Below are 57,671 nucleotides of genomic sequence, written 5' to 3' on the forward strand. Positions count from 1 at the left end.
ATCCTAACAGAACGACTGTATCGAGGTAAACATGAGGGTTAAGCCAAGTTAGCGCTATGCAGATAAGCACGGTTTTCGTTAGGCTAGAGTTCGCATCTCCTTCTGGATCAAGTTGATGTGAGCTGGAAATCGCCGACCGAAAACTCTGGAAGCTATAGACAAAAAGAAAAGCAGCACCCGCGTAACGGGCGACCTGTTCAACTTGAGGGTATTTTTCAATCACCACACCGAAGCCACTGACTCCAGCGGTAATCAAAGCGGCGTCAGATATTGCACAAACTGCGCACACAAAAAAGACGTAATGGCGTTTGAGCCCCTGCTTAAGGACAAATGCGTTTTGAGCCCCAATGGCGAGAATCAAAGAAAGACCAAGCGAAAAGCCGGTAAAAAAGACGGCGATATCCAAACTAACTCCAGTTTACATCCATATAACAAGCTAGTTTGTAACGTGTAATTAGTTGAATTTCAATCTAAACATCATTTTCATGCCGTACCGTAACGAAGACATCATCACTGTCTAGCGTCACTTCGAACAAAATAGGGCGGCAGCAAACATAGCAATCTTCTATGTATTCCTGGCTATCGACCGTGCAATCGATAGAGGTCTCGAAAGCCTCTCCACAGTAAGGACAATTTACTCGCCAAGCTCTGATTGCTTCCATGATCTATCCTTTTTGCTTTTTCCATAAGTTTAGAATTGCTATAAGGCATTAACAAATGTTGCGTCTTGTTCCACATACGGCGCTATAAAAAGCTCCGATAGATACTCTAGACTAAAGGATCAGATTCAATTGTCGCGAAGTTATAGAGTTTTCGTCATAAACGTACTATTGGGGTCGAGCACATAATCAGCAAACGGCTCGCATTCAACGAAGCCATGACTCAAATAAAGAGCTCTTGCTGCCGTAAAATAGTCTTCTGTGCCAGTTTCTAGGCTTAAACGAGCGTAACCGTGTTGCTCAGCCTTCTTTTCCAAATGGGCTAACAACGACTTCGCAACACCCTTGCCCCTAGCTTGATGCGATGTACGCATTGATTTTATTTCAGCATGTTTGGCATCTAGTGCTTTAAGCGCGATACAGCCCAATAGGTCCTCGCCACGCCAAGCCGTCCAAAACTCAATATTCGACTGGCGTAACGCCTCTATATCTAACGCATGAACACTCTCTGGTGGGGATGTGGCATACATATCGTCCAAGTGCTCTTGAAGAAGAGCCTTAATCTGAGAACCCTTTAAGTCATCCTTGATAATATCCAATTCTTTTTCCTCGATTTTATTTTTTAAGTATTTCGCAAAGTCTATACTCTATTGCACTTTTCCTCGCAGCGCCTTAGTTTGGCTCTTACGCTTCTTGTTATCCACCCGTCGTTTCTGAGATGCTCTTGTAGGCTTGGTCGCTCTGCGCGCTTTTTGAACGACGGTCGCAGAAAGTATGATCTGCTTGAGCCTCTCTAGGGCGTCTTCACGATTTTGCTCCTGAGTCCGGAACTGTTGAGCTTTTATGATGATGACGCCTTCTTTCGTGACTCTCGAATCGGATAGCGATAGGAGTCTCTCTTTATAGAAATCAGGTAACGTGGAGCGCTTGATATCAAAGCGCAAGTGAATAGCTGAGCTCGTCTTATTGACTTTCTGACCACCAGCCCCCATCGAGCGAATAGCGGTCAGTTCTATTTCCCAATCGGCGAGTGTTACTGTATTTGAGATTTTTAACATAGCTATCTAAAGCGAATAATCAAAGACGACAATGTCTTCTAGAATTGGACGAAACACTGCCTTTAATGCGTCATGCTCTGGATGCGGAAGGTAATTTTGGCGCCCGGCTTCGTCACGGAAGGTCATCAACACAGTATGTGTATAGTGTTTATTCTTACCTTCAGGGCTATCGTTTACGCCCCACTCTACAGCGTCTACTCCTTCCACTTTCGAAGGCATAGCCTCAAACAGTGCCTTTAGCTCACTGATGTTTTGTTCCGTTGCGGTTGGTTTAAACTGAATGAGGAGTATATGGCGTATCATGCTCATCACCTTCTGCGTGCTGTTGGCGCGGTAACTTATTGAATTTAAGTGATGGTACAGAATATATCTTCAAGACTCTAGCATGTTGAGACTAAGTTCAAACAAAATGAACAGGGAAAGATGCTCCTTGCCCTGTCCATTAAAATATTACGAGTTATCAGATGCGGCGTCTTTTACCATATGCAGATGCACATCTTGTTGTGGGAATGGGATCGAGATACCCTCGCGATCAAATCTGAGTTTGACCTCTTTGGTAATATCCCAATACACATCCCAATAGTCATCTGTTTTAACCCAAGGTCTGACGATAAAATCGACGGACGAGGTATTCAACGTATGTACTTTAATATTAGGCTCTGGGGATTTCAGAACGGCTGGATGAGCATGGACGATCTCAGTTAAGACCTGCTCTGCTTTAAGTAAGTCATCGCCGTAGCCAATACCAAATATCATGTCTACGCGTCGAGTACGTTCGTGTGTGACATTCTTGATAACGTCACCCCAAATCTTGCTATTTGGAATGATGATAATCTGGTTGTCGAAGGTTCGAATCGTCGTGTTTACTAGACTCATATGGCTCACCTTGCCATCTACGCCACCCGCAAATACAAAATCCCCCACATCGAAAGGACGGTAGATGAGTAGCATCATACCAGCAGCAAAGTTAGACAACGTATCTTGTAGCGCGAAACCAATAATGACACCCGCAATACCGAAACCGGTTAGGATTGGCGCAAGATTCAAACCGATCTGCGACAGCCCCACCATGATGCCGATAACCCAAACAATGTTACCTGACATCGAAACAAAGAAGTTTTGCATCAGATGGGACAGTTTGAGGTTTTTATTGATTACCGCCTTCGAGACAACCTTTCGTACAAGCCTTACTATCGCTCGGGTTACGAACAAGATGAGTAGAAAGATAAGTACCTGGAACAGCTGCTGTGGTGCATTATCTGCGAGCCAGTCAACAGCTTGACTCCACCAATGGCTTATTAGTGAAAACATTACTTTAGCATCGAGAATATCTTGTGTAATGTTGCCAGTAATAGAGAACACCTGACGCTTATACTCAGACGTATCTAGTCCAACTTCATCACCCAACACAATAAGGTTTCTTAAGCTTTTTGTCTCAATGCTCAGACGCTGTTTAAGAATCAGCTGGCTCGTTTGCAGCCCTGCTTTATCACCTTCGGGGGCCGACGCTATTTGCGTACTGATTGCACTTGCTTGCTGTCCAAAATACTCAATAGACGCTGACGTTAAACGAAGGTTTTTACCAATAAGGACTTCAAACTCTGCTTCTGCTTCCTTGTCTTGTACATCCAGTTTCTCGAGCCATACTAGGTTTTGCCAGCTAGCGTCATAGGCCGAGTTCAAATATTCCTGTAGCTCACTATAAGTGTTGAGAATGGACAGCTTACTCTCGTCTTTAGCCGCGTTAAACTGCTCTGTCACCTCTTCAATCTTCTTCTCGAGGTAAACTTTTGCTCCCGTCGTATATTTCTGTTGGACTCGAACTTGTTCGATCAGCGTGTCTTTCGGCAATGAATCAGCGTCAATGGCATTACCAATCACTTCCCGAAGTTCATTGTTCTTGTTGAATAAGCGAAACTGAATCGCGTCTTTTTGATCACCACTCGTCACTTTCAAAGATTCCGATAAATCACGAATTTCGCCATTCACACGTGCCAACGCAGCTTCCGCTTTAGAGGTTGCAGGCGATGCTGTTTGAGCAGGTTCACTTTCTGCATGTAACAACCCGCTAAAACAAGTCAATGACAGTGACAAAAGTAACGCAGCCCATATACGTCGGGATGGAAAAGAAGAAGGAACACTCATTCAAAACTCCTTGAAGGTGCTAGTTTTTTTATTAGTTACCTAATAATAGAACACTATTGCTCACTGCCTACCATCTCTAAATTGAGATTGTCTATATGATCACCGTCTATCACCAATAGCCTACCTTTAAAAATCTAACCATCGACTATGCTTAAGAAGATTCTCACTTCAAAGGAGTTACACATGGGCATTATCTCATGGATTATTCTAGGACTGATTGCAGGCGCCTTAGCAAAATGGTTGATGCCGGGGAATGATGGTGGTGGCTGGATTGCGACTATGCTTCTCGGAATTGCCGGCGCTTTTGTTGGTGGTTTTATTGGTGGATTTTTGGGATTTGGTGGGGCAAGCGGCATAAATATCGGCAGTATTATTACTGCGACGCTCGGTGCCTTTATCTTACTGTTTGTCTACAACCGATTCTTAAAAAATTAAATATTGACAGAGCGCAGTACGGTTCTAAATCTTTCCTGCGCTCTTTATTTGCGGCTTCAAGAGGCTAGATATCTAAATTGGCAGACGAGTTAAACGAATACATCTTCACTTCCTGACGCACCTCCCACCCCATGGACTTATAAAACATCTGAGCTTGCTCATTCTCAGTGTTTACGAATAGATGGGTTTTACTGATACCAATATGGGCGAAGGCGTCGGTTACTTTTTCAACCAAGGTTTTTCCGATGCGTTTGCCACGATAATCTGCCCCTACCGCAAGATGCTGAAGGTATCCTCGCCGACCGTCAGTACCCGCAAGCACTGCACCAACAATCTTGCCATGAACAATGGCGACAAAACTCATGTTCGGGTTTTTATCGAGATACGAGGTGACATTTTCTCGACTATCAGCCTCACGAATCAACATATGTTCAGTCTCTTGCCATAACGCCAAAACAGCATCATAGTCGGCGACTTGCATTTCACGATACGACACGTTCACTTGAGTAACTCCTTTTTACCTCAACGACTTCAACGGTGTAATTTACATACCACTTATCTTTACCTAGGAGCTGAGCCTTTTTATGTAATGGGTCTTCGCGCCATCGCACGATATCTTGCTCACTAGCCCAGTAAGATATGGCTAACTCTTGATTGCCTTCACAGCTGCTGACAAAGTCTATACATCCGTATTTTGACATCGCGAGATCACGCAGTTGATTGGCGTAGAGAGAATACTCCTTATCCAGAGTTCGAATAGTAGCTTTAAAGATGACGGCAAACAAATCTGGCTCCTTGCTCTGTTTGTCGGTATTGGACGGGATTCAATATTGGGCTGTATCAGGTACAGTCGTACCTAGCTTCCATGACTGATACCACTTTCATGAGAAGATCCTCTAGTGCTGAACGATCAATTTTTTCCAAATTCGTGATGTAAAGACATGACTTAGCGGTTTTTACTTTGCCCAACGCGGCTAACTCTGTCTGAAATTTTTCAAAACCTTGCATTATATAGATAGTCGTGTTGCTCTTTCTAGGAGAGAAACCCGTCATCAACCAAGAATACGTTCCGCGCGTGTTAGTGTATCGGTATTCTCCAAATCCGATAATACTTTCTCCCCACATAACTGGCTTGCGACCCGTAATTTGAGTGAACATTGTGAGTAATGTCTCAGCATCCGCACGGCGCTGCTTATGTTCTACACTTTGGATAAATTCGACAGGGCTTGCGTCTGACGGTCGTGTTTTTAGCGATGACATGGCTTTTCCGATTTTGGTTATTTCTTTATAGCTTAAACCCTTTTGCCTCTGTAACTGAAAGCTTCTTGCCAAGACGGCTACTATCCATAGCAAGCTCAATCAATCGAATAACTTGCAGCGCTTCTTCTGGTTTTACGGGAGGTTCAAGGCCATCCTGAATCGACGTAGCGAGTTGCTTAAAGTAGTCCTCATAAGCCCCAAGTTCAGTTTTTACCACCTCTGAACCGCCCTCTTGGTACAACGTGCCGTAGCTCTCCTGTGTCTCTTCTGACCAATTTAGCGTATTGGGAAGCACGCCAGAGATTAGCTGCGCTTCTTGAGGATCAAAGCCACACTTCTCATAATTCCCTAGCGTTCCTTTGACGGTGAAACGCCGATTAGGTCCAGCATCAAACATATCACCATGCAAAATCGCCAGATGCTCTGGATAATGTAGAATCACATGAAAATAATCGACATTAGTCGAGTTTTCACGTCGCATTTTGCACTCAGCGCTGACATAGTCCGGGACACCAAACAGCTCCACTGCTTGGTCAATAAGATGGGAACCGAGATCGAATAAGATCCCACCACCATCCGTCGTTTGTTCGCGCCAGCGTTGACGGACTTGAGGTCGGAAACGGTCATAGTGGGATTCAAAGTGTTTGATATCCCCTAGCTTCTCGTCGTCAATCAACTTTTTGACTGTTAGGAAATCACCATCCCAACGTCGGTTGTGATAGATGCTCAAAACTCGATTGTGCTTTTTCGCGATTTCAATTAAGGCTTCTCCGTCTTCAATACGGGTCACAAACGGTTTCTCAATAACCACATGTTTACCACTTTCCAGCGCTAGCTTCGCCAACTCAAAATGAACATGGTTTGGGGCGGTAATGATGACTAACTCTGCATCCGTATGCTCGATCATTGAGGTTGCGCTGGTGTAGTGTTTAACATCTGGCAAAGTATTATTGACCTCACCCGCTTTACTGGTGCTGATGGCGGTCAATTCAAATTCAGGCAAAGTGGTGATGAATGGGATCTGGAACGTTTTGGCCGAAAATCCATATCCGATGATGGCTGTTTTAATTCTCTTCTGGGTCATTGAACACTCTCTTCACTTGTTAAGACTGCGGCATCATCAGCATTTCACTTAAGCGAAAGCCTTCATTTTTCAATTAAAGCAACTTAAAAAATGCAAATTAACTTACAAAACCGCATAAACGCGAACCATATTGCACATTAACTTACGCAATTTCAAGCTCAATCACGAACAAAGTGCTAGCTCGGGCTTTTAACAACGAGTTAGCAAGTCAAGATAAGTGGTTTTACGCACATATAAGTATTTATTGATATTCACTTACGCTACAATGACAAGCAGATGCAGCAAAGGATCAGACAATGACTCAAGAAGAACGATTAATAGCGATCGAAGAGCAGATAAAAAACCACGGAAAAGTCACCATCGAAGAGATATGCCAAGCCTATGAAATCTCTTACGATTCAGCTCGGCGAGATTTGGTAAAACTTTCAGAGCGCCCGGGAGTATTGAGAATCCGAGGTGGCGCAATCTTAGATGAGAAAACCGTTAGTCTCTCATTTCATCAAAGGTCTGGTACGGATCCAATCAAGCTGCAGCTTGCCAAGTTTGCCGCTTCCCTAGTAGAAGAGAACGATATTATTTTCCTCGACGCCGGTACGACGTGCACGGCGCTCGCTCAAAACCTCTCAGTCAAATCAACGGTCATTACCAACTCAATTGAGAGCTTGAGTGCCTTAAGTCATAAGCCCAACGTTCGAAAAAGTGTGCTTGGTGGCGCATTCGATGACTTCTCACACGCCATCTTGGGCGATATGACCATTGAGCAGATAAAAAAATATCAGGCTAGCAAGGCGTTTATAGGGATTGGGGCGATATCAGAATCTGGCATCACTACCGATTTAGAGACCGATGCCAACCTGAAACTGGCGATGGCAAAGCAGTCTAAGCAAGTAATTTGTGTCGTGGATAGTACCAAGTTCAACACGCAACTGATGTACCAGTCTTGTACTTGGGCGGATATTGATATTGTCGTCACGAATCAACGACCACCAGAGAACATCATAAAGCAGATTGATCTTCATGGTGTGGAAGTGGTTATCCTTCCTGAGGCATAACAACCAAAACCACAGTACAACTCTTGTACTGTGGTTTTCGAGCAGAAAAGTGCGCTATCGCTCACCCAACACTTCAAACTCATCGTAAGTTAAACGAGATAACCCATCTTCTTGTATCTCCCATAACTCTTTGTGTACCACACCGAACGCTTTATTCATGGTCCAATCGGCACTCAAAATGTAGCCAGTTTCATTCTCTTTTACCCACTTCATATTTGTGTAGTCAACGTCGGCAAATCCCTGATCCATAATGCCTTGCCAAAACGCTTCAATCGCCTTACGACCCTCAAAAGTACCAAATGGTTTAGCGACCATTACCGCATCCTCAGCGTATCGTGCTGCACAGCCTGCTGCGTCTTGGCTATTGAACGCCGATTGCCAACCAGAGATACCTGCTTTTGACTGTTCTAAAACGGATTCACTCATTACTTTTTCCTACTGTTCCCGTTGTTGATAAGCCAATATTAGGCTTACAATTAACAAAGAAAAACAAAGCAATTAGAAATATTTGCTCTGTAAAACAGAACAATAGTGAATGGGTTAATTAAAGCATTTATGAATAAGCTACGTCTAATGTCGATGTTTGTGCAGGTAGTAGAAAGTGGTTCTATTTCCAAAGCAGCAGATAAGCTGGATGTGTCCAAATCAGTGGTCAGTACTGCTCTCAAACAACTTGAGCAAGAGCTCGATACCACACTACTTAAACGCACGACCAGAAAACAGACCCTCACCTCCGCAGGCGAGCGCTTTTATGCAAAGTGTGCCCAGATGAGTGCAATCGCCGAAAGTGCTTGGTTAGAAGCGTCCTCTTCTCTTGAAGCGCCCAAAGGTAGGCTGACCGTTACCGCGCCCCACGCACTAATGAAATCGATTGTCTTGCCAAGCCTAACAGCCAAGTTCAAAGACCACCCACAAGTAAACTTAAACCTGATTGCTGACGACAAACATATCGATATTATTCAAGACGACATCGATCTTGCCATTCGTATAGGAAGCTCAAAAAATTCCAATCTAAAGCAACGTAAACTCGGAGAGTTCGTCGACCGGCTTTGTACTGCTAGCACAAACAATATCGATGTTCTAACATCACCATACATCGCGCAGCATTGGCAGTCGGAGCCAATTACGCATGAGTTAGAAGTCAATGGTCAAAGTGAGACTATTCGCTTCCCTATCTCACATAGAGCCAATACGGTTTTTGATGTAGTTAGTTTGATAGAAACAGGGTTAGGTATTGGATTGGTTCCCGACTTTATTCTTAAAGAACACAAGAGCCTAAGCGCTATCTCAGACGCGCGACCAACTAAAGTGAATCCGATTTATGTACTGCATCCGTATCAAGCGCATGTGCCGCTGGTTGTAACGCTAGCTATCGAAGCTATCGAGCACGCGATAAATACATCCCTAGGCTCAAAGTGATAGGACACCCCTGGAGTGCCCTATTCGTTTATCTTAAAACTTCGCCATATACGACTTATCAAGCGGCATTCTGAAATCCTTACCCATCATGTCGTAAACGTTGAATTGAACCGTATTCCAGTTTTCATCGAAGTTGTACTCGAATACCGTGTCACCTGTTTCAAGACTCTGCGTGATGGTGTACTCCGTTGCGTAACCTGACATACCGTGACCAAAGTCTTTGTATGGCGCATCAACTGGGACTCGGAATGGAACCGTTGACAACTTCATCATGCCATTGGTGACGCTTGTAGGTTGCTCTAGGTGACTCATAAAGTAGTTTGCGTGTAGGAAACGACTGTGAGAGTTGCCGTTGCCGATAGAACCATAGTCTGTATCACGCGTGGCGTCTTTAAAGCGCGGTTCCACTTCTTTAAGTTGCTCAAGTTGAATCTTCATCGATGGGTCATTGGTCATGACCATAGCGTCTTCACCACGGTAGGTATTGATACCGTCTTCATCCATTTCGATGACAAGTCGGTCACCACTCTTATCGGTTACCGACCAATGCAGTTTCATTTCAACTGGCATACCTTCCATATCAATCGATGCGAACTCAATATTTGGTAGAGCTTTCACGACTTCATCAACTGATGCATAGCTCGCCAGTAGATACTCTGCCACCGTAAACTGAGTCACCTCAGAGCCTTTCGTTGCTTTCTTCATAGTCATGTCAGGGTAGAACAGCGCGTTTACCTGCAAACCTTCGCTATTGACTCCATCCGCGACAAGTTCGCCGTAAGCAAGCACGGCAACCATGTCATATTTAACCGTATATTTGTCACCCACGCCGTTACCTTGGATAGCGCGGATGTCGCCTTTGTTGATATTACCCAAGACTGGTTTAGTCGATTCCATCAAATCCATTGTTCTTGAGGTAAAGGTGCCGAGTTCAGTATTCCAAGCTACTGATGTACATGCGTCAGCGATGCCCGAAGCTAAAGTGCCAGCGAGAAGTGCGATAGTTATTGCTTTTAATTTCATGGTAACTCCAAATCACGTTAAGGAACGATATGAAGTGTAAAATGGCAATCGAAAATCAATAACTCTGCAGGAGAGGATTGACTCCTCACCTAAGCTTTAATCGAAAACACTTTTGAGTAAAACTCAATGAGTAACAATGACATAAATAGCATCACGATCATATTGAGCGGCCCTTGAATGTTGAACGAAGGAACCAGTTCAACAGCACTAGCCGGTATGTTCACAAGAATGTTCCCGGCTAGAGCCTTGAGTGGACTCATTTTAAGGATGTCGCACAAGCGCCAAAGCAGCACAGCGTTGCAAAAATAGAGCGCCAGAATCTGCCATGCTTCCGTAAGCGAAGGCATGATAAAGGTGTATTGCAACAATAAAAACGACGCCATAATCGTGTAAAACAACATGATGTATTTCACCGCCTTACCCGGAATCGCCAATATGTTCGCAGCCAAGACACCTGCCAATGTTGGGAAAAGCACGCCGTTAGGCACTGGCATGTAAATCCACAAAGCGAAAGCCGTGATAGTCACACAAGCTGCAATGTTGGCAAAAAATATCCGTTTCTCCCTAGATAGAGACATTTTCGGCAACGCAGACAAACTTCTTTTATTAATGTGATCCAGTGGAACATCGCCTTTACTTTCAAGAAAACCTCTGACTTTTTCGGTCAATTCATCAAGAACTTGCAGATCGAGTTCAGATACATTCGCCATCTCTCTTGAACTCGCTTGCTCAACGATCTTGCTTGCGTTGTCGACAGCCGTACTTAGCTCCACCAGCCTCTCTCTATGACGGGATAAAAAGTCACTATCTTCTACCGGAAGAAAAAGCAGTTCCTTTAATCCATTAGAGGTCTTCTTCACACTTGCAGCTAGCTTGCTGATCTCTTCAGAGTCGGGTTTATCGGCCTTAAGCAAGGCCGAAAGCATTTGCAGGTCAGCCAACCCAGTTTGGGCTCGTTTGATGTAAGCTTCATCCGTTGACGTTGGCCAAACTATTCGATACACCAACGAAAAGACCACCACACCAAGTAGCGTATCCTGCATTCTCAATATCGCAGTATTGATAACCGAGGCACTGTCCGCCGAGACGGAGCTAGAAATGATTAAGCAGACAGTAATCGCAATATTGAACATGTAGCCCAACGAGCGGTGGGACTGATAATACACACAGACCCACAAGAAAGCGGTGAGAGACGCGATAAACATCACTCTGTCTTGTGCAAAAAGCCCAATTATCAGAAACGCAACAGCAGTACCTATCACCGTGCCATAGAGACGATTGCGGCTTTTTTGCGCCCAATAGCCATATATCTCTAAGGTTGCGAGCACAGTTACCGTAAGCATCGACCACGATGTTTTTGACCACCCTAACGACATAGAACAAAACATCGCGAGAATTAACGCGAGCCCGTACTTAATGGCCGCTTTCATAGACGGATTTAACATAGCTCACCTCAATCAGACAAGATCTGCACAGAAGCTGTGGCCCCAACGCGCAGTTGAAGGTCAGCTGGAACATGGTCAAGCTTCACTTTTACAGGTAAACGCTGTGCTAGCCTTATCCATTGGAAGTTAGGGTTCACATTTGGAAGTAGCGCATTCCCCGTGCTTCCGTCCGCTTTTTAGATGCCGTAGCCGATGCTTTCTATTTTGCCTTCTAAAACCTGTTTGCTATCGGACAGCAAGGTCACACGCGCATTTTGGTCTAACTTAACATCGCTTAAGTCTGTTTCTTTGAAGAAACCCTCGATCCAAAAACTGTTCTCATCGATCAATGCGACGACAGGTGCGTTAGCTACCACCTGAGAACCTACTCGATAATTAAGGTTGGTGATGTATCCATCGACCGGGGCTTTGACTTCGGTGTATTCAAGCAACAGCTCTGCCTCTTGCGTGTTCGCTTTCGCGGCGGCCACATTTGCCTCTGCGGTCTCTACCGCACTTTCATAGTTGTTCAATGCCAATGTCGACACCGACCCCTGCACCTTATGCTCTAACGCTTCCGCTCTATGCTGCTCATTTTGTGCCTTTCTAAGCAGTGCTTTTGCTTGCTGCTCCGCCGCTTTAGCACTTGCTAACCCCGCCTTGTACTGACTGTCATCAACTTTAAACAAGACATCGCCCGCTTTGACCTCTTGGTTATCGGTCACATGGAATGCAACAACCTGCCCAGTCACGCGTGGTGTTACCTGAACAATGTGTGCACGCACCTGTCCATCTCGTGTCCACGGGTTTTGAACGTTATGTGTGTAGTAAGCGTAAGCGCCAGCACCTGCTGCTATAGCAAGAATCGCGGTAGTAATGGATTTGTGAAACATAAGTCACCTCATACAAAAGGAATGAGCAGACCAATGATCAGGCTCATTAAAATAAATAAACTGATATCTGCGATGGCTGGGTAAGCTAAGTGTTTATAAACATTAAATTTAGCGAACATCGCAGTGACAAAATGCGTAGCTATATAGGAGAGCGAAATCACCAATAGAAAGGGTGGAATGTAAATTTCGCCAATGGTTATTTCATGTGGCATATCGAATCCTCTTCAAGTGAGAATGCATTACACCTCACTAAAGAGAACACGCACACTCTGCAGCAGAGGATTAAAGCCTCACCTATTGATAGGAAATGGATATAGGACGTCTGAACTGCAGAGACACTGCATGAAGGAAAGATATTATGTGAAGAAGCTATGAAAGTGTCGGTCAGATTTATCGCTTACGGTGACAACTTGAGAGACTCGGTTATTGCCAGAACTAGAATCTATCTAGGAGCAACCACAGTTGCTCCTAAGGCTTAGAGCGTTTTTTGCCAGTATCCTACGTCTAGCCAACGATCAAATTTGAAACCAATTTGTTTAAAGTGCCCTACTTGCTCCATGCCCATTTTGTGGTGAAATCTGGTGCTTTGATCGTTAGGTAGTGTAATGACACTCATGACGTTCTTGATACCATCGTCACGTAATCGGCTAAATAGTTGCTCGTAGAGTCTACTGCCTACACCTTTTGTCGGACACTCAGGTGAAAGATAAACAGAGGATTCGGCCGTAAACCTATAAGCGCTTCTCGCGTTCCATTGCTTGGCATAACAGTAACCTATCACTTGTCCTTGATGCTCATACACAAGCCAAGGCATCTGTGAGTCAATTAGCGTCTCAATACGTTCAGCCATTTGCTGCGCTGACACAATTTCTTCTTCAAACGTGCACGTTGAATGGACTATGTAGTGGTTATAAATCGTCGCGATAGCGTCCGCATCCGCTGCGGTGACATTACGAATCAAAGGGCACTCCTTGTGACATTAGCCGCGGTGAAAGATGTGGTCATCATAGGTTTGACCACCAATTTGATAGGCGTCTTTATCAACCTTGGTCAGCACAAAGCCGCATTTCTCTAACACACGCTCTGATCCTCTGTTTCCTTTTGTCACAATCGCGGAAAACTTGTTGAGATCGAGATCGCGCTTCGCCCATTTGATTAAAGCTTCTAGCGATTCAGTACCAATCCCGCGCCCATGAAATTCGGGCAGAAGCAAATACCCCACCTCTGCACAGCCATCAATGACTTTAAAGCCGGTCACTCCAACGGTTTCACTAGTTTGCTTTAGTGAGATAACCAAACAGAGCCACTGTTCTGAGCCTTTGACCCATGTCTGTAGACGCTCATCAAATCTCGCTTGTATCTCTTCATCACTTGGTTTGTCGAAACAAAGCTCAATAACCTTGGCCTCTGTCTGTAAGCGCTTAAACAAGTCGAAATCAGCTTGGGTGATTTGCGCCATAGAAAGACGTTTAGTTTGGATAGTGATACTTTTCATTTAGCTTGGATACACCTTTTTAAAACGCTCTAGCACTAATTCACTTTCGAGCGTAAACACAACTCCAATTTCGTTAGCGTACCATTCAAAAAACTTAATATGCGCCTCTTTCCACCAAGCGTATGTGCGATCGCCTTCGCCCTCTGCATGTGCAAATTCTTCGCTCACTTGATTGAACGGACACACTTCAACAGACGTTAATTGAATCACACATATCGGGTTTTGTTGCCAATCTAAGACAATCGAGTAGCTGCCTACTTGAGGTAATGGCTCGTCTTCGACATCCCAACCTGCTTTTAGCCCACATGATGCGGTTTTGATCCCTTCGTTGATCAGTCTGGCGCATTCGTTAGCGTTGTATTCATCGGCGCAGTAGTGCTCAGCAATGACGTTGTCGATATCGACGCTTTCAGGATTCGGCAGAGTATCGAGAAACTGTTGGAAAAACTCTCGTTGAATAGGTGTCATATTATAGTTCCTTGACCATGACTATCACCTCACAGCCTTTACTATTAGTGTGATGAAGCTTTTTCCATCCGAGTTCTGCGTATAAACCGCCGGACAAATCTTCCGTTTGCAGATAGAGCTTCTCAACCCCAAGGGCTTTGGCTTTTTCGATCACGCTATTGACCACGATTTTCGCAACACCTTGACCTCGATAATCGGAGTCCACATACACACCGCCAAGCCAATCCTCATAGTCAACATAACTGGGTATTTCATGTTTACGAATATGCGCAGTCGCAATCAGTCGCTCGTCATCACAAATAACTATATGCGCTGGAATGGAGCCGTCTTGTAAAAAGCTCTCAAGTTTCTGGGTATAGCTTTCCAACGTATTATTCAGATCTCGCTTGCCCCAAGCATTAAAATACCAATCGATCACTGTCGGCTTGTGCTGAGGCACATCAGTCAACAATACGCTACACCATTCTTTGTTATTGGGGCGGTCAAAACTAGACATAGGATTCGATTCCCTTTTTCTGCATTAGGAACTCCGGCTTTTGAATCGATTGGAATCCAAATTGTTGGTAAAGAGAATGCGCATCGACCGTGCCAAGCATGGTTCTTCTCAAGCCCTGCAGATCAGGATGCTGTTCAATGGTACTTAGTATTAATTTAGCGATACCTTGCCCTTGCTTATCATCGACAACAAAGACATCACTCAGATAAGCAAACGTCGCACGATCTGTAATAACACGCGCAAACCCCACTTGGTTGCCATCGCTGTCATAGGCGCCGAAACACAAAGAGTGTTCAATAGACTTTTCGACCACAAACAAAGGGACACCTTTGGCCCAATAACTGTTAGAGAGATAGCGGTGTATGAGTGTGATATCGAGATGGTTTTTATCAGTAGATACCGAATACGGCATGGCGGCTTATCTCCTTCATCCTTGAACTTGTTATAGAGATAAACAATTTAAGCTTTAATATCAATGGTGTATTTGAATAGAAGCAAGCTATTTGCGGGAATTTCGGCGCATAGTAACAATCATGAAGCCAGCTAACGTCATAGCAAAGGCAACGGGCATCCCCCACAAGAGGATATTTTTACCAGACATAGAGGGTTGATACAGTACATGCTCACCGTAACGATCAACCATATACGCTTTAACTTGTTGATTGCTCTTTCCTGATTTCACCAACTCAAATACTCGCAATCGAATATCCTTTGCCACAGGAGAATTGGACTCGATAAGGTTTTGATTTTGGCACATCGGGCAACGAAGTGTTTTCGCCAAATCAATTGCTTGCTTTTGCTGTTTGGGCGTATCGAACTCAAACAGATCGACAGAGTGCGCTTGTTTGGCGAATGCATGACTGGCACTCAGCAATAATGCAGCTAGCAGAACGACAGCAGAAATAGCTATGCGGAGTTTATCCAACATTGACAGCCTCCCTTAATGAAGAACTTCGTGAAACTAAGGCTGTTTTAGGCTTTCTAAGCAATGCGATGCATGCCGATAGACACACCAATAGCGCACCAAACCAAATCCAACGAACAAAGGCCTTGAATTGAATCCTAACGGCGTAATCCGTCGCATCCACTTTATCACCCAAAGAGATATAAATATCACCATGCCAAAGTGGCGTCATTGAAGGCTCGGTCATAGTCATGACACGCACTGAGTAATGACGCTTCTCAGGGGTCGCGGTCATAGTGCGTTGGTCGTTTTCCTTATCAGCAATCTCAATAACTGCTTGCTCAGCCGTAAAGTTTCGGCCTATGTACAAATTAGTATCAACATAGCTAACTTGGTAATCTCCAAAGTCGGCTTGACTGCCAGGACCGAGCCTTTTCGTGATTTCGTATGAATACTCGGCATTCATAACGCATCCGAACGCGGCTATCGCAATACCAATATGGGCAACCAGTGCCGACAGCGATGTTTTGCCTACCTTAGCGATCGCTGAAACGATATGTGGGATTAGCACCCAAAGGCTTGCCCAAACAGTAAAGAGCGCCCAGTTCGACCACTCAGCACCCACTGGCTCGTAGTGCTTGGTGCTATAGGTAACGATAGCAAAAGCCAAAAGCAGTGAAACAAGCAGCAGGATTACAGGCTTCCCAATGCTTGGCTTCTCGTTTGTCCCAGACCAACCGAGAAATGGCACAGCCCCCATAACGAATAAACTCACTATCGCGATGGGCCCAAAGAGCAAATTAAAGTACGGAGCGCCAACGGAAATATTCCCAAGTCCTGCAAGCTCGTAAACCATGGGATAAAAGGTGCCAAATACGACGACTGCAGTCGCCAGTACAAACAAATTTGCAGAGATCAGCACTAAGAAAGGTTTGGTCACCACACTAGTAATACTTGCCGACTTGATTGCTTCCACCCTGTAAATAAGAGCAACAAAAGCTAGGACAAAGACCAATGTTAAGATCGCTAATAGGCTAAAACCTTTTGTGGGATCAACCGCAAACGCATGAACAGATGTAAGCACCCCAGAGCGCACAATAAAGGTGCCGAGAATACTCAAACAAAACGTGATAAACGCTAACGAATAGGTCCAAAAAATGAGCTGCTTACTGCGGGCGACCATCATGGTGTGCAGTAACGCAGTTGATGTGAGCCAAGGAAGCAATGAAGCATTTTCAACGGGATCCCAAAACCACCAGCCTCCCCAACCTAGCTCGTAGTATGCCCACCAAGAACCTACTGCGATGCCAGCCGTCAAAAACAGCCATGCAATTAAGGTGTAGGAGCGCGCTCTTGGAATCCAATCAAGGTCAACATGGTTTGTAAGCAGCGCACCCAGCGCCATAGCAAGAACTGACGCAAAGCCTACATAACCGATATAGAGCAAAGGCGGATGTATGATAAGTCCGATGTCTTGGAGCATCGGATTTAAGTCACGTCCTTGAAGCGGCATGACCGCGTTTAACTCGAACGGGTTTGATGCAGCCAGAGTAAACCAAGCGAAGATTGCTACGATGCACTGCATAACCCAACTTGCGTGATTCTTCGCTGTGGTGCGATGCTTTGACCAGGCGATGACGACACCCCATAGTGACAGCGTCACAACCCAAAACAGCATCGAGCCTTGGTGCCCACCCCATGTAGCGGCGAGCTTGTAGCCCAGATGGAGTTGGTGATTGGAGTTATCCGAAACATAGCGAATGGAGAAATCGTCAATTGCGAATGCGTAGGCCAATACGAGGATCGCACTCAACGCGAACAAGAAAGATATTGTGCTGAAGAATTGGCTTAGGGTGATTTCACTCGCGGCGAAGCGCTGAGGCTTAGCGTAAGACAACAGTCCATGCAAAACTGCGCATGAGCTCGTTACTGCAACTGCGATTAATGTGAATAGTCCTATGTAGCCGATCATAACACCTCAAACGGGACGGCTTACCATCCCAAAAAACTCAACTCTTTGAAAACACGCGATATCAACACTCAAACAGACATAACATGCTTTCAAAGATCCCCCGCTCAATACGAGGGAACTTAATCAACGACCAGTTCTAAACCACCGTCATCTGCCCCGCATACAACACAAACGTACGCAGCATCAACACCCCGATCAAACTCAAGGTAGTCACCACGAGAATAAAGCCGTGATTCAACTTCACTTCACCCGGGCTGAAGTAGTTTAGCCCCAATGGCAACAACATCCCGATACCAATCACGCCATACCAGAACCAGCTAGACCAAAAGCCACCTCCAATCGCATTCCACGCTGCTACTTCGTTTTGACCACCACTAAAAATAAGACCAGTAAAGAAAGTGACAATCACAAACAGCTCAAACAGCACAACTGGACGCTCAAAGCTGTGAACCCACTTCACACTCGGGCTATGAGAGTCTTCTTTAAAGACCAAAATACCGAAAAGCAAACTTGCCGCAGCGCCTGAGGACAAGCTCGAGAACAAGAACAAGATTGGCAGTACTGGGTTATTTAGCATCGGGTACGTTTTAAGCGCAGACAATAAGAAGCCCGTGTACGCCGCCAAAACGATAGCTAAGAAACCTAAAAACAGCTCTAATCCGTTTTCAATTTTCTCCAGCTTAAGCAAGATAGTCTCAACAAAATCGAACTTACTACCCAACACATCCATGATCGGTTTTCTGAAGATCATACCAATCCAGACAAACAACACCGCCATATAGACTTGGAATAAGATGACCCCCATCGACATCACCGATGACGGGTTGTAGTAAATCATGATTTTCCAGAACTCAAGCGGCTTGGTCAGGTGGAATACCAGGATAAGCAAACCAACAATAATGCCGAATGGCGCTAGCCAAGCCATTGCCTTCATGATGCCATTTTGCGCTGGGTCGCCTTCGATAACCTTACGCTTGAGGTAAATGGCAATTAGAGCGGAGCCTGCTGACATCCCTGCTAAGAAGAGGTAGATCGCAATGATCCAGTCCCAAACAAGGGAGTCGAAATGAAAGGCTGTTTCCCACGTACTCATACTACACCTCCCCCTTGTGGAATGCGGCTTTGAACAGCTTAGGTTTGGTACCCAGATGTTCCTTATCGCGATAAATCACTTTAATACTCAGCATTTTGTTGATGTCGCTATTGGGATCGTTCAAATCGCCGAACACTAGTGCTTTGGTTGGGCAGCTCTCTACACATGCTGGCAGTTTGCCCTGCGCCAAATTGGTATCGCGGCAGAAATTACATTTGTCCGCTGAGTGGTTCTCAGGATGGAAAAAGCGCACTTGATAAGGGCAAGCAGCCAAACAGTAACCACAACCGACACACTTTTCTTTGTGCACGTCGATAATGCCTGTCTTCTCATCTTTGTATGCAGCGCCTGTTGGACACACATAAACACAAGGTGGGTTCTCACAATGCTGACATGACTCTCGAGTGAATCGATATTCGACATCAGGATACTCACCAATAGGCTCTGAGCGATGTATCTCCAGCCTAGATACGCCTTCGGGTACTTTATTCACTTCACGACACGCATCGGTACAGGCCGTACAGCCAATACAGGCATTCTCGTCGTGAAGCATACCGTAACGCACTGTTTTTTCGGTATCGTCACTTGCGACTGAGTTACGTGTTGTTAGCACTGAGGTCGTTGCCACACCTGTGGTAAATATTACAGCCCCAGTCCCGGCAAGGAAGTTTCGTCTAGAACAACTCATATTACTTGCCCTCCTCTTCACGTTTTTCATTGAAGTCTTTATGGCAATCGACACACATCTTGATTTTTGCTTTGTGGTCGTAAGAGAGCACTTTCGCTTTTTCTGCGTGAACCGAGTGACAGTTGGTACACGTTAGATTCTTCGCGTGCACATCATGAGTCCAGCTGTCCTCACGCAAGTATTGCGGCTGGTGACAGTCAGTACATCGGCTGTTTGCTTTGAGAATGGCTTCGGGATCTAGCCATGTTTTATCTGTGCCCGGCTGTGACTGAGCAGCATGATATTTAACAACGGTTGAGGCGCCATCACGATGATCAGTTCCGATATTACTGTGACAGTCCGTACAGCTTGGTGCCGCACCTCTGATCTCAACCACATTCTCGCCGTGCGAGCCTGCCAGAGTCTGTTTGGAGTCTTTGTGACATTGAATACATTTGTAGTCCTTATCACGTATCAACTCCACCTTATGCCTTGTAGAGTCCCCTTCTTTAATGAGGGCTGCATCGTCGGCTAAGGCATTGAGTGAGTAACCACAGAGAATGAATGCTAGGAGGGTCTGAAGCATCATCACCATGGTCAATTTTACATTGCCCATTGTATCCTTTCCTTAAACCCAATATTGCGAACCTATACATTCACCTATCAGGTTAATAACCAATGACTTTTCCTTTCAATAAACAAACCAATAACCGCCAGCCTGTTATTTACACGGAAATGAAATCAATTCTTATTTAGGATGAGCCACAACGCTTCACGAATAAATAGTAGTACGACACCGCTTAAACCCCTAGCACTCAACGTTCAATTAGTGAGCAATATCACCAATATTTGTGTGTGAACTTTTACATAAGCCATTGTTTTTAATGAGAATCAATTTCACCTAAAAAGCCCCGCTACTACCCCTTTAGGGTTAGTTAAAAATAGATGTGAACTCAATCACTTAGATAAATTGATCTAAAACAGTAAATAGCGCGAGTTGTAATCAAATATTACGAACTATGAGTTAGTATAAATATGTCTATATAAGTTAGACATCTCCAAGTCTTGTTTAGGAAATTCGCCCCACAACGCATTTCAAAAATTAGAATATGGAGATACCATCGTGAACAAGCACTGGATTATTAGTTCCGTTGCTGCATTAGCTATATTAGGCGCCGCGAGTGTGCCCGCTTTTGCTGCCTCTGAAAAAGAGTTAATGGACCCGAGAAATCAGGCCTACGAACAAGACCACCCTGACCAATACCACTCTTGGAAGCAAACCAGTGAGAGCGTCGAGATCGAAGACGCACTCGCTCATGACCCGAATATGGTGATCCTGTGGGCAGGTTACGGTTTCGCGAAAGACTACAACAAAGCGCGCGGGCACTTCTACGCCCTTGACGACGTGCGCCAAACCTTAAGAACTGGCGGTCCAACTGATCCGAAATCTGGCCCAATGCCTATGGCATGTTGGAGCTGTAAAAGCCCTGATGTTGGTCGCGTGATTGATGAACGTGGCGAGGATGGCTATTTCGAAGGAAAATGGGCAAGACTCGGCTCACAAATCGCAAACCCAATCGGTTGTGCAGACTGTCACGATACACGCAGTGATGCGTTTAAAAACGGTGAACCTGCTCTAGCCGTTGCAAAACCCTATGTTGAGCGTGCGTTTGAAGCCATTGGTAAAAAGTTTGACGAGCAATCACGCCTCGACCAGCAAGCGACGGTCTGTGCTCAGTGTCACGTAGAGTACTACTTCACAGGTCCAACGAAGGCTGTGAAATTCCCATGGGATATGGGCACCTCAGTAACAGAAATGGAGCAATACTACGACGCGCTTAACTTTAAAGACTGGCAACATGCCGTTTCTAAAGCACCAATGCTAAAAGCACAGCACCCGGGCTATGAAACATGGCGTGACGGTATCCATGGCAAAAACGGTGTAGTTTGTGTTGATTGTCACATGCCGAAAGTAACGAAAGAAGATGGTACGGTTTACACAGACCATAAAGTAGGCAACCCATTTGACCGCTTCGAAGATACGTGTGCAAACTGCCACACTCAAAGTAAAGAGCAGCTACAAGGCATCGTATCTACCCGCAAAGCGCAAGTGCTAAACATGAAACTGACTGCTGAGAAACAAATCGTTGCTGCGCACTTTGAAGCTGGCGCAGCATGGGATGCAGGCGCAACAGAAGAAGAGATGAAACCAATCCTAATGGATATTCGTCACGCACAATGGCGTTGGGACTACGCAATCGCTTCTCATGGTGTCCACATGCATGCCCCTGAAGTTGCACTTGAAGTACTCGGTACCTCAGTAGACAAAGCGGCAGATGCTCGTGCGAAACTGATTCGTTTGCTTGCGAAGAAAGGCATTACTGACCCGATCGAAATTCCTGACATCTCTACTAAAGAGAAAGCGCAACAAGCTCTTGGAATGGATATGGACAAGATGAACGCTGAGAAAAAACACTTCCTTGAAACTGTGGTACCAGAATGGGACAAAGAAGCAGCGGCTCGCGAGGCTGATTACTAATGTTATTGGCTATCTACTCGCTTTGTTAAAGAATGAATGTGTGATCCATTCGAGATAACTGTAAGCCCCAACCCATTGGTTGGGGCTTTTTGCTAGAATGTTTAGTACGTAAGTATCTGAAACCGCTTTGTGTTTCGAAAGGCATGAGTCATTCATACTCTAAAGGAACCCCATGAAAAGACGTCTTTTGATCAGTTTATGTTTAGCTTCGTCGTTCTCTTTTGCGGGCACCTACAACAGTGTCTCTGTCGGCACGACGAGCGAAGGTGGTTTTGGCGTCGGTTTGTATTACGACAGAAACCTAAGTTACGGTTTCTACGCCAACCTCGCCGGTGGCACTGGTCCCAACAATGACGACTTTGGTCTCAACGTGGGTCTGGTTAAGTCTCTAAGCGATAACTTTGTGGGCTACGCGGGTATCGGGGTTGCCAACCGAAGTGAAGAGAAGATTTCAGATCTGCCTTTTAAAACTTATGAATCAAACCTACGCTTCAACGGCAACATAGGTCTGTTAATTAAAACGGGGGTCACAGGCTTCACAGCAGACGTTGGTTACAACACAGGTCTAGAGGCAGCCTACTTTGGACTAGGCTACACCTACTAGTATTACCAATAATTCTCACTAGAGAAGTGCCCTGGTTTTTTGCGCAGATGTTTGTTTAAACCAAGCTCTGTTAACGCGGAGCTCGTGTCTTTGACCATCGCCGGATTACCACACATAAACACGAAACTTTCTGGTGCCTGTAAATTCATCCCTACTTTTGTCTGTAGCTCACCGCTCAACAGAAGCTCTGGTATCCGCCCTGACAAACTCTGCTCGTGATGCTCACGGGATACAATCGAAACAAACTTAAATTTTTCCCCCAACCTAGATAAGGCATCCTTAATGGTGTCAGCATAAACCAATTCGTCTGCAGTTCTGACTGCATGAGCCAGCACCACATTGTCAAACCGGCTTGTTAGTGTTTCGTCATCTAGCATAGACAGAAAAGGACCGATCGCCGTACCTGTAGAGAGCATCCACAAATCTCGCGCGTAGTCAGGTACTTCTTCAATAGTCATAAACCCCGAAGGCTGTTTTCCTACAAAGACTGGATCACCAGAATCAAGCTGATTAAGTTTTGGCGACAATTGTCCGTCGCTATCGGCAATAATTAAGAATTCCAGATGCTGATAGCCATATTCATGGTTAGGGTGATTTACCATAGAGTAGGCTCGGCGCACCCACTCGCCCTCTTCATTACGCAGACCCAGTTTTGTAAACTGACCTGCTACGTACTGTTCTATGGGCGCTGAAACTTCAAGACTGAACAAATTGTGAGTCCACTGCTTTTTCGCAAGTACTCGTCCTTCGACTAAACCGTTGGGAATGTCTGTCATATCTCATCTCCGATATAGGAACGCATAAAGCCCTTTCATCATAGAAGTAAACTCAGTAAAAATTAACTACATTATGTCTAGGGACTTATTCAACGATTAGGCAAAAACTTTGCGATTTTAAGGAAAGAAATCGAGCGGACTCCGGTCTACGTATAGTGTGTGTTGTAAAAAGGATTTTGAGAGTGCCCATGAAGCCATGTTTTCCGTCTGTTCCATTTGAAGGTGTAAGTGAGAGCCCTGTGAAGTACTGGCTCCATGAATATCGTGATACAAGGTTAGAGTTCACGGATTCTCAGAAAACCGCCCTTTCACGTCTTCTTCCCTTGCTAGTCTGTGGCGAACAAAGCTCACAGTGGGTGTTCTATAACGAATCTCAGCGTGAGTTGCCTGAATCACTTGCCTCTGCTCGTGACGACTTTGAGCGAATTGTTGCCGATGAACAGTATCATGAGGATGCGCTTGAGTTGGTGCAGTCACAGTTAGCGTTACCCGAAGACGTTGTTGCGATAAAGCGACGCAGCCAACGCTTTTTCGCGTCGCTTGGTTCAAGGAAGACATTTGAAGAACATTTCGCGCAGATCGCTTGTCTTGATGCCTTGGTCTGCAAAATAATGTTGTATCTAGAAAAAGGCCGATTAGACCCACATCATCCGTTTGTGCTCTTGTGTCGTTCCATTAAACAAGATGAAGCACGACACGTTACCGCAGCCAGACAGCATGCTTTAGCGCTAGGCTACGACCGCTCAGAATGGAAAGCCCTCAACACACTCATTTCCGAGAAGTTATACAAACTATTGAATAGCGAGCGAGAAGCCTTCGAAGAGCTAGGCATTACTATCGAGCATATCTTTGATTCTAGGGAGAGTTAATCAATGAGCGCGACTTTCTTACCGGGCAGTGTGTCGCTGCTCGCAGCAAACCATTTGTTTCCAGATCAGCACCTTACCAACGCACAACTGCTTGACGCACTCGAACGTCTATCAGGCAAAAGATACGCGAAAGTTGCAGCTCGTATCGCACCATTCTTAGGAATTGAAGGTCGTCACTTTTCACGAAGTATTTATTCCCACACCAGCGTCCCTACGCCAAGTAACTCCGATCTTGTAGTGAGTGTGATAGGCAATCTACTTGAGCAATCCAATACCCGTTTGGACGCCATCGATTATCTGATAGGACACACTACCACCCCAGACACACAGCTCCCGCCTAGCATCGCTTGGGTAGCGGAAAAGCTTCGCTATCATGGCCCGTTTATGGAATTAAGGCAGGCGTGCACCGGTTTTTCTAGTGGATTGCAAATCGCTATCCCACGTCTCGCTATGCTCCAAAAACCAGTGATGATCGTTGGCAGTGAAACAGGGTCAGTCTACTTTGACTATAACGAAGACTTTCTCGACCAGTCACAGCTCGTTAATTACATGCAAATGGGCGATGGTGCTGGCGGTGTTATTATTGCTCCGGAAAGTGAGCAAGGAATGGGTAAGATTTCTGACTGTTTCACCGGACAGATTGGTGTTGAGCAGTCACCCGGTTTATCTCTCGATGGCGGTTCTATATCGGTGTATACCCAAGAGGGCAAAGCGCGCTTTCATCACGATGCCACGAATGTGAGAAAAAGTGGCGAAGCGCTATTTCAAGCCAGTATTTTGGCTTTAAGAAGTCGAGGCTACGAGCTGAATGACTTTGACTATATTATTCCCCACCAAGCCAGTGGACGAATAGACATCATGCTAGCCGAGGCGCTAGACATCGATCCAAATAAGATCGTCAACGATGCCAAACATTGGGGTAACCTCGGCTCAGCCGCGATTTGGTGCAGTTTCTCTAAACTCGTAAACGGCGGGAAGCTATCCCAAGGAAGCAAAGTGGTTATCTTAGGGGCGGAAGCCACTAAGTATATGTATGGTGGGTTTGTCTACACCCACGGCTAGAACTTGCTAGACACGGTAGCCACTTCCTATATGGTGGTTACCGCATTCCCTTGGCTTGATTGATCTTCTCGATGATTGTAGCCCTATCGATACCCACTCTGTTCGAATCTAAAATCTGAGTCCACACACGAATCGCCTCATCGTAATCCGCATTCAAAAAGTAATCCGAAGCGATAAGTTGCAACGCTGTGTCGTTGTCACTGTCTAGTTCTAGTGCCTTATCTAGGTAACGCTGAATATCCGGTGTAATAGACTGAGAAGACTGGTAATACAGCGCGGTTGCTAACGCAGCATATTGACCAGCATAAGACATACTAGAGAGGCGAATGGAATAATTGAAACAGGTAGCCGCGGAATCAAACTCCAAGCTTTGCATATAAAGCTGACCTAGCTTAAACCACGATTCAGAATCGTTAGGAGACTCAGTTAGAGAGTTTTGCAGGTCAATCATGGCACTTTGATGGTTGGGACGCTCTTGTTGCATTTCTTGTTGAGGCAGTGGCATTCGCCATTGGCTCCAAATCAAAAAAGACAAACCGACAATCACCAAGCTTGAGAGGATTGAATAACCAATCCGACTTTTAAAGCTCGCTATTTTAGTCAGACATAGATAGGCGACAACAGAGACGACAACGCAGCTCAACAACACAAAACTCAACATGTTAAAACTATATTCTTAATTGGATTAATCTGAGTACATTGTATCGGTTAGCGAAGAACAGCGCTGTGAGTTAGTACTCTGTTCTTCACCAGTGACGACTCAAGTTGAGGATTTTAGATTCATTTCGAAGCGAAGCTTATCCACACACTACTGAATACGCCTACCCGAGTTTGCATCCAGTCTACAGCTAGAACACTCGACGTTTCAACCCAGCGCGTTCAAGTACCCGAGTCGAGATCTCTTCGACTGACAGCGATGTGGTGTTGATATAAGGGATAGCTTCGCGCCTAAACAAAGCTTCGACACTCGCTAGCTCCTGTAAACACTGCTCTGTGCTCGCATACTCGCTACCCGCCAATCGATTTTCGCGGATTTCGGTCAGGCGCTCAGGGTTGATCGTTAAGCCAAACAGTTTATGCCTATGGATCTCAAACTCTGGCATTAGACGCAGTCGCTTGATGTCGTCGTCGATAAATGGGTAGTTAACGACTCGAAGACCAAACTGCATCGCTAGATAAAGACTTGTTGGCGTTTTGCCACTACGCGACACACCCAGAAGTATTAAGTCTGCCTGCTCTAGGTTTTTCAGTGAAACGCCATCATCGTGCGCTAAGGTGTATTCGACAGCGGCAATGCGGTCGAAATACTTAGCGGAATCTTTCCCTACACTGTGTGAACGCTGCAATTTTGGCTTTGGTTCCAGTTGTAAATCACTTTTAACTTGAGCTACCAAACTTTCTAACACATCGTAACAAAACGCTTGCGAAGCAAGTAATCCTGCTCGAATTTCAGGCACCACAATCGAGAAAAACACTAAAGGTTTCACACCGTTACGTTCATAAGATTGATTAATTTCTCTAATGAGTTCATCGAGCTTATGCGTGCTCTCTACGAAGGGGAATGTCTTTTCTTTGGCTTTGAATGGAAATTGACCTAGGACTACGTGTCCCAATGTCTCACAAGTAATCGCTGTACCGTCAGAAACGTAGAATACGTCACGACTTTGACTATCATTTTTCATTTTTTATTTAATTTTTCAAATTAATTTAAGTAGGATGCATTACATAATATCGATAACAAACCCTAGCATTCAATAACGTTCCCCCACAGTTTGTAAAAATAGTTAACTATTTTTTCACTGAATACGTAATCGTTTGCTATATCCTACAGCTGCAATGTTTCTGGAGAAAGACATGCAAAACAACACCCTTTGGTTCAATGGTCTGTCCATGGACGATGTCGATAAGGTCGGCGGCAAAAATGCTTCGCTTGGCGAGATGGTATCTAATCTTGCTAACGCGGGTGTTTCAGTGCCAAATGGCTTTGCGACTACGTCCTATGCCTTCAACCAATTCCTCGATTTCGAAGGATTGGATGAGCGCATTCACGGACTATTAGACGAACTTGATGTTGATGATGTTGACGCACTGCGTAAGACAGGCGCGACCATCCGTCAATGGGTATTAGAAGCCCCCTTCCCTGCTGACCTAGAGCAGGATATTCGAACTAACTATCAAGAACTCATCGAAGGCAATGAAGAACTTTCTGTCGCAGTGCGCTCCTCCGCAACTGCTGAAGATCTTCCTGATGCCTCCTTTGCGGGTCAACAAGAAACCTTTTTGAACGTAAAAGGCATTGATGCAGTACTTGAAGCCACTAAGCATGTCTACGCGTCTCTGTTTAACGACAGAGCGATTTCCTATCGTGTACACCAAGGATTTGACCATCGTGGTATCTCGCTATCAGCGGGTATTCAACGAATGGTTCGATCAGACAAAGCGTCTTCGGGCGTGATGTTTACGTTAGACACTGAATCTGGCTTCGACCAAGTGGTATTTATCACTTCGGCTTGGGGTCTAGGTGAGATGGTAGTACAAGGCGCCGTGAACCCTGACGAGTTCTACGTTCACAAGCCGCTATTAGAGCAAGGTCAAGCGCCTATCGTTAAGAAGACGTTTGGCTCTAAACTCATCAAGATGGTTTACTCTGACAACCAAGAGATTGGCAAACAGGTAGATATCATCGATACGTCTGATGAAGAACGTAACCAGTTCTCTCTGAACGACGAGGAGATCAAAGAGCTTGCGAAACAAGCAATGATCATCGAGAAGCACTATCAGCGTCCAATGGACATTGAATGGGCGAAAGATGGCATCGACGGCAAGCTATACATCGTACAGGCTCGTCCTGAAACGGTATGTTCTCAAAGCGAGCAAAACGTGATTGAACGCTTCCAGCTAAACAACAAAGCGGATGTGTTGGTTGAAGGTCGTGCGATTGGTCAACGTATCGGTACGGGTACCGTTCGCCTAGTAGATTCCCTAGACCAGATGTCACTTGTTCAAGAAGGCGATGTGCTTGTCACTGACATGACAGACCCGGACTGGGAACCAGTAATGAAGAAAGCGGCAGCGATTGTGACCAACCGCGGCGGCCGTACTTGTCACGCAGCGATCATCGCTCGTGAACTTGGCATTCCAGCTATCGTGGGTTGTGGTAACGCTACCGACAGTCTAGAAGACGGTGCAGTGGTTACTGTGTCATGTTCTGAAGGTGAAACAGGCTACGTGTATCAAGGTGAATTGGACTTTGAGATCCGCCGCTCTGCTGTTGACGAGCTGCCACTGCTGCCTACAAAAGTGATGATGAACGTGGGTAACCCAGACCGTGCGTTCGACTTCGCTCAAATCCCTAACGAAGGTGTGGGCCTTGCGCGTCTTGAGTTCATCATTAACAAGATGATTGGTATTCACCCGAAAGCGCTACTGAACTTTGACCAGCAATCTCCTGAGCTGCAGGCTGAGATCACTCAGCGTATTCGCGGTTATAAAGATCCGATCGATTTCTATGTCAGCAAGCTGACTGAAGGCATTTCAACGATCGCAGCCGCTTTCTGGCCTAAGCGTGTCATCGTCCGTATGTCTGACTTTAAGTCAAACGAGTACAGCAACCTAGTGGGTGGTAAAGAGTTTGAACCACACGAGGAAAACCCAATGCTTGGTTTCCGTGGTGCTTCTCGTTATATCTCACCCGTATTTGAAGACTGCTTTGAGCTTGAAACCCAAGCGATTAAACGCGTTCGTAATGAGATGGGACTGAAGAACGTTGAAATCATGATCCCATTTGTTCGCACGCCTAGCGAAGCCGCTCAAGTTATCGACCTACTTGCGAAGTTTGAGCTTCGTCGTGGTGAACAAGGCCTTAAAGTCATCATGATGTGTGAGCTACCATCAAATGCGGTTCTTGCAGAAGAGTTCTTGAAGTACTTCGATGGCTTCTCAATTGGCTCAAACGACATGACTCAGCTAACGCTCGGTCTTGACCGTGACTCTGGCGACGTGGCGCATCTCTTTGATGAGCGCAACCCAGCAGTAAAAGCGATGCTGAAGATGGCTATTGATGCTGCCACCAAAGCAGGCAAATACGTTGGTATTTGTGGCCAAGGTCCATCGGATCACGATGATCTTGCAGAGTGGTTAATGGAACAAGGTATTAGCTCTGTATCACTAAACCCAGATACGGTGATTGATACTTGGTTGAAACTAGGCAACGTAGCGAAATAATCAGACTGAGTAGCTCCACTATTTAAGCTGATTACAAACTAACAGTAAACCAAATGCCAGGGTGTAAACTCTAATGCCGATCAGTTAAACATTAATCGGCAGATCAATTGAATGATCCCCCCAGTGTGTAAAAATCCGATAGACCCTGTTTATCGGATTTTTTTATGCACGTTTCTCAAGCCCTCGATATCATAAATAGCTACAAACCTAATCAAGTCGAAACTCTCGCAGACCTCCTACCGATTGAGCTCATCAAAGATGCCTATGAGCTGACAGATACAGTCACTCTTAGAAAGCGAAAACTGACTTTGGAATCGATGGCATGGCTGTTGGTCGGGATGGCTATTTATAACGACAAATCTATGGCCGATATCATCAATATGCTCGATATTGTCGACCGCTCAGGTAAGCCGTTTGTTGCCCCGAGTGCATTAACACAGCGTAGAAAAAATCTCGGCGAAGCAGCGACTAAAGCCCTATTTAAGTGTACGCAAAGACATTGGTTTGAGCATGCAAGACTACCCAACTGGAACGGACTCACACTGCTTGGTGTTGATGGAGTTTTGTGGCGAACAGAGGATACTAATGATAATGCCGAGGCTTTTGCAAAGCCTACCAATCGTGATGGTAAAGAAACACAGTACCCTCAGCTACGTATGGTGTGCCAGATGGAACTAAGCAGTCATCTAATCACAGGCAGCGCTTTCGACTGCTATACCGTGAATGAAATGACGCTGGCCGAGCAACTAATAGAAACGACTCCCGACAACAGTCTAACCCTTTTCGATAAAGGCTTTTACTCTCTTGGGTTACTTCAGGAGTGGAGCGCTAAAGGTGTAAATCGACATTGGCTTATCCCAATGAAAAAGGGATTAAATTATGAAGTCGTTCAGTCCCTTGGTCGACAAGATAAACTCATTAAACTGAAGAGTAACCCGCAAGCTCGCAAGAAATGGCCAACGCTAGAACATGAAGTTGTTGTCCGTCTAATCACGAGGGTCAAGAATGGCAAGTCATATGATGTTCTTACCTCAATGACCGACCCGATGCTTTACCCAAAATCAGACATAGTTGGTCTTTATGGATACCGCTGGGAAATTGAGCTCGGATACAGAGAACAAAAACAATATATGCTTGGCAACCGCCTTACACTAAGAAGTCGACTTCCAGAATTAGTGAAGCAAGAGCTATGGGGAATCTTGCTAACGTATAACTTGGTCAGGTATCAAATGGTTCAAATGTGTCACACGTTGAATGGAGATTACCTGCCATACCAACTAAGCTTCAACGGTGCATTAGCCCATATTATGCGCTTACTAGTCGGCCTTCCATATTCGTCACCAGGAGCAATACCTAGGCAACTCCAGAACTTTTACTCAATAAGCGAGAGTTTAATATTAGAGCCAAGACGGGAAAGATCCTTCCCTAGAGTAGTGAAGAAAAAACCAAGCCGATATCCTAGAAAAAACAATGCCGCTCACCTTAAGTGAACGGCATTAGGGTGTAAACTCTGGCATTTTTTCATTTACCACTTGTTCATCAAGCGAACGCGCGCATCGTTTTACATCAACATCGCTTGCAGGGTGCGATCCTACATAGGCGAGTTAGGCGTCACTAGCATCTCTTCTAAAATACCGGCCTCTATTTCCAACCTTAAGAAGCCAACTATGTGGAACAAGCTAAACAAATCCATGATGGTCTGCCAGATGCTATTTGGTCTATCGTTCTATGGCGTTTTAGTCAGCCTGACGCGATTCTTTCTAGAAGACCTTAACTACAGTGAAGCCGATACCATGATGGTAGTTGGCGCTTTCGCCGCTATTGGTCCCCTATTTGCCATCGCTGGCGGGTTTATTGCCGATAAGTTACTAGGCGCCTACCGCTCGCTCACCATCAGCTATGCTGCATTTACACTAGGTTATCTACTTTTGGTCCTAGGCGCTACGACGCTTCATGTTCCTATGGCGATGGCAGGTATCGCGCTGGCAAGTTACGGACGTGGCTTGATGTCTCCGTCTTACCCTAGCCTTTACAAGCGCACGTTTGCCACTCAAAAAGAATTTGAGCATGGCTTTCCGATTAACTACTCGGTCAACAATATCGGTGCATTCTTAGGACAATACCTGTTCCCAATGATCACGCTCTATATCGGATTTAGCGGCGGATTTGCGCTATCTGCTCTGATGGCTGTTGTTGCTTTGTTCGTGCTGATAACACTGAACAAAAAGTTCAAACCACTTGGAAAGCCAATTGATACCGAACACGTATCGCTGAGAGCTTGGGGGATCTTTTTTGCTCTATCGGCCGCTATGATTGCATTGGTGTTCTTTATGTTCTCCAACATGGATGTCGGCCAGAACATTGTGTATGCCATTGGAGTCGCTGCCATTGGATACTTTGTGTTTTTGATGTTTAAGGTGACGCGCTCTGAGCGACTAAAAATGGGCACCATCCTCATTATGACATTTCTGACGACATGCTTTTTCGTCTACTACGGTCAAATGATGACATCGATGAACATTGTTGCCATGAACACACTTAAAGGTGAGTTGTTTGGTTTCATTCCACTCGAACCAGAAGCCGCAATGGCAATGAACCCATTGTGGTGTATGGTAGGTGGTCCGATTATCGCGACCCTATTTAGCCGCCTAGAAAAAAACAATATTCACTTGTCGACATCGACCAAGATCGCCGCAGCGTTTGTCTTTACTGCGATTGCATTTGGTATCTTAACCTACTTTATCTCAACCGTTGGCGAAGACGTTGCCATCAGACCTGAAGTTTTCCTCGCAGTTCACTTCTTCCAAGCGATGGCTGAAGTCGTGGTTGGCTCTATGGTTGTGGCCTTTATCTTGTCGGTTGCACCACATCACATCGAGAACTTCTCTGTGAGTTTGTTCTCTGTCGCGATCGCTTTAAGCGGTATTGTTGGAGCAGCGCTATCGACCAATATCGCTCTAGAAAAGGGGCAACAACTTACCCAACATATCGCTCAAACTGTGTACGGGGAATACTTTCAGTTGCTAACTGTTATGGCGGTTGTCATGATTGGTGTAGCGCTCGTTGCATCGAAAGTCATCCACAACATGTTGAAAGCTGCGGTGGAGGCTGAACTGGGAGCAGGAGAATTAGTGAAGCAGTAAAAGAGTAGAGACAAGAGCGGCAATCAGAGTGTTATTGCCGCTCACATAAAGATTAACCTTGATGTGTGATCAACCAAACCTCTTCAGCAAAGCGGGTCAATCCTTGCTGAATTCGACGGTGATTACTATCTGCTTCTTCACGCTCTAGAAGTGTCACTTCAAACTCATCGCCGAAGTGCTGCGCCACTTCTGAGTTTGGTACGCTGTAAGGAGGGCCCGCCATTTCACTTTGAACATAATCAAGCGTGATAAGAAGAATGCGACCACCCGGTTTCAGAGACTGTTTAAGTTTCTCAACGTACTGTGTTCGTAACTCTTCCGGCATTGCGATGAGAGCAGCGCGGTCATAGATAAGCTCTACAGGTTGAATCGGTGCGGTAAAGTAGTCGCCGACATAGATGTTAAGCTCATCAAACTGATACAACTCAAACTGACCGTTTATCGGTGTCACCATCGGTGTGTAGAAATGTTCAGCGAAAAATGAACGTACGGCGATTTGGCTAAGTTCAACACCTTGAACATCTTCATGGCGTTGGGCAAGCCAGACAAGATCTTCGGATTTGCCACAAAGTGGGACAAAAACCTTGTCTTCGCGTTTTGGGGATAAACGCTCCCAATACTTGATGAGTAACGGGTTTACATCTTCCAAGTGGAAGCCAATTTTATTAGCTGCCCATTTGTCGTGCCAAAGTTCAAAATCGTTCATTTATGGTTCATGTTCGCTGTAGATAATGGTTAACGTAGAGTTTACAGAGTGCAGACAAAATGTCACACCCAATCGCGTAGATTTTTATTAGCGATAGGCATCACAGTTTACAAACTCTGTTACACAGTTTGTGTTGGGTTTTCCTATGGGAACCCCATATTATTACTAGCAACACTCCTGCGCGTTAACGCCTTTTTTGTACCCGTTTTTGTAACGTAACTAGGAGAGAGAATGAGCACGTTTCTTCGTACTGCAGCACTAATGCTATTGGTACTCAGCCGCGCACCTGCATTTGCGGCTACGCTTAATCAATCCGATTCCACCCCAACAAAAGGAAAGCAAGAGCAAAACGAAGTTTGTCCATCTGTATTCAAACACAGTCTTAGTGGCTTGTACGGCATCGATGCTGTTCAAGGCGCTGCCTTCCAACCCCATAACGATTTTGACATCTTGTACAGCAAAGCCCACCAAGCTCAACATGAACTAGAAGCGCTTTGTAAAACGACCGCCCTACTGACTGACACCGACGCGTACTTCGCAGGCGTAAAATCTGCTGAGCGTGCAAAGGTGAAGATCGATACTGAACTTAATGGTCAGGTAAACCAAATCACAGACCTAGCTCGTGGCACTATCGTCGCTAAAGACGTGGAGAGCCTTGTAGGCGCCTATGAAGCGCTTAGCCGTGAAGCGCAAGTCGTGCGTGTAAAAAACCGCTTTAAAAACCCTGCAGCGTCCGGATACCGTGACCTGAATATGTTGGTGAAACTGCCTAAAACCGGGATTATTGCTGAAGTCCAACTTCACCTTAAAGACATCGCCGACGTGAAAAGTGGCCCTGAACACGATCTATATGAAATCGTCCAAGGTATTGAACGACGAGCGGCTGCTGAAAAACGCGAGCTCAACGAGTTTGAAACCGCACAGATTGCCAGCCTAAGACGTCAATCGATGGAGCTGTATCAGAACGCGTGGCAACCATACATCACAACGAATATTCGAGCAGCGTAATAAACTCGACAGGGACTTTAAACAACCAATAGAAAAACAAAAAGACCACGCTAGGTGGTCTTTTTGTTTAACAGTAGGACATTAATCTACTTTGATGTTCTCGACTCGAGCCTTCAGTTTCTGACCCGGACGGAATGTCACTACGCGTCGAGCGGAAATGGGAATGTCTTCACCAGTTTTAGGATTTCGACCTGGACGCTCATTTTTATCGCGCAAATCAAAATTACCAAAACCCGACAGTTTTACCTGTTCGCCACTTTCGAGTGATTTTCTAATCTCTTCGAAAAACACTTCTACCGTTTCCTTGGCATCCCTTTTACTGAATCCGAGTTTCTCAAATAGGTTCTCAGCCAGATCGGCTTTTGTGAGCGCCATAAAACTCCCCTCAAAGCTAATTCATACCTTGTTATCATAGTGATAACGCTAAAGATTTCGTTCGACCAATCAACAACATAACGGCCTAACTTTGAAAAGTGTAAGCCAACCTTCTGATTTTCGCCAACTTTTTTATTTCAGAGTAATGTCAGGATTTTGCGTTAACTTTTAGCAAGTTATCGTAAAATCAGCATATTATGGATGCATAATTTACCACAAAACCCTACGGCAATATTTATCACTAATATGGAGCCATAAGTTAGACAAAAATAAATTACAAACAAAGTACAAAATAGTGATATTGATACAGTGTAGACGAAAATTATGCCTTAAAAACAGTGAGTTGCGAAGATTATAGGATATGAAACCAGTTTGTTTTCGCTGGTTATATTAGATATAAAAAAAGCGAGTTACTTTTCAGTAACTCGCTTTTTCAGGCAAATTGCGTTAATGCGCTAACCGCGATTAGTCACGCAGTGATGCACCAAATTTCTCAGAAACATGGGCAACGATTGCGTCTACTGCACCCGCGATATCAGCATCTTCAAGCGTACGCTCAACAGATTGCAGAGTAAGTGCAATTGCTAGGCTCTTCTTACCTTCTTCAACGCCCTTACCAACGTAAACGTCAAACAGTTTCGCGTCTTTCAGGAACTCGCCGCCTTGTTCTAGACAAGCTGCAACGATGTCGCCAGAAGCTACTGCTTCATCAACAACAACAGCGATGTCGCGACGGTTAGCTGGGAACTTAGAAAGCCCTGCTGCTTCTGGAATCACTTTCGTGTTGATCGCTGACCATTCTACTTCGAATACGATAGTGCGACCGTTTAGACCGAACTTACGCTCAAGCTCTGGGTGAACCGTACCAATCACACCCACTTCTTTGCCATCTACAACGATTGCTGCAGATTGACCTGGGTGAAGTGCTGGATGTTTCGCTGCAGCAAATGAGTAGGCTTTCTCGTTTGCAGACAGTTCTAGAATCGCTTCTAGGTCACCTTTTAGGTCAAAGAAATCAACGGTGTTGGTTTCAATGTCCCAATGCTCTTCACTGCGTGTACCTGCAATCACACCTGCAAGCATAGGCTCTTGGCGCATACCGTTTTCAGCGTTCTCACAAGGGATAAAACGTAGGCCGTATTCGAATAGACGAACACGTGGCTGCTGACGCTTCTGGTTGTGAACAACCGTATTGAGAAGACCTTGGATAAGACCAAGACGCATTGCTGACATTTCCGCAGAGATTGGGAAAGGCAGAATCAATGGCTCAACGTCTGGCACAACAAGTTTTTGTTGCTCTGGCTCAACAAAGCTGTAAGTAATCGCTTCATGGTAGCCACGATCAACAAGCAGATCGCGTACACGTTTCAGCGGAAGATCCGCTTCAACGTGGTTGTGCATCTTAAGTGTTGCAGCAGGGTGTTGATTTGGAATGTTGTCGTAACCGTAGATACGACCCACTTCTTCAATCAGGTCTTGTTCGATTGCGATGTCAAAACGCCATGTTGGCGCAACGCCCGTCCAACCTGTATCCGTTTTCGTAACTGTTAGACCTAGACGCTCTAGGATCTCAACAACTTCAGAGTCAGCGATGTGGTGACCAAGAAGTGAATCTAGCTTAGTGCGGCGTAGTTCAACGGTGTTCGGCTTAGGCAGGTCTGCGTCAGACTCAACAGTAACCACAGGTGCCACTTCACCGCCACAGATCTCAACTAGAAGCTCTGTTGCACGCTCCATTGCGCTGGCTTGTAGTGCATAGTCAACACCACGCTCGAAACGCATTGAAGAATCCGTGTGAAGACCGTAGCTACGTGCGCGGCCACGAATGTGGTCTGGTGCGAAGAACGCACACTCTAGAAGTACGTCTTTAGTCTCAGTTGTTACGCCAGACTCTTCACCGCCAAAGATACCAGCAATCGCTAGCGCTTTGTTGTGGTCTGCAACAACAAGTGTGTCAGCATTTAGTTCAGCTTCAGTACCGTCTAGAAGAGTCAGTTTTTCACCCTGCTCTGCCATACGAACAACGATGCCACCTTCAATCTTATCAAGATCGAACGCGTGCATTGGCTGGCCTTGCTCTAGAAGTACATAGTTAGTGATGTCTACAACAGGATCGATTGAGCGAATGCCACAGCGACGCAGTTTCTCCTGCATCCATAGTGGTGTTTCTGCTTGAACGTTCACGTTCTTAACGATACGACCTAGGTAACGAGGACATGCTTCTGTTGCTTTAACTTCGATCGAAGCCACGTCAGCAATAGATGCTTCAACAGGGTTAACCGCTGGTGCAGTTACGTCAGCACGGTTTAGAACGCCTACTTCACGAGCAAGACCACGGATGCTGAAACAGTCAGCGCGGTTTGCTGTTAGGTCAACGTCAACAGTCACGTCATCAAGACCTAGGAAGTCACGGAAATCAGTACCGATAACAGCGTCTTCAGCAAGTTCCATGATGCCGTCAGATTCAACATCGATACCTAGCTCAGTAAACGAGCACAGCATACCGTGTGAAGGTTGACCACGTAGTTTTGCTTTCTTGATTTTGAAATCGCCTGGAAGAACAGCACCAACTGTTGCTACTGCTACTTTCAGACCTTCACGGCAGTTAGGCGCGCCACAAACGATGTCTAGCAGTTCTTCTGCGCCAACATCAACTTTAGTTACGCGTAGTTTGTCTGCGTCTGGGTGCTGACCGCACTCAACCACTTTACCTACTTTAACGCCAGTGAAAGAGCCCGCTACAGGTAGTACGTCGTCCACCTCTAGGCCAGCCATTGTAATTTGGTGCGTAAGCTCGTCAGTAGAAACTGAAGGGTTTACCCACTCACGAAGCCATGATTCGCTGAATTTCATTGTGATGAACCCTCTGGATTACTTGAACTGTTTTAGGAAACGTAGGTCGTTCTCGAAGAACGAACGTAGGTCATTTACGCCGTAACGAAGCATAGCTAGACGCTCGATACCGATACCGAATGCAAAACCAGAGTATTTTTCAGGGTCGATGCCTACGCTGCGAAGTACATTTGGGTGCACCATACCACAGCCTAAGATTTCTAGCCATTTGCCATCTTTGCGCTTAACGTCCACTTCCATTGAAGGTTCAGTGAATGGGAAGTATGACGGACGGTAACGAACTTCAAGATCTTCTTCGAAGAAGTTAGTTAGGAAATCGTGCAGGATACCTTTCAGCTGTGCGAAGTTAACATTTTCGTCAACCAGCATGCCTTCCACTTGGTGGAACATTGGCGTGTGTGTTTGGTCGTAGTCGTTACGGTAAACACGGCCCGGTGCGATGAAGCGGAATGGTGGTTTGCCATTTTCCATCGTACGGATCTGTACGCCAGACGTGTGGGTACGTAGCATCAGATCTGGGTTAAAGAAGAAGGTGTCGTGGTCAGTACGAGCTGGGTGATCTTCTGCAATGTTCAGTGCATCAAAGTTGTGGAATGCATCTTCAATTTCAGGACCAGACTCAGTGCTAAAGCCTAACTCACCAAAGAACTTTTCAATACGCTCAACAGTACGAGTAACTGGGTGTAGACCGCCGTTCTCGATACGACGACCTGGCAGGGTTACGTCGATAGTTTCTGCCGCTAGCTTCGCTTCAAGCTCTGCACGTTGTAGTGCGTCTTTGCGTGCTGCGATCGCTTGCTGAACCACGCCTTTTGCTTTGTTGATCTCTTGACCAGCACTGCGGCGCTCTTCTGGTGGTAGTTTACCTAGGCTTTGAAGTTGAGCCGTTAGCTCACCTTTTTTACCTAGATACTGAACACGCACTTCGTCAAGTGCGACTAGCGAGTCTGCAGCGTCAATCGCTGTGCCCGCGTTAGCAATGATCTCTTCTAGATGTTGCATCGTTTCCTCGTCTACCGTCCGGTAGTATCCATAAGGGTGTTTTTTGATAGCTGTACATACTAATAAAACCCGCCGCCAATGCCAAATTGATTTGTAAATTGAACGGGTTATTGGGCAAAAAAAACACGTTTTTTGCCCTTTTGATGAAAATCTAGCAGGAAACGATGACTATTTAGTGTTAACTCAAGAGAGTTAATTGGCTTTAGCGCGGATAAAGATGAAGTTTGGTCGGCGCGACAATCTTTCAAACGTTTCAGGTGACTCGGTTTTCATCTCTGGATCTGGTTTACCCTCTGAAAACTTGTCCAACACGAATCCCCCTTCGGAGAGACTCTCAAACAAATTGGTAAATGAACGTCGATAGAAGGAGACCTCTACCGGCTCACCAACGGTATTCCACTCTTCGGTCAGCAGCTCAACATCAAAGTAGTTATTAAACGCGTTCTCTTCAAAGTCAACGAGAGGATGATGGGTCGAGAAAACAAACAATCCACCCGATTTAAGCACACGGTGAACTTCTTTGAACAGCGGGACGAGATCTTCTAAATAATGCAGCATCAACGGGCAGACGACGATATCAAACGCATCGTCTTGCTCTTTAGGCAGTCCGTTAATCAGATCTTGCGCATAACATGTGACATTGTCACCTAAGCGTTCTCTTGTAATTGCCACCATTTCTTCAGCTAGGTCGATTGCCGTCACCTGTGCACCAGCCTTAACAAAATGCTCGGCATAAGCGCCAGGACCACAACCTAGATCAAGTACCTTCTTATTTGTCACATCACCAATTAACGCTAGTGTTGAAGGACGCTCGTAAAGTGCATTGTACGCATTGTTCTCAATGGCATCTGCGTACTTTTTCGCGTGCTTGGTATACATCTCACCCATAAAAAACCTCCAACTATCAGACTATTAATTCACCGTTTTCGGGAGAGGGAATCTACCGTTCAACTAAGCATGCGTCAATCCAAAGATGCGCTTAGAAGGACCACATCCTTCAAAGTGGAGTTTGGCGTTCCAATGATTGCGCCTAATATCCGCACACTACCGCAGTCTCACGATTTGAGACACTCATGATAACCAACAGCAAGTCACCATTATGTCTGACATTACCTTGAACAGCGTACAATCCTTGCTTCTTGCCCTTTTGATACTCTGGGTTGGCGCAAGACTGTTAAGCAACATTAAAACTCTCAGTAAATACCACATTCCCTCCCCTATCATAGGTGGTATTTTGATGTCATTGATCACGATGGCGCTGCACTATTCTGATATCAACATCACGTTTGATTTGCCACTCAAAGACACCTTGATGCTCATGTTCTTCGCCAGTGTCGGCTTATCTGCGGATCTTCGACTTCTTAAACACGGTGGCAGTGCCCTAGTCAGTTTTCTGTTTTGTGCAGCGCTTTTTATTGTGTTTCAAGACATTCTAGGCGTCACGCTTTCTAGTTTGCTCAACCTCGATCCTCTGCTGGGATTGATGGCGGGTTCTATTACTCTGTCCGGTGGGCATGGTACAGGTGCGGCTTGGGCATCCGTCTACAATGAACAGCTTCATATTCCCGACGCTCTCGAGATAGCGATGGCATGTGCGACGTTTGGCTTGGTAGCGGGAGGCGTCTTCGGCGGCCCCTTAGGAACTCGACTAGTGGAGCGCTATCGACTGACACCTTCAATAAATCAAAACCCTCATGTACATACAACAGATGCAAATCATAAGTCATACGCAGGACTAAGTAACATTTCCAGCTACCTCATTGCTGTTGTCGTGTTACTGCTCTGTGCGGTTTTAAGTGGCCATATACACCAAGCGATCCAGTCATCTGGTATTCACGCGCTTACATTAGTACCAAACTTCGTCTATGCGATTGTACTTGGCATCATTATCGGGCACGTACCAATGGTACGACACAAGCTAGATACGATTCGATTTGAAGTAGACAAGAGCGCAAACCTTTCACTAGGTCTGTTCCTAGCAATGGCGTTGATGGACTTAAAACTGTGGAACCTGTTCGACCTAGCACTGCCTCTGCTAATAATTTTAGTTGCGCAGCTTATGCTAACTATCGGGTTTGTTTACTGGATTACTTTCCGCATCATGGGTAAGTCTTACGATGCTGCCGTTCTTGCCGCGGGACATGTGGGCTTTGGGATGGGAGCGACACCGACAGCAATGATGAACCTAAAAGCAATCACCGGCTCTTATGGCCCCTCGCCACAGGCTTATTTTATCGTACCTCTCGTAGGTGCCTTCTTTATCGACATAATCAATCTGATCGTCATCCAAGGTTATATCGCATTTTTAACCTAGCGACATGCTCACACTAACTATTGGTCTTTGCTGCGCCATATCAGGCGCAGCATGTCTTTGTGTTGAATACCGTGCTCGAATATAGGCTCATCGTAGTTATCTAGAAAGAAGTTCTTCACCACTGAATCGACCCTAAAACCATGTTTCTGATAGAAAGAAAGCTGATAGCCAAATGTCCCTGTCCCAAGTTCGACCGTGTTGATACCTTTTTGCGAAAGCAACGCTAAGGTCTCACTGAGCAAAACACCACCAAATCCCTTTCCTTGGAACTCATCATAAATGGCGATATTGAATAGCTCTGCAGAGCGCTGCTCAACATCAACCTCCACCAGCAATGCACCCACCAATGCTCCCTGCATATAGACAGCAAAACCGATGCATCGCTCGCGATAAGCATTAATCGCCGCTTCTTCTGGGTCAGCAATCAATAATATATCGAGCGGTAACTCAGTCTGCTTTACTTCACGGACATCAAACATACTAGAGCTCATTATCAAGTGACCTTTCCATTAAAAAATTATTGAGCACGACGCCTCGTATTTCCGCTTCGTTAGGGCGCACGACCGTAAAACCGAAGTGTAGATAAAAAGGTTTAGCTGTAATACTCACAAAGGAATACAACCTCTCGAGCTTAGCTTGCTTTGCTTTGTCGAGAATAGTGTTCATTAACAAAGACCCCACTCCTCTCCGCTGAGCTTGATGATGACAATAAAAATGATCAATTAATCCATCGGGTTGTAGGTCGCTATAACCTAGGATCTCATCGCCTTCTACGACGACAAACGGGCTACATCTTGAAATATATCCCTCAAATACCTCTTTAGTAAGATCTATAGGGGCCCATGCATCAATCTGCATCTTATTGTAATCATTACAATTTACAGTGCGAATTGTTTGCCGATAAAGCTCTAGCAATTGCTCTGAATCTTGTTCTTTTGCGGGTCTTACTGATAACGACACTGAAAATACTCCCTATGATTCAGCAACTTGAAAACAGAGTTAATATTATCACGTAGTGAAAAAACACTGAAAGTTGTATAGGTCACTAGATGGTAACCAATTGAAAAATATCTTTTTGTGTACTAGATATTAAGACTCACAGACAAAGCTATCCGGAAGCGATTATGCCCGAAAATAACAATAAAGTTCTTGTGCTCTATGCACACCCTTCTCAGCGGCGCTCCGAAGTCAATGCGCCCATGTTCCGAGATGCCGCCTCCATCAAAGGCGTTACAGCAGTTGACCTATATTATGAGTATCCGACCTACAACATCAATATCGACCAGGAGCAGCAGCGCCTGATCGATCATGATGTGATCATTTTTCAGTTTCCTCTTTATTGGTACTCAACACCATCGATTCTCAAAGAGTGGCAGGACCTCGTTTTGGAGTATGGGTTTGCTTATGGTCAAGATGGCACCGCGTTGCACGGGAAAACGTTCTTGTGTGCAATTTCTGCTGGAGGAAAGGCGGAGGCTTACCAAACTGATGGCTACAACCACTTTACGATCAGAGAACTCTTGCAGCCTTTGGAACAAACCGCAACGCTAACGGGTATGACTTATTTACCACCGTTTTGCTTATTTGGTTCGCGCACCGCGCAAGAAGAGCATCGTATCCCAGAACACAGAGAGCGGTGGAGAGAGTTGCTCAGTCTATTGGCCAGCGGCGATTTTGACATAGAGCGTGCAAAACCTATGGACAAGCTCAATCACTACTGGCCATCGGAACAAGTAGTTCAATCGGATGAGGGAACATCATGACAGGCTATTTTCTTCAGGCATTCATATACTTAGTCGCTGCCGTTATCGCCGTGCCGATTGCCAAACGACTTGGACTTGGCTCTGTTCTTGGCTACTTAATCGCAGGTGTTGTCATTGGACCAATCATTGGTCTCGTCGGTGAAGAGACCACGACTATTCAGCACTTTGCTGAGTTTGGTGTCGTGATGATGCTATTTTTGGTTGGTCTCGAGCTAGAACCCAAAATGCTATGGAACATGCGTCACAAGCTGATTGGCTTGGGTGGCATTCAAGTAGGTGGTACCGCGGCGGCGGTTATGGGTATTGCCCTTGTTTTCGGCCAGACATGGAGCATCGCGCTTACCATTGGTCTGATTTTTGCCCTATCGTCGACCGCTATCGTCCTGCAAACCTTTCATGAAAAAGGCCTCGCCAAGACAGAGGGCGGGCAGAGTTCGTTCTCAGTGCTCTTATTCCAAGATATTGCCGTCATCCCTATGTTGGCATTTATCCCGCTATTGGCCATACCTGAGTTAGTTGAACAGGCTCAAAATGCCGTTGAACATGCCGCCGACCACCATGAAGAATTAAGCTTGGTCGCAGGTTTACCTGGATGGGCTTACGGTTTGGTGATCACAGCCTCTATTGCAGTTGTTGTCGTCGGCGGACATTATTTAAGTCGGCCATTGTTCAGGTTCGTTGCATCGTCCGGTCTTCGCGAAATATTCACTGCCACCGCCCTAATGTTGGTTATCGGTATCGCGGCCTTGATGAGTCTGGTGGGTCTGTCCCCTGCTCTCGGTACGTTCTTGGCTGGTGTCGTATTAGCGAACAGTGAGTTTAGGCATGAGCTCGAATCAAACATCGACCCATTTAAAGGGCTGCTACTTGGTCTGTTCTTTATTACGGTCGGTGCTGGCATTAACTTTGGCATCTTATTCAATGACTTCTTTGTCATTATCGGTTTGACTCTAGGTGTCATGCTCTTGAAAGCTGCGGTGCTTTACGGACTTGCCATCATCTTTAAGATTCGAGACAGTGCAAGATGGCTATTCACGCTCAGCCTAGCTCAAGCCGGTGAATTTGGTTTCGTTCTTCTTAGTTTCTCGGTTCAAAATCATGTGCTACCGAATGATATCGCGCAAACGCTATCCCTTGTTGTCGCGCTATCTATGTTCCTGACCCCTGGCTTATTTATCTTGTTTGATAAGGTTATTTTGCCGCGTTATGAGAAACAGAGTAACGATCGAGAAGCAGACACTGTGGATGAGCGTGGCACCGTGATGATCGCAGGTATGGGACGATTTGGACAAATTGTTAATCGCCTATTAGTTGCTAACGAAGTAAAAACAGTGGCGCTTGATGTCCGAGCAGATCAAGTCGATAACATGCGTCAGATTGGTACCAAAGCCTTCTTTGGTGATGCATCTAAACCTGACATACTACACACTGCAGGTATTGAAGAAACTAAGCTGTTAGTCGTGGCTATTGATAATCAAGAAGCCAGTATCGAGCTTGTAAAATACGTCAAACATACGTACCCTCACGTCAAAATTCTTACCAGAGCATTTGACCGTGGTCATGGTTACCAATTGAGGCAGGCTGGTGCAGACTATATTGAATCTGAGACCTATCACTCTGCTCTTGAGCTAGGTGCGAAAACCATGAACTGCCTAGGCTTCCATCCTTTCTTTGTCGAACAGCAGAAAGCCACCTACAAGTCGATTGAGGACAAACAGTCTGATCGTTTGTACGAGGGCTGGAAAGGAGGCGCTGAAGGTGAACGCTTCGACAACAACTACCGAGACCTGTTTATTGAACTAGAGGGGCTCATTCGCGACGCCATGCAAATCGACCGCAATGACAAGCACTCGCGCGAACGCGGCTGGACACCGCCGCCAAAAGGTTATGCAGACAAGTTCGAAGAATAGCTTCTTAGGTTTGGTCACGTGCTAAGGAATAGCCGTAATTCAATCAAGGACGGGCTCGCTGCCCGTCCTTCCTATTTTTTAGCCATCGTTCGTGACGACAAGTCGGAACACAAAATAAGAGAACAACGTGGATAAAGATTCTAAACAGTTAGCCAAGCAATTGTTCAACATGACCTTACCTATGGTACTGGGTGTGCTTTCGCTAATGAGTTTCCAATTGGTAGACAGTGCCTTCATTGGTCAACTCGGCGTACTGCCTTTGGCAGCGCAAGGCTTTACCTTGCCAATGCAGATGGTAATCATCGGGATTCAAGTAGGCTTGGGCATCGCAACGACAGCCATTATTTCTCGAGCACTCGGCGCTAACAATGAAGAGTATGCTAAACAGCTCGGCGGATTAATCCTCGTGTTCGGTAGTTTAGGCGTCGCCATTATTGGTGTGGTAATTTGGTTTATTAGGCACCCTATCCTCGCAATGCTGAGCGCCCCAGAATCTGTTTACCCTGTCATTGATAGCTACTGGCCTTATTGGTTGTTAAGCTCTTGGGTAGGGGCTGTACTCTATTTCTACTACAGCGTGTGCCGAGCAAACGGTAATACTGTTCTTCCTGGCATGATGATGGTCATCACTAGCATTATTAACCTGGCCCTAGACCCACTGTTTATCTTTACCTTTGATATGGGGATTAATGGTGCCGCTATCGCCACGGTAGTGGCGTTTGGTATTGGTATTTTGGTTGTTGCGCCTAAAGTTGTCTCTAAAAGCTGGGCGTCATTCAATTGGTCTAACGTGGATATTGCAGAGAGCTTAAGATCGATATGGAAGATCATGGCACCCGCTATGGTGAGCCAGTTATTACCGCCCCTCTCCTCTATGCTAGCGACAAAACTGCTGGCGACATTTGGCACCGCTGCGGTTGCGGCTTGGGCTCTTGGCTCTCGTTATGAGTTCTTTGCTATCGTAACCGTGCTTGCACTGACCATGTCGATGCCACCTATGGTGGGTAAACTTTTGGGTGCGAAGAATCTAGTCGATATTAAGAAGCTCGTCAACATCGCCGTTGCTTATATTTTGGGCTTTCAGTTTGTTGTGGCACTCATCACGCTGCTGTTTGCTAACCAGCTCTCTGCGCTGATGACCAGTGAAGATAACGTATATCAGATATTGAACTACCACCTTATTTTGGTGCCGTTCAGCCTAGGTCCTCTCGGTGTCTGTATGTTGATGGTGTCAATATCTAACGCACTAGGTAAAGCTAAGACGGCATTGACCATCTCTACACTACGCTTGTTTGCCTTCTTTTTACCTTGTTTGTGGGTTGGCGCACAACTTGGAGGTATCCAAGGGCTGTTCTACGGAGCACTAATCGGGAACGTCCTTGCCGGAGTAAGCGCTTGGTTCACATACAGTTATTCTGTGAAGCAGCTTGAAAAAGCGCTTTCAAACTAACCTTATGAAATAAAAAGAAAAGCCTTCTTATTTTTGTCAAACGCCCTCTCCTTTGCTACGTTTAAAATACGTAGTGAAAGGAGAGGTGCAATTAATGAAAATAAACATTCAGACCCATCACGTATCTATCGGTGACGACTCAAGAGAAGAGATAGAAAGCAAGTTTGAGAAAATTGCGGCTCATTTCCCGCAACTAATTAGCAGCGACATCATCATTAGAAAAGAGCACGACCAACACGAAGTCGAAATATTCACTAACTACGAAGGTGTACGAGTCTCTGCTAAAGCGACCCATGACGTCATGTACCCAGCGATCGCAGCATCGCTTAAGAAACTCGAAGCAGGACTTCGCAGCCGTAAAGGACATCTAAAGTCCGGCGCCCATTAATAAGAATACTGACCACTGTATAGTTTCAGCGGTCCATGCCCTCACTAGATTTCAAAGCCGACACTCTGTCGGCTTTTTTAGTGCTCTACTTTTCCCTACAAAACAATACTGAAATATTTCTTACCGTGATATTGAACAATCAAATAGCTGCTTTATCGCGCCCTATATCGCTCATCACTCCCCTCTCAGATAGTCTCATCGGCTTTTCAACGCCTGTGGCACAAAATGGCAACTTTACAATTTTTATCCCGCTACTATGTGCTCCAGATAAAGAGGAGCAGACACGATGACCTATAGAGAATTTCAACATACCGACGCCTACAAACTGATGGTAGGCACTGGCGACCTAATCACTTCCATCGCCAATTTTACGTTCACGGTAATCAAAGCAGTGGCCAAAGCTGGCTACTGGATTACACGCAAAACCTACTTGTGGATCGCCCAGCGATAATCCTGAATCCAACTAACTCTTGAGAAAGCGAATGAAAAGCAAATTAGCACTTGTTTTAGCATTGGCAATTGGAACTGCCTCTCCCATTACAACTTTGGCTTCGGACAGCGTATCCTCAACCGACAACCCTTTATTAACGCAGTCAGAGGCATTGATTCTAGACGTTGAACGCCTCAGCGCGAGCGCTGAGCTAAACCGTTTTGAAGAGAGCATTATCGATCGTAAGAATGACGCCTTAAGACAATCACTGTCCGAGCGTTTAACCAGCAATAAAGATGCAGAAATCAACAAGCAGATTGTCGAGAGTCAACTAAGGTTGATGCAGGACCTTCTCGCCGCTAATGAGCAAGATCTCAAACGCTTATCAAAAGAGTCAAAGCAAGCAAGTGATGCAGCGAAAGACGAAGTTCAGTTCGCTATGCAAAAACGCATCACCACAATGGATGAATACTATTCGGATCTCTCCACGACGCTAGTATGGGCGTCAGATCTAGGCATAGACACTACAAAGGCACGCACCATTCTAGAACGTGACCTTAAGGAACGAGCAGATTTTCTCTATAATTCGGTTCTGTATCTCGACAGCCAACTGAATGATGTCAATGACAGACTCGCTTACTTGCCTGAAGAAGAGAAAGCGGCACTACAGGAGGATGCCATTAGGATCACCGGTCAGATAAATCTGTTGATCTTAAGTCTCGAATCGAGCATTACCTTGCTTGAGCAATATGGTGTCGACACGACCGATTACAAACAGCTGTTATTTACAATTACTGGTGATATTAGCACCGACGTTCTCGATGTGAGTGTCATGATGGGGCTACTCACCGAATGGCTAGGTGCTTTCAAAGATTGGGCAATGGAACACACACCATCGCTAATCGTTAAGATCTTTGTCTTTGGTATCATTCTTTGGTTATCGCGTTCATTTGCAAAAATTGTTGGTAAAGCGGTACGCAAGAGTGTCAGTCACTCAACCATGAAATTCAGTGTATTGATGCAAGATTTCTTTGTCTCAATGGCTCAGAAAGGGGTTACCGCACTCGGTCTGTTGATCGCATTATCACAATTAGGGATCGAGCTTGGTCCACTGCTTACTGGTTTCGGTGTTGCGGGTGTTATCATCGGTTTTGCATTGCAAGATACCCTGTCGAACTTTGCATCGGGCATGATGATTCTAATCTATCGTCCATTTGATGTTGGGGACCTAGTAAAAGTGGCTGGAATATCGGGTACCGTTAGCCACATGAGCCTGGTCTCTACTACAATACGAACCGTAGATAACCAGCGCCTCGTTATTCCAAACAATAAGATCTGGGGCGACACCATAAACAACATCACAGCAGAGAAAACTCGTCGAGTAGATATGACGTTTGGTATTGGCTACGGTGATGATATAGATAAAGCAAAACAGGTATTTGCAGACATTCTTGCAGCACACCCGAAAGTACTAAAGTCACCTGAACCGATGATTTATGTCCATACCTTGAACGAAAGTTCAGTGGATTTCATCGTCAGACCTTGGGTGAAAACGGAAGACTACTGGGATGTTTACTGGGAAGTCACCGAAGAAGTGAAGAAACAACTTGATCGCAATGGCATCAGTATTCCATTCCCGCAACGTGATGTTCACGTGTACCAGCATGCAGCAGCGACAGAAGTCGACTTGCTAACGGTCGCTCAAGCTGGGGCGAAGTAACCAAATGCGAGCATTCACACCTTGAATGCTCGCATTACTTTTTCTAATCAATAACTGAAATTTTTATCGTGATTAATATCACGCTTTGTTATTGATGAAAGTCCAAACTGACTCTAATATCTGCGCCCTAATACTGACAGGGCTATTCCTAGGCAGGTTTAATCACTTCCTATTGTTTAAGAGATATTTGAGAAATGTCATCCAAGTTTCCATTAGCTAAGCTGACCTTTTTAATCGCTATTTTGACCGCGGTCGGTCAAATGACCCAGACGATGTACGTGCCTTCAATTGGTCAGATGGCAAAAGAGTTCCACGTTAATCCTGCTATCCTGCAAGCTGTTATGGCGTGTTACTTGATTCCCTATGGTCTTTCACAATTTATATACGGACCATTGTCGGACAAGCTCGGGCGCAAACCTATCATTATCTCGGGACTTGCGCTTTACCTAGTTGGTGCGCTAATCAGCTTATTTGCTCATTCATTCGAACTGTTTTTGCTAGGAAGTTTTGTCCAAGGCGCAGGTATCGGCAGCGGTGGTGCAATGTCTCGCACCCTATCTCGCGATTGTTTCTCTGGTGAAGAACTGCATCGTGCAAACAGCATCATTAGTATGTGCGTGATCTTTTCGCCTCTGCTGGCACCAGTACTTGGTGGCCTGCTTACAGAGACTTTAGGCTGGCGTTCAAGCTACTTATTTTTGACGCTCTTCGCTGTTGCAGTGGTCATCGTAATGTCATCGAAGTTGGTCGAAACACTGCCTGAAGAGCGTCGTACGAAAAGCTCGGCAGTGGACAACTATCGATTTGTCCTATCCGATCGCCGCTTCCAAGGTTACGTGATTTGTCTTGTGGCGACGTTTGCTGGAGTCGCAGTGTTTGAAGCAGCAGCTGGTGTGCTATTTGGCGGTGTATTGAAGCTTTCTGCGCTTACGGTGAGTATTTTGTTTGTCATGCCAATCCCAGGGTATTTACTCGGGGCCGGATTTTCGTCGCTCATCGCAAAACGATTTGGAAATGCAGCGGCGTTTAAGTTCGGTCTAGTTGCTATTGTTGTAGGCTCTGTGATCGTCCTTATTCCAGGTTTAGAGGGCAGCACAGATGCATGGACACTCACCATCGGCTCAACGGTTTATTTCTTGGGTGCTGGCGTACTCTTTCCAGCTGCAACCACTGGTGCGCTGACCCCGTTTCCGAATCATGCTGGTACTGGTGGTGCAGTTCTCGGTGGGATGCAGAACCTCGGTGCGGGTCTTGCGACGCTCGCTGCATCAGTCATACCAGCGAGCAGTCAACTACCGCTTGGCGTCATAATGTTAGTCATGGCTCTTCTTGCTATGTGGGGACTGCATATTGCTAAGCGCGATCGTGGTCGTGATAACACTGGTGGTGCCGTCGCAGTGTAAAGCACTTGGTCATGCATTCACTTATGCATTCACTTATGCAGCGCGTCTTGAAGACGAAGGCGCACTGCTTGATAAAGATCATGGAAGTCCCCTTCTTCGCAATAAACTCAGGCACAAGTTTGATTTTGCGCTGACATTTCTCTAAGATGCGCCACCCTGAGCAATTGAGTAATCACTCAAATCTGTTACTAAACCGCTTTGGTTGTTATGGCTAATATCCAAACTAAGTGGTCTTCAAGTAACTCGTCTCGATGAGGATCGGACTCTCATCACGCTCACATCATTTAGGGGAAATGCCCCTCGACTTTTTGAGAAGCCCGCCAACTATGGCGCTCTCTATTCAGGCTCGGTGACCGGCTTTGTTTGCCCGAACCCCACTGACCAAATACACAATATGATTGAGTAGCGATTTAGCTACTTATGCTCGCCTAGCGAGCAATAAACTATTATAACGATAGGAGTTTTTATGCCTAACGGATTAATGCTGTCCGATCTAGCGATCGCTGGCGGACTGCTACTTTTAGGGAAAGTACTTCGAGTACACCTTACTGTTTTCCAAAGAATGTACTTGCCCTCGGCTGTTATTGCCGGGCTTCTTGGTTTGGCGCTCGGTCCTGCAGGCGCTGACATTCTGCCGTGGACAGACACCTTTGCAAGCAACGCTGGTCTTTTAACTGCTGCACTTTTCTCAGCACTTGGTCTTGCAACCGATGTTCCGTCACCTTCAGTCGTAGCAAAACGTGCTGGTAGTATGTGGGCGTTCAACCAAGTCGCCTCTGTATCTCAGTGGTTGTTTGCTGCGATGTTTGGCCTGTTTTTAGCGTCTTTTGTATTCTCTGACTTAACGCCAGCGTTTGGGATCCCTATGGCGGCAGGCTTTATGGGCGGTCACGGCACCTCGGCGGTTGTCGGTGATATCTTCACAAACCTTGGCTGGGAAGATGCGTTTACGCTAAGCCTTACGTTTGCCACCGCAGGTATTTTTATCTCTATCTCTGTTGGCATGATCATTTTACAAGTTGCCCTCAAGCTTGGCTTAATCAAACGCTTTAACAGCTTTCAAAAGATGAATGATCACGAACGTAAAGGTCTTATTGAAGAGGGTGAGCAACGCTGGGCGATGAAATCAACCATGTCGTCGTTGTCCGTTGACTCCTTTGCGATTCATGCTGCTTTGGTGGTTGTCGTGACCGCTTTTTCTTATGTGGCAGCGGATTTTTTGTCTTCTTTTCATGACAAAGTTCAAATCCCAACCTTTGTAACGGGTTTTCTAGGCGGAATGTTTGTGCGTATGGTGGCTCAACGTACTGGCGCATCTCAATACCTGTGTGACGGCGCATTCAATCATGCCTCGGGCATTAGTACTGACTACCTCATCGTGTTTGGTATTTCAGCCATAAAAATTACAGTACTCGTGCAGTATCTGCTACCAATGACTCTACTTGCCATCGGCGGTATCTGTTTCACTCTGTTCCTTATTTTCTGGGTGGCACCCCGTATACTTGGCGATAACTGGTTTGAGAAAGGCATCTTTTCTTGGGGATGGCTAACGGGTACAGTCGCAATGGGTATTGCGCTACTTCGCATCGTCGATCCAAATATGAAAAGCAAAGTATTGGACGACTATGCTATTGCTTATGTTCCAGGGTCCATCACCGATATATTTATTATTTCTCTGATGCCAATTGCTATGTATTCCGGTTACCATTGGGAAGCGTTAGCCGTTGGTCTTAGCTACATCGCGTTTGTTCTTTTTGTTTGGCGCTTTGTATTCCAAAAGTCAGGACAACTCGTGACAGAATAGACCCACAAGGCGGCGACACTTGCCGCCTTTTTTCAACCAAACCAGCCGCCATAACCGACACAACAATGCTCACCCTTACCAAACCACGACTTTTATTTTGATTTCAGTCAGTTAACATTGCATTATGGTTAATAGAGACTAGAATAAAAAACGTGTCTCGCCCCCAAGCCATGGAAGGAGTAGTTGGAGTTGAGAATTCGCTGTATACATAACATGTTTGTATTTCTTGTCTTCGCTGCTTTTCTTTTCTCCGGAGCGCCTTCTAACGCACTTGCAGACACATCAGACAATAAGACGTACTACATCTCTGCTCATGAGCGTGACTTCTTAGCGCGATTTATTTTCTCGACGATAGAGAAAGAAGCGAATATTGCCTTTAAATATGTAGACTACCCCGATTTCAGTGAGCGACTTAATGCGATAGAAAGTGGTCAATTGGACTTTATTGCCAACATTACTTTCACCAAAGCGCGTGCGCAGCGATTTATCTTCTCGCCACCTATCAATATTGAACCGACTTACTTGTTCACCGAAACAGACAAGAGTTTTGATGATATCCATGTGGTCGGTACTACGATGGGAACAGCGTTTAACGATATTATTCAGCGCTATTATCCAGAGAAACGTGTATTGGGCTTTCTCGACAATGAGGTGGCCTTTGAGAGTATACGAAGTGGTGATATCGACGGTTACATCGGTACATTCTTGCAGCTCGAATGGTTTTTGAGTGCAGGTTTTAAAGCGACACTCATCAACGATAAAGTGTCTATACCACCAGTTTCGATCATCACTAATAAATCCGAAAATGCTCCGCTCCTTGCAAAGTTCAGTCGCATCATCGCTCAGGAATCAGTACAGAAACAGATCCGCAGCTATATTGAAAGCTACATTACTGAGATAGCGATTAAACAGCTCAAGAATGATATTGAGTCTTCTGGCCTAAACTTGGAAGACCCTATCGATGTCTACCTTAACCCTCGTAAGCCGTATGTTTTTGCCGATAAAAACGGTATCGTGACAGGAGTCGCGGTAGATCTAGTCAATGAGATCTGCCGTCTTAGTTCTCTTGAATGCCGATTGGTATTCCAGCCTGATGAACCGTGGGCAGCGTCTTTGCAGAAACTCATGCTCGGCGAACATGAGATCATGACTCCGATTGCTGATCTTAATCACCGTAAAGAACGCCTTATTTTCAGCGACCCGTACGCATCTATTGATGGTGTTATCGCTAAACGAGTCGGATACAAAGAAGAAGTATATCGCCATATCTCGGAGCTGTTTGCTGAGCGTGTCGGTGTGGTCGAGAACGGTGTCTTTGCGACCGTTACTCGTCGCCTCCTTCCCAACAAAGAACTGGTCTACTTCAAAGATACTGAAGCTTTGGTGCGCGGGCTAATAGGTAAAACCATCGACTATGCGGTGACCAACCGAGTCACTCTCAATACGTTACTTTATGAACAGTCATTGTCTGAGATTACCGAGGATCGCTATTTTAAGCCTTTCTATCGTTCTCAGTTGACGTTTGGTTTTCCAAAAACAGAACGTGGTGCAACACTATCGAAACTCTTTAATCGAACGCTCGACTTTGTAGACACTGAAACGATTCATCATCGCTATCAACCTCCAGCGAATTGGCGAGAATTGAACGAGAAAGAGCTCGATAAACAGCGACTGAACGTCATCAATATTTTACTTGGTCTATTTATTTTAGTGACGATCACCTTTGGTTATTTGACTAATCACCGAGCTAATCATGACGTTTTGACCAGGTTAAAAAACCGCTATGCTCTAAACCGTATTCGCAAGCAACCCTTGGGTAAAGGTAACGGCCTAATCTTTATTGACCTAAATGGGTTTAAGCAAATTAATGACACCTACGGCCACGCCGTTGGTGATCAGGTACTACGCTGTTACGCCAAATTACTTCGCCAGACAGTTAAAGGGACGAGCTACCGAATCGGTGGCGACGAGTTTGTTGTTATCACACCCATGAATAATGAGATACTTCGAGAACTCTTGCCCAAATTGGAGAGTTTTCAATTCGGTGTTCGTGGGCATGATCTGACCTTGGACCTAAACGCGGCAATTGGTGTATTCCTACCTGATAGTAGTGATTTGAGTATCAGGCAGTTACTAATTTATACCGATTTTGCTATGTATGAAGCCAAGCGCAATAAAGGCCTAGGGAGCGTGATTGTCGACAAAGCTAAGCTAAAAGAGTTAATAGCAAAAAACAACGTAGCCAATCCCGTCGATTAAATAAGAAAAGGGAGAGGCCAGTTATAGTCACTCCCTTTTATTGAGCCGTCTTTTACCGCGACTACCCTATACTTCGAAACGACCAACCAATTGATCTAGCCTTGATATCGAGTTTTGCATTAGTGCGGTTCGGCGCGCCAATTGCTTTGATTGATACTGCAAAGAGCCCGTCGAATCGGCTGCTAATTCTGCCGTTTGAGAGTTAGTGTTACTCATACTTGCCAAGCCAGTGATGGCATCAAAAAGCGAGTTCACCGATTCTTGTAATCGAGCGTTTTGTTTCGAGTTATCTGCAAGATAGGCATTACTTTCTACGTTATCAATACCGGCTCTCATCGTCGTCACCGCTTTTTCAGACTGGTGACGAAGCTGCTCCATCAAGTCACCAATGTCTTTAGCTGCTGCCGCCGTTCTATCAGCAAGTGTTCTGACCTCATCGGCAACCACAGAGAACCCACGTCCGTGCTCTCCCGCTCTCGCGGCCTCTATGGCTGCATTAAGTGCAAGCAGGTTCGTTTGTGCAGTGATATCCGTAATCAGTGTGACAATGTCACTAATCTTTTCCATCTCACTGTTAACATCGTTCACACTCGCTGATGAAGATTGGACGATCGCCTTGATTGTCTCGGCACTGTTACGCGCCGTCTCATACTCGTTTCTCGCTTGTTCGACAGACTCTGTCATCAATACGTGCATTTCACGTGCGTTGTCATTGGCTGAGCTGATTTCGCCAACCTGCTTTTGAGAAAGGTCGATCAGCTGTGAGATGGATTCCGAGGTGCTTTCACTCGATTTAGAAAGTCGCTGACTGCATCGAAACATCGATTCCGATACGTTGTTCACTTCTCGACTGGCGAAGACTAACTCGGAAACCACGGTTTCGAGGTTATCGATAAAGCTATTGGTCCAACGGCCTAGATCGCCGGTTTCATCTGCCTTAAACTTCGATGAGTCCAGTCGCTGTTTAAGGTTTCCATCCCCCTCTGCCAAAACCTTCATCACACCTGTCATCTGTTCGAGACTACGCGACAACGGCTTGGCCGTTCTCGCTCGGAACAACACAGTAAGTAAGCATGCAAATAAGAAAGACAAACCAGCGCTTGTGTATGCGTCTAGGCTTAGAAAGTGTTGTAGCATCACCGGTAACAAAGTAACGGCTATAGCGGATGCCATAAAGCGCCTTGTTAGTCGGCCAACCAGAGAACGGTGTCGATGTACTTCTTCTAAGTCGGATTCACACATCATACCCCAGGTATCAATTGAGCCCGGCAGTCTGAACGTGACGCCTTTGCCTATTACCGGAATATGGCGGTAGTCTGAGTAACCTGGATAATCGACATACAAATTGCTGCCATTTTTAATGGTCTCTCGAACACCCGGGTGAAGTTGATTGGTCGCTGGATCATTAAACACAACCTCAAACTCAGTATGTTTTTGGATCTTCACGGTTCCCCAGTCTGTTTGCACACCTTGTTTTAGGTTCTCTCCGTGTGAAAAAGTATTGTCCTCAAAACGCGAACGAGATAACGCAACACCCTGCGCTATTGACGGGTCAAAGTTAGACTCAACCATAAACAGATAGTTGTCACCCGATTCACTATAGATATGCCCTGCTTCTCGTTGAATCAAATCTCCCAATACGTCATTTGGCACACGACCGCAGAGGATCGGTGCATCAGCATCATCAATATTGAGGGGCTGGTAGAACATCAAGGTCACAGCATCATGAAACTTGGAGGATGACGGACCTACATCTAAGGTCTTTTTATCGACATACGGGCCATGCAGAAACGGCTTGTTCCTCGCAAGGTCAAGAGCTTTCTTCGATGCGCTCTGATGACCAATATATTCTCTACTGGTCGAACTTAAAACTGCACCATGTACATCGACTAAAAACAGCTCAGTAAAGTCCTTACCTCTACGTAGCAATAAATCAAGCGCTTCTGCTCGCTCGTCTTCCGCCTTGGAGGAGAGGTAAAACGCGGCATCTTCTAGAAAACGCCACTGGTTTTGAGTCCATGCTTCCAGCAGTTTGACCCTAGTTTGTGCAATGCTCTCGAACGTTTGCTCTAGTTCGGTGATTCTATCTCGATTGGAGAAACACGCCTTCCGCATGGCGATTTTTCCGGTACTACCTAGCCAAGGTAACCAACGTTTTTCTTCAGAAGTTAAGTTCATTTTCATTCCTTTGAATCTACTTTATTGTCTATTTTATTGATTATATTGCAATTTATATACCCGTACTTTGTGTGGTTTAAACCTCTTCTGTAACAAGAAGGCTGTTCAAACAAAGAGCCAAAAATGGCAATGCGCATCAAGATAGTCACCATCTTAGTGCGTTCAATGCACCAATATAGTGACTCGAGCATTACACTTTCTAACACTATGTTGATCTAGGTAACAGTCTGATTTACTGAACAAATTCGCTATCCGTTTATTTGCTAGTACAATAAGGAAGACCCCAACAATAATTCCTCTTAGGAGACTCTATGACTGAGAATCGTAACGCCAGCCAAATCGTTTCCATTATTTCCACTATTCTTGTTATCGGACTTGCGATTTACCTGGGTACCTTGGTGAAATCTGTCGATACCATTGAAGAGAAACTGAGCCACCAGGCACAACAAATTGAACGCGTAACAATCGCATCAAACGGCAGTGACGCCACCAGCGCCTATGTACCGGCCTATTCACATATCTACACCGATGGTGGTAAAGCCGTGCTGCTTGAAACAACGCTAGTGGTGAGAAATACCGACCCGAAGAACAGCATTAATATCCATAGCATTGACTACTTCGATACCAACGGTAACTTGGTCAGACAGTTTTTAGAGGAAGGTTATGAACTGAGCCCATTATCAAGCTCTGAGTACTTGGTTGAGAAAAGAGAAACCAGTGGCGGTGTTGGGGCAAACTTTATCGTGAACTGGTCAAATCCGAATCAAGCATCGAAACCTATTTTTGAAGCGGTGATGATTGGTGCTGGTCAAGGTAAAGATATCTCGTTTACTAGCCGTGCTCCTCAATAACACACTATTTAGCTCCCATTAAAAAGCCCTGCGCAGAGACGCAGGGCTTTCTAGTTAATCTGAAGCCTATTGAGCTTGCTCGTTCAGATAAGCTTGCAACGAAATATTAGTCCACTCGCGCATTTTGGTTAAATAGTTGGCTTGCGAGTCCAAGATCTCTTTTGCTAGTTCATCGTTTGAAGCCTGCGCTTTCAATAGTTCGCCATTTGCTTGTTTCAGTGCATTGATGACTTCAGGTGGGAAGCTGCGAACCTTGATGTCCGGGTACTCTGAGCTCATCTTAGACCAGCTGTCGGCATTCTCATGCAACGCTTGCGTATACATGTCAAAAGCAGCGACACGGAAAGAAGTTTCGAGGATTATCTTAAGGTCGCCCGGCAGTTTCTCCCATACCTTTTTGTTTACGAGAAATTGTGTCTCGGAACCAGGCTCATGCCATGCTGTGTAGTAGTAAGGTGCGATTTTCTGAAAACCCATTCGAAGGTCAAAAGCA

The 57,671-nt window shown here is 45.5% G+C and carries 57 protein-coding genes and 2 pseudogenes (2 of these 59 cut by a window edge); 22 read left to right on the plus strand and 37 right to left on the minus strand.

From position 1 onward, the window contains the following. The 6 genes from AC6I8U_RS08735 to AC6I8U_RS08760 form a co-directional block, all read right to left on the minus strand. On the minus strand, positions 1 to 400 hold the 5' portion of the coding sequence (locus tag AC6I8U_RS08735) for a LysE/ArgO family amino acid transporter (protein WP_498018340.1). 200 nt of this gene lie to the left of the window's left edge; the window shows 400 of its 600 coding nt (coding positions 1-400); its start codon is at positions 398 to 400; its stop codon lies off the left edge, out of view. 70 nt (positions 401 to 470) lie between these two features. Beyond that, positions 471 to 662 carry a CPXCG motif-containing cysteine-rich protein gene (locus tag AC6I8U_RS08740; RefSeq protein ID WP_081936078.1) on the minus strand — a complete coding sequence of 64 codons (192 nt, stop codon included), beginning with the start codon at positions 660 to 662 and terminating at the stop codon, positions 471 to 473. Positions 663 to 802: 140 nt separating this feature from the next. Continuing rightward, a complete protein-coding gene (locus AC6I8U_RS08745; protein WP_498016572.1) occupies positions 803 to 1,258 on the minus strand; it encodes a GNAT family N-acetyltransferase in 456 nt (151 codons plus the stop codon). A 48-nt stretch (positions 1,259 to 1,306) separates the two neighbouring features. Further along, positions 1,307 to 1,717, minus strand: a complete 411-nt coding sequence (arfB, locus tag AC6I8U_RS08750) for an alternative ribosome rescue aminoacyl-tRNA hydrolase ArfB (protein WP_498016573.1) — start codon at positions 1,715 to 1,717, stop codon at positions 1,307 to 1,309. 6 nt (positions 1,718 to 1,723) lie between these two features. After that, positions 1,724 to 2,020, minus strand: a complete 297-nt coding sequence (locus AC6I8U_RS08755) for a Dabb family protein (RefSeq protein ID WP_252014403.1) — start codon at positions 2,018 to 2,020, stop codon at positions 1,724 to 1,726. Positions 2,021 to 2,167: 147 nt separating this feature from the next. After that, positions 2,168 to 3,862, minus strand: coding sequence for a mechanosensitive ion channel family protein (locus AC6I8U_RS08760; RefSeq protein ID WP_498016574.1), 1,695 nt, complete (start codon positions 3,860 to 3,862; stop codon positions 2,168 to 2,170). A gap of 183 nt (positions 3,863 to 4,045) precedes the next feature. Here AC6I8U_RS08760 and AC6I8U_RS08765 point away from each other — a divergent pair, with 183 nt between their 5' ends. Continuing rightward, entirely contained in the window at positions 4,046 to 4,297 is a 252-nt protein-coding gene (locus tag AC6I8U_RS08765; RefSeq protein ID WP_252014399.1) for a GlsB/YeaQ/YmgE family stress response membrane protein, read from the plus strand. A gap of 64 nt (positions 4,298 to 4,361) precedes the next feature. Here the strand turns inward: AC6I8U_RS08765 and AC6I8U_RS08770 are convergent, their stop codons facing one another. From AC6I8U_RS08770 to AC6I8U_RS08785, 4 genes are read right to left on the minus strand one after another with little or no spacing between them, the layout of a single operon-like run. Then, positions 4,362 to 4,778, minus strand: a complete 417-nt coding sequence (locus tag AC6I8U_RS08770) for a GNAT family N-acetyltransferase (RefSeq protein ID WP_498018341.1) — start codon at positions 4,776 to 4,778, stop codon at positions 4,362 to 4,364. Position 4,779: 1 nt separating this feature from the next. Continuing rightward, entirely contained in the window at positions 4,780 to 5,082 is a 303-nt protein-coding gene (locus AC6I8U_RS08775; RefSeq protein WP_498016575.1) for an antibiotic biosynthesis monooxygenase family protein, read from the minus strand. A 55-nt stretch (positions 5,083 to 5,137) separates the two neighbouring features. Next, a complete protein-coding gene (locus AC6I8U_RS08780; protein WP_498016576.1) occupies positions 5,138 to 5,557 on the minus strand; it encodes a DUF1801 domain-containing protein in 420 nt (139 codons plus the stop codon). Between the two features lie 25 nt (positions 5,558 to 5,582). Next, a complete protein-coding gene (locus tag AC6I8U_RS08785) occupies positions 5,583 to 6,641 on the minus strand; it encodes an oxidoreductase (protein ID WP_498016577.1) in 1,059 nt (352 codons plus the stop codon). 296 nt (positions 6,642 to 6,937) lie between these two features. On the opposite strand from AC6I8U_RS08785, the gene AC6I8U_RS08790 reads away from it, so the two are divergent. Continuing rightward, positions 6,938 to 7,693: a DeoR/GlpR family DNA-binding transcription regulator gene (locus AC6I8U_RS08790; RefSeq protein WP_498016578.1), complete on the plus strand. Its 756-nt coding sequence runs from the start codon at positions 6,938 to 6,940 to the stop codon at positions 7,691 to 7,693. A 54-nt stretch (positions 7,694 to 7,747) separates the two neighbouring features. Here AC6I8U_RS08790 and AC6I8U_RS08795 read toward each other — a convergent pair whose 3' ends face one another. Continuing rightward, positions 7,748 to 8,119 carry a YybH family protein gene (locus AC6I8U_RS08795; protein WP_498016579.1) on the minus strand — a complete coding sequence of 124 codons (372 nt, stop codon included), beginning with the start codon at positions 8,117 to 8,119 and terminating at the stop codon, positions 7,748 to 7,750. 129 nt (positions 8,120 to 8,248) lie between these two features. Here AC6I8U_RS08795 and AC6I8U_RS08800 point away from each other — a divergent pair, with 129 nt between their 5' ends. After that, the gene (locus AC6I8U_RS08800; protein WP_498016580.1) at positions 8,249 to 9,112 is read left to right on the plus strand and encodes a LysR family transcriptional regulator; all 864 of its coding nucleotides are present in this window, start codon (positions 8,249 to 8,251) and stop codon (positions 9,110 to 9,112) included. Positions 9,113 to 9,145: 33 nt separating this feature from the next. On the opposite strand, the gene AC6I8U_RS08805 is transcribed toward AC6I8U_RS08800, so the two are convergent. From AC6I8U_RS08805 to nrfB, 14 genes and pseudogenes are all read right to left on the minus strand, one after another. Next, a complete protein-coding gene (locus tag AC6I8U_RS08805) occupies positions 9,146 to 10,135 on the minus strand; it encodes a linear amide C-N hydrolase (RefSeq protein ID WP_498016581.1) in 990 nt (329 codons plus the stop codon). Positions 10,136 to 10,224: 89 nt separating this feature from the next. Further along, entirely contained in the window at positions 10,225 to 11,580 is a 1,356-nt protein-coding gene (locus AC6I8U_RS08810) for an FUSC family protein (protein ID WP_498016582.1), read from the minus strand. An 8-nt stretch (positions 11,581 to 11,588) separates the two neighbouring features. Beyond that, positions 11,589 to 12,452, minus strand: a pseudogene (locus AC6I8U_RS08815) (HlyD family secretion protein). Positions 12,453 to 12,460: 8 nt separating this feature from the next. After that, entirely contained in the window at positions 12,461 to 12,664 is a 204-nt protein-coding gene (locus tag AC6I8U_RS08820) for a DUF1656 domain-containing protein (protein ID WP_042475600.1), read from the minus strand. A 263-nt stretch (positions 12,665 to 12,927) separates the two neighbouring features. Further along, positions 12,928 to 13,413 carry a GNAT family N-acetyltransferase gene (locus AC6I8U_RS08825; protein ID WP_498016583.1) on the minus strand — a complete coding sequence of 162 codons (486 nt, stop codon included), beginning with the start codon at positions 13,411 to 13,413 and terminating at the stop codon, positions 12,928 to 12,930. Positions 13,414 to 13,431: 18 nt separating this feature from the next. Then, positions 13,432 to 13,947, minus strand: a complete 516-nt coding sequence (locus AC6I8U_RS08830) for a GNAT family N-acetyltransferase (RefSeq protein ID WP_498016584.1) — start codon at positions 13,945 to 13,947, stop codon at positions 13,432 to 13,434. Beyond that, positions 13,948 to 14,415, minus strand: a complete 468-nt coding sequence (locus AC6I8U_RS08835; RefSeq protein ID WP_498016585.1) for an ASCH domain-containing protein — start codon at positions 14,413 to 14,415, stop codon at positions 13,948 to 13,950. A gap of 1 nt (position 14,416) precedes the next feature. After that, the gene (locus AC6I8U_RS08840) at positions 14,417 to 14,911 is read right to left on the minus strand and encodes a GNAT family N-acetyltransferase (protein WP_498016586.1); all 495 of its coding nucleotides are present in this window, start codon (positions 14,909 to 14,911) and stop codon (positions 14,417 to 14,419) included. Next, complete coding sequence (locus AC6I8U_RS08845; RefSeq protein ID WP_498016587.1) at positions 14,904 to 15,323, minus strand: GNAT family N-acetyltransferase; 420 nt, start codon at positions 15,321 to 15,323, stop codon at positions 14,904 to 14,906. The genes AC6I8U_RS08840 and AC6I8U_RS08845 overlap by 8 nt, the downstream gene beginning before the upstream one ends. An 87-nt stretch (positions 15,324 to 15,410) precedes the next feature. Beyond that, entirely contained in the window at positions 15,411 to 15,839 is a 429-nt protein-coding gene (locus tag AC6I8U_RS08850; RefSeq protein ID WP_498016588.1) for a cytochrome c-type biogenesis protein, read from the minus strand. Next, a complete protein-coding gene (locus AC6I8U_RS08855) occupies positions 15,829 to 17,787 on the minus strand; it encodes a heme lyase CcmF/NrfE family subunit (RefSeq protein WP_498016589.1) in 1,959 nt (652 codons plus the stop codon). Before AC6I8U_RS08855 ends, AC6I8U_RS08850 begins: the two co-directional genes overlap by 11 nt. A 136-nt stretch (positions 17,788 to 17,923) precedes the next feature. Beyond that, positions 17,924 to 18,880, minus strand: coding sequence for a cytochrome c nitrite reductase subunit NrfD (nrfD, locus tag AC6I8U_RS08860; RefSeq protein WP_234493803.1), 957 nt, complete (start codon positions 18,878 to 18,880; stop codon positions 17,924 to 17,926). A gap of 1 nt (position 18,881) precedes the next feature. Continuing rightward, positions 18,882 to 19,568 carry a cytochrome c nitrite reductase Fe-S protein gene (gene nrfC, locus AC6I8U_RS08865; RefSeq protein WP_498016590.1) on the minus strand — a complete coding sequence of 229 codons (687 nt, stop codon included), beginning with the start codon at positions 19,566 to 19,568 and terminating at the stop codon, positions 18,882 to 18,884. A 1-nt stretch (position 19,569) separates the two neighbouring features. Then, a complete protein-coding gene (gene nrfB / locus AC6I8U_RS08870) occupies positions 19,570 to 20,163 on the minus strand; it encodes a cytochrome c nitrite reductase pentaheme subunit (protein WP_498016591.1) in 594 nt (197 codons plus the stop codon). 504 nt (positions 20,164 to 20,667) lie between these two features. On the opposite strand from nrfB, the gene nrfA reads away from it, so the two are divergent. Together nrfA and AC6I8U_RS08880 are read left to right on the plus strand one after the other, a co-directional pair. Next, positions 20,668 to 22,086, plus strand: a complete 1,419-nt coding sequence (gene nrfA, locus AC6I8U_RS08875) for an ammonia-forming nitrite reductase cytochrome c552 subunit (RefSeq protein ID WP_498018342.1) — start codon at positions 20,668 to 20,670, stop codon at positions 22,084 to 22,086. A gap of 172 nt (positions 22,087 to 22,258) precedes the next feature. Beyond that, positions 22,259 to 22,690 carry a hypothetical protein gene (locus AC6I8U_RS08880; RefSeq protein WP_128648665.1) on the plus strand — a complete coding sequence of 144 codons (432 nt, stop codon included), beginning with the start codon at positions 22,259 to 22,261 and terminating at the stop codon, positions 22,688 to 22,690. Positions 22,691 to 22,692: 2 nt separating this feature from the next. Here AC6I8U_RS08880 and AC6I8U_RS08885 read toward each other — a convergent pair whose 3' ends face one another. Further along, positions 22,693 to 23,466: a ferredoxin--NADP reductase gene (locus AC6I8U_RS08885; RefSeq protein WP_498016592.1), complete on the minus strand. Its 774-nt coding sequence runs from the start codon at positions 23,464 to 23,466 to the stop codon at positions 22,693 to 22,695. A 188-nt stretch (positions 23,467 to 23,654) separates the two neighbouring features. On the opposite strand from AC6I8U_RS08885, the gene AC6I8U_RS08890 reads away from it, so the two are divergent. Together AC6I8U_RS08890 and AC6I8U_RS08895 are read left to right on the plus strand one after the other, a co-directional pair. Further along, positions 23,655 to 24,335 carry a hypothetical protein gene (locus AC6I8U_RS08890; protein ID WP_498016593.1) on the plus strand — a complete coding sequence of 227 codons (681 nt, stop codon included), beginning with the start codon at positions 23,655 to 23,657 and terminating at the stop codon, positions 24,333 to 24,335. A 3-nt stretch (positions 24,336 to 24,338) separates the two neighbouring features. Next, positions 24,339 to 25,397 carry a 3-oxoacyl-ACP synthase III family protein gene (locus tag AC6I8U_RS08895; protein ID WP_498016594.1) on the plus strand — a complete coding sequence of 353 codons (1,059 nt, stop codon included), beginning with the start codon at positions 24,339 to 24,341 and terminating at the stop codon, positions 25,395 to 25,397. 37 nt (positions 25,398 to 25,434) lie between these two features. Here AC6I8U_RS08895 and AC6I8U_RS08900 read toward each other — a convergent pair whose 3' ends face one another. Next, positions 25,435 to 26,058, minus strand: coding sequence for a TPR domain-containing protein (locus AC6I8U_RS08900; protein WP_498016595.1), 624 nt, complete (start codon positions 26,056 to 26,058; stop codon positions 25,435 to 25,437). A 187-nt stretch (positions 26,059 to 26,245) separates the two neighbouring features. After that, entirely contained in the window at positions 26,246 to 27,079 is an 834-nt protein-coding gene (gene ppsR, locus AC6I8U_RS08905) for a posphoenolpyruvate synthetase regulatory kinase/phosphorylase PpsR (RefSeq protein WP_234493812.1), read from the minus strand. A 154-nt stretch (positions 27,080 to 27,233) separates the two neighbouring features. On the opposite strand from ppsR, the gene ppsA reads away from it, so the two are divergent. From ppsA to AC6I8U_RS08920, 3 genes are all read left to right on the plus strand, one after another. After that, on the plus strand, positions 27,234 to 29,621 hold the full coding sequence (gene ppsA / locus AC6I8U_RS08910; RefSeq protein WP_394152240.1) for a phosphoenolpyruvate synthase: 2,388 nt from the start codon (positions 27,234 to 27,236) through the stop codon (positions 29,619 to 29,621). A gap of 164 nt (positions 29,622 to 29,785) precedes the next feature. Continuing rightward, positions 29,786 to 31,111 (plus strand): IS4 family transposase, encoded by a 1,326-nt coding sequence (locus tag AC6I8U_RS08915; protein WP_498016596.1) that lies wholly within the window; start codon positions 29,786 to 29,788, stop codon positions 31,109 to 31,111. A 177-nt stretch (positions 31,112 to 31,288) separates the two neighbouring features. Next, on the plus strand, positions 31,289 to 32,764 hold the full coding sequence (locus tag AC6I8U_RS08920; RefSeq protein ID WP_498016597.1) for a peptide MFS transporter: 1,476 nt from the start codon (positions 31,289 to 31,291) through the stop codon (positions 32,762 to 32,764). A gap of 52 nt (positions 32,765 to 32,816) precedes the next feature. Here AC6I8U_RS08920 and AC6I8U_RS08925 read toward each other — a convergent pair whose 3' ends face one another. Further along, positions 32,817 to 33,470, minus strand: a complete 654-nt coding sequence (locus tag AC6I8U_RS08925) for a thiopurine S-methyltransferase (protein WP_498016598.1) — start codon at positions 33,468 to 33,470, stop codon at positions 32,817 to 32,819. Between the two features lie 231 nt (positions 33,471 to 33,701). Between AC6I8U_RS08925 and AC6I8U_RS08930 the strand changes: the two genes are divergently transcribed. After that, entirely contained in the window at positions 33,702 to 34,478 is a 777-nt protein-coding gene (locus AC6I8U_RS08930) for a RelA/SpoT domain-containing protein (protein WP_042475561.1), read from the plus strand. A gap of 81 nt (positions 34,479 to 34,559) precedes the next feature. Here AC6I8U_RS08930 and ihfA read toward each other — a convergent pair whose 3' ends face one another. The 4 genes from ihfA to AC6I8U_RS08950 form a co-directional block, all read right to left on the minus strand. Beyond that, a complete protein-coding gene (gene ihfA, locus AC6I8U_RS08935; RefSeq protein WP_006074250.1) occupies positions 34,560 to 34,853 on the minus strand; it encodes an integration host factor subunit alpha in 294 nt (97 codons plus the stop codon). Between the two features lie 465 nt (positions 34,854 to 35,318). Then, positions 35,319 to 37,706, minus strand: coding sequence for a phenylalanine--tRNA ligase subunit beta (gene pheT, locus AC6I8U_RS08940; protein ID WP_498016599.1), 2,388 nt, complete (start codon positions 37,704 to 37,706; stop codon positions 35,319 to 35,321). 18 nt (positions 37,707 to 37,724) lie between these two features. Beyond that, on the minus strand, positions 37,725 to 38,708 hold the full coding sequence (gene pheS, locus AC6I8U_RS08945; protein WP_112461716.1) for a phenylalanine--tRNA ligase subunit alpha: 984 nt from the start codon (positions 38,706 to 38,708) through the stop codon (positions 37,725 to 37,727). A gap of 192 nt (positions 38,709 to 38,900) precedes the next feature. Next, positions 38,901 to 39,596: a class I SAM-dependent methyltransferase gene (locus AC6I8U_RS08950; protein ID WP_498016600.1), complete on the minus strand. Its 696-nt coding sequence runs from the start codon at positions 39,594 to 39,596 to the stop codon at positions 38,901 to 38,903. A gap of 211 nt (positions 39,597 to 39,807) precedes the next feature. Between AC6I8U_RS08950 and gltS the strand changes: the two genes are divergently transcribed. Beyond that, on the plus strand, positions 39,808 to 41,022 hold the full coding sequence (gene gltS, locus AC6I8U_RS08955; RefSeq protein ID WP_498016601.1) for a sodium/glutamate symporter: 1,215 nt from the start codon (positions 39,808 to 39,810) through the stop codon (positions 41,020 to 41,022). Positions 41,023 to 41,039: 17 nt separating this feature from the next. Here the strand turns inward: gltS and AC6I8U_RS08960 are convergent, their stop codons facing one another. Beyond that, positions 41,040 to 41,513 (minus strand): GNAT family N-acetyltransferase, encoded by a 474-nt coding sequence (locus AC6I8U_RS08960; RefSeq protein WP_498016602.1) that lies wholly within the window; start codon positions 41,511 to 41,513, stop codon positions 41,040 to 41,042. Beyond that, positions 41,503 to 41,982, minus strand: a complete 480-nt coding sequence (locus tag AC6I8U_RS08965; RefSeq protein ID WP_498016603.1) for a GNAT family N-acetyltransferase — start codon at positions 41,980 to 41,982, stop codon at positions 41,503 to 41,505. Before AC6I8U_RS08965 ends, AC6I8U_RS08960 begins: the two co-directional genes overlap by 11 nt. Positions 41,983 to 42,146: 164 nt before the next feature. Here AC6I8U_RS08965 and AC6I8U_RS08970 point away from each other — a divergent pair, with 164 nt between their 5' ends. From AC6I8U_RS08970 to AC6I8U_RS09010, 9 genes and pseudogenes are all read left to right on the plus strand, one after another. After that, positions 42,147 to 42,785, plus strand: coding sequence for an NAD(P)H-dependent oxidoreductase (locus AC6I8U_RS08970; RefSeq protein WP_234493822.1), 639 nt, complete (start codon positions 42,147 to 42,149; stop codon positions 42,783 to 42,785). Next, positions 42,782 to 44,695, plus strand: coding sequence for a monovalent cation:proton antiporter-2 (CPA2) family protein (locus AC6I8U_RS08975; protein WP_394152220.1), 1,914 nt, complete (start codon positions 42,782 to 42,784; stop codon positions 44,693 to 44,695). The genes AC6I8U_RS08970 and AC6I8U_RS08975 overlap by 4 nt, the downstream gene beginning before the upstream one ends. A gap of 169 nt (positions 44,696 to 44,864) precedes the next feature. Then, positions 44,865 to 46,145, plus strand: a complete 1,281-nt coding sequence (locus AC6I8U_RS08980) for an MATE family efflux transporter (protein ID WP_498018343.1) — start codon at positions 44,865 to 44,867, stop codon at positions 46,143 to 46,145. A 94-nt stretch (positions 46,146 to 46,239) separates the two neighbouring features. Then, positions 46,240 to 46,530: pseudogene (gene hpf / locus AC6I8U_RS08985) on the plus strand (ribosome hibernation-promoting factor, HPF/YfiA family); the annotation flags it as partial. A 289-nt stretch (positions 46,531 to 46,819) separates the two neighbouring features. Continuing rightward, entirely contained in the window at positions 46,820 to 46,984 is a 165-nt protein-coding gene (locus tag AC6I8U_RS08990; protein ID WP_156111054.1) for a hypothetical protein, read from the plus strand. 31 nt (positions 46,985 to 47,015) lie between these two features. Continuing rightward, positions 47,016 to 48,683: a mechanosensitive ion channel family protein gene (locus AC6I8U_RS08995; RefSeq protein WP_498016604.1), complete on the plus strand. Its 1,668-nt coding sequence runs from the start codon at positions 47,016 to 47,018 to the stop codon at positions 48,681 to 48,683. A gap of 194 nt (positions 48,684 to 48,877) precedes the next feature. Continuing rightward, positions 48,878 to 50,086, plus strand: a complete 1,209-nt coding sequence (gene emrD, locus AC6I8U_RS09000; RefSeq protein WP_498016605.1) for a multidrug efflux MFS transporter EmrD — start codon at positions 48,878 to 48,880, stop codon at positions 50,084 to 50,086. 466 nt (positions 50,087 to 50,552) lie between these two features. Then, positions 50,553 to 51,890: a sodium/glutamate symporter gene (locus tag AC6I8U_RS09005; protein WP_252014340.1), complete on the plus strand. Its 1,338-nt coding sequence runs from the start codon at positions 50,553 to 50,555 to the stop codon at positions 51,888 to 51,890. 213 nt (positions 51,891 to 52,103) lie between these two features. Continuing rightward, positions 52,104 to 54,149 carry a diguanylate cyclase gene (locus tag AC6I8U_RS09010; RefSeq protein WP_498016606.1) on the plus strand — a complete coding sequence of 682 codons (2,046 nt, stop codon included), beginning with the start codon at positions 52,104 to 52,106 and terminating at the stop codon, positions 54,147 to 54,149. A gap of 66 nt (positions 54,150 to 54,215) precedes the next feature. Here AC6I8U_RS09010 and AC6I8U_RS09015 read toward each other — a convergent pair whose 3' ends face one another. After that, the gene (locus tag AC6I8U_RS09015; protein WP_498016607.1) at positions 54,216 to 56,327 is read right to left on the minus strand and encodes a methyl-accepting chemotaxis protein; all 2,112 of its coding nucleotides are present in this window, start codon (positions 56,325 to 56,327) and stop codon (positions 54,216 to 54,218) included. 311 nt (positions 56,328 to 56,638) lie between these two features. On the opposite strand from AC6I8U_RS09015, the gene AC6I8U_RS09020 reads away from it, so the two are divergent. Next, on the plus strand, positions 56,639 to 57,178 hold the full coding sequence (locus tag AC6I8U_RS09020; protein ID WP_052412961.1) for a DUF3124 domain-containing protein: 540 nt from the start codon (positions 56,639 to 56,641) through the stop codon (positions 57,176 to 57,178). Positions 57,179 to 57,244: 66 nt separating this feature from the next. Here the strand turns inward: AC6I8U_RS09020 and AC6I8U_RS09025 are convergent, their stop codons facing one another. Beyond that, positions 57,245 to 57,671, minus strand: the final stretch of a protein-coding gene (locus tag AC6I8U_RS09025) for a TRAP transporter substrate-binding protein (RefSeq protein ID WP_498016608.1). Its footprint extends 656 nt past the window's final position; the window shows 427 of its 1,083 coding nt (coding positions 657-1,083); its start codon lies beyond the right edge, outside the window; its stop codon occupies positions 57,245 to 57,247.

The organism is Vibrio sp. KUL80 (assembly GCF_059725495.1).

Bases quoted from the DNA above. Each gene is read 5' to 3' on its own strand.
- AC6I8U_RS08740 (WP_081936078.1), bottom strand. From the start codon at position 662: ATGGAAGCAATCAGAGCTTGGCGAGTAAATTGTCCTTACTGTGGAGAG.
- arfB (WP_498016573.1), bottom strand. From the start codon at position 1,717: ATGTTAAAAATCTCAAATACAGTAACACTCGCCGATTGGGAAATAGAA.
- AC6I8U_RS08755 (WP_252014403.1), bottom strand. From the start codon at position 2,020: ATGATACGCCATATACTCCTCATTCAGTTTAAACCAACCGCAACGGAA.
- AC6I8U_RS08760 (WP_498016574.1), bottom strand. From the start codon at position 3,862: ATGAGTGTTCCTTCTTCTTTTCCATCCCGACGTATATGGGCTGCGTTA.
- AC6I8U_RS08765 (WP_252014399.1), top strand. From the start codon at position 4,046: ATGGGCATTATCTCATGGATTATTCTAGGACTGATTGCAGGCGCCTTA.
- AC6I8U_RS08770 (WP_498018341.1), bottom strand. From the start codon at position 4,778: ATGCAAGTCGCCGACTATGATGCTGTTTTGGCGTTATGGCAAGAGACT.
- AC6I8U_RS08780 (WP_498016576.1), bottom strand. From the start codon at position 5,557: ATGTCATCGCTAAAAACACGACCGTCAGACGCAAGCCCTGTCGAATTT.
- AC6I8U_RS08785 (WP_498016577.1), bottom strand. From the start codon at position 6,641: ATGACCCAGAAGAGAATTAAAACAGCCATCATCGGATATGGATTTTCG.
- AC6I8U_RS08790 (WP_498016578.1), top strand. From the start codon at position 6,938: ATGACTCAAGAAGAACGATTAATAGCGATCGAAGAGCAGATAAAAAAC.
- AC6I8U_RS08795 (WP_498016579.1), bottom strand. From the start codon at position 8,119: ATGAGTGAATCCGTTTTAGAACAGTCAAAAGCAGGTATCTCTGGTTGG.
- AC6I8U_RS08800 (WP_498016580.1), top strand. From the start codon at position 8,249: ATGAATAAGCTACGTCTAATGTCGATGTTTGTGCAGGTAGTAGAAAGT.
- AC6I8U_RS08805 (WP_498016581.1), bottom strand. From the start codon at position 10,135: ATGAAATTAAAAGCAATAACTATCGCACTTCTCGCTGGCACTTTAGCT.
- AC6I8U_RS08810 (WP_498016582.1), bottom strand. From the start codon at position 11,580: ATGTTAAATCCGTCTATGAAAGCGGCCATTAAGTACGGGCTCGCGTTA.
- AC6I8U_RS08820 (WP_042475600.1), bottom strand. From the start codon at position 12,664: ATGCCACATGAAATAACCATTGGCGAAATTTACATTCCACCCTTTCTA.
- AC6I8U_RS08830 (WP_498016584.1), bottom strand. From the start codon at position 13,947: ATGAAAAGTATCACTATCCAAACTAAACGTCTTTCTATGGCGCAAATC.
- AC6I8U_RS08835 (WP_498016585.1), bottom strand. From the start codon at position 14,415: ATGACACCTATTCAACGAGAGTTTTTCCAACAGTTTCTCGATACTCTG.
- AC6I8U_RS08840 (WP_498016586.1), bottom strand. From the start codon at position 14,911: ATGTCTAGTTTTGACCGCCCCAATAACAAAGAATGGTGTAGCGTATTG.
- AC6I8U_RS08845 (WP_498016587.1), bottom strand. From the start codon at position 15,323: ATGCCGTATTCGGTATCTACTGATAAAAACCATCTCGATATCACACTC.
- AC6I8U_RS08850 (WP_498016588.1), bottom strand. From the start codon at position 15,839: ATGTTGGATAAACTCCGCATAGCTATTTCTGCTGTCGTTCTGCTAGCT.
- AC6I8U_RS08855 (WP_498016589.1), bottom strand. From the start codon at position 17,787: ATGATCGGCTACATAGGACTATTCACATTAATCGCAGTTGCAGTAACG.
- nrfD (WP_234493803.1), bottom strand. From the start codon at position 18,880: ATGAGTACGTGGGAAACAGCCTTTCATTTCGACTCCCTTGTTTGGGAC.
- nrfC (WP_498016590.1), bottom strand. From the start codon at position 19,568: ATGAGTTGTTCTAGACGAAACTTCCTTGCCGGGACTGGGGCTGTAATA.
- nrfB (WP_498016591.1), bottom strand. From the start codon at position 20,163: ATGGGCAATGTAAAATTGACCATGGTGATGATGCTTCAGACCCTCCTA.
- AC6I8U_RS08880 (WP_128648665.1), top strand. From the start codon at position 22,259: ATGAAAAGACGTCTTTTGATCAGTTTATGTTTAGCTTCGTCGTTCTCT.
- AC6I8U_RS08885 (WP_498016592.1), bottom strand. From the start codon at position 23,466: ATGACAGACATTCCCAACGGTTTAGTCGAAGGACGAGTACTTGCGAAA.
- AC6I8U_RS08890 (WP_498016593.1), top strand. From the start codon at position 23,655: ATGAAGCCATGTTTTCCGTCTGTTCCATTTGAAGGTGTAAGTGAGAGC.
- AC6I8U_RS08895 (WP_498016594.1), top strand. From the start codon at position 24,339: ATGAGCGCGACTTTCTTACCGGGCAGTGTGTCGCTGCTCGCAGCAAAC.
- AC6I8U_RS08900 (WP_498016595.1), bottom strand. From the start codon at position 26,058: ATGTTGAGTTTTGTGTTGTTGAGCTGCGTTGTCGTCTCTGTTGTCGCC.
- ppsR (WP_234493812.1), bottom strand. From the start codon at position 27,079: ATGAAAAATGATAGTCAAAGTCGTGACGTATTCTACGTTTCTGACGGT.
- ppsA (WP_394152240.1), top strand. From the start codon at position 27,234: ATGTTTCTGGAGAAAGACATGCAAAACAACACCCTTTGGTTCAATGGT.
- AC6I8U_RS08915 (WP_498016596.1), top strand. From the start codon at position 29,786: ATGCACGTTTCTCAAGCCCTCGATATCATAAATAGCTACAAACCTAAT.
- AC6I8U_RS08920 (WP_498016597.1), top strand. From the start codon at position 31,289: ATGTGGAACAAGCTAAACAAATCCATGATGGTCTGCCAGATGCTATTT.
- AC6I8U_RS08925 (WP_498016598.1), bottom strand. From the start codon at position 33,470: ATGAACGATTTTGAACTTTGGCACGACAAATGGGCAGCTAATAAAATT.
- AC6I8U_RS08930 (WP_042475561.1), top strand. From the start codon at position 33,702: ATGAGCACGTTTCTTCGTACTGCAGCACTAATGCTATTGGTACTCAGC.
- ihfA (WP_006074250.1), bottom strand. From the start codon at position 34,853: ATGGCGCTCACAAAAGCCGATCTGGCTGAGAACCTATTTGAGAAACTC.
- pheT (WP_498016599.1), bottom strand. From the start codon at position 37,706: ATGAAATTCAGCGAATCATGGCTTCGTGAGTGGGTAAACCCTTCAGTT.
- pheS (WP_112461716.1), bottom strand. From the start codon at position 38,708: ATGCAACATCTAGAAGAGATCATTGCTAACGCGGGCACAGCGATTGAC.
- AC6I8U_RS08950 (WP_498016600.1), bottom strand. From the start codon at position 39,596: ATGGGTGAGATGTATACCAAGCACGCGAAAAAGTACGCAGATGCCATT.
- gltS (WP_498016601.1), top strand. From the start codon at position 39,808: ATGTCTGACATTACCTTGAACAGCGTACAATCCTTGCTTCTTGCCCTT.
- AC6I8U_RS08960 (WP_498016602.1), bottom strand. From the start codon at position 41,513: ATGAGCTCTAGTATGTTTGATGTCCGTGAAGTAAAGCAGACTGAGTTA.
- AC6I8U_RS08970 (WP_234493822.1), top strand. From the start codon at position 42,147: ATGCCCGAAAATAACAATAAAGTTCTTGTGCTCTATGCACACCCTTCT.
- AC6I8U_RS08975 (WP_394152220.1), top strand. From the start codon at position 42,782: ATGACAGGCTATTTTCTTCAGGCATTCATATACTTAGTCGCTGCCGTT.
- AC6I8U_RS08980 (WP_498018343.1), top strand. From the start codon at position 44,865: ATGACCTTACCTATGGTACTGGGTGTGCTTTCGCTAATGAGTTTCCAA.
- AC6I8U_RS08990 (WP_156111054.1), top strand. From the start codon at position 46,820: ATGACCTATAGAGAATTTCAACATACCGACGCCTACAAACTGATGGTA.
- AC6I8U_RS08995 (WP_498016604.1), top strand. From the start codon at position 47,016: ATGAAAAGCAAATTAGCACTTGTTTTAGCATTGGCAATTGGAACTGCC.
- emrD (WP_498016605.1), top strand. From the start codon at position 48,878: ATGTCATCCAAGTTTCCATTAGCTAAGCTGACCTTTTTAATCGCTATT.
- AC6I8U_RS09005 (WP_252014340.1), top strand. From the start codon at position 50,553: ATGCCTAACGGATTAATGCTGTCCGATCTAGCGATCGCTGGCGGACTG.
- AC6I8U_RS09010 (WP_498016606.1), top strand. From the start codon at position 52,104: ATGTTTGTATTTCTTGTCTTCGCTGCTTTTCTTTTCTCCGGAGCGCCT.
- AC6I8U_RS09015 (WP_498016607.1), bottom strand. From the start codon at position 56,327: ATGAACTTAACTTCTGAAGAAAAACGTTGGTTACCTTGGCTAGGTAGT.
- AC6I8U_RS09020 (WP_052412961.1), top strand. From the start codon at position 56,639: ATGACTGAGAATCGTAACGCCAGCCAAATCGTTTCCATTATTTCCACT.